The 57,671-nt window shown below is 38.4% G+C and carries 49 protein-coding genes, 1 other RNA gene and 1 other annotated feature (2 of these 51 cut by a window edge); of the genes, 2 read left to right on the top strand and 48 right to left on the bottom strand.

Going from position 1 to position 57,671, the window contains the following annotated elements:
* Window positions 1–782, top strand: the 3' portion of a protein-coding gene (locus tag MOQ65_RS02115; protein ID WP_257846507.1) for an aminopeptidase. 448 nt of this gene lie to the left of the window's left edge; only the last 782 of its 1,230 coding nucleotides appear in the window; its start codon lies beyond the left edge, outside the window; its stop codon occupies window positions 780–782.
* 100 nt (window positions 783–882) lie between these two features.
* Here the strand turns inward: MOQ65_RS02115 and MOQ65_RS02110 are convergent, their stop codons facing one another.
* The 3 genes from MOQ65_RS02110 to MOQ65_RS02100 all read right to left on the bottom strand — a co-directional run bounded on the left by MOQ65_RS02110 (window position 883) and on the right by MOQ65_RS02100 (window position 5,601).
* Complete coding sequence (locus MOQ65_RS02110; RefSeq protein ID WP_009352594.1) at window positions 883–1,362, bottom strand: deoxycytidylate deaminase; 480 nt, start codon at window positions 1,360–1,362, stop codon at window positions 883–885.
* 76 nt (window positions 1,363–1,438) lie between these two features.
* Window positions 1,439–3,907, bottom strand: coding sequence for a leucine--tRNA ligase (leuS, locus tag MOQ65_RS02105; protein WP_257846506.1), 2,469 nt, complete (start codon window positions 3,905–3,907; stop codon window positions 1,439–1,441).
* Window positions 3,908–4,008: 101 nt separating this feature from the next.
* Window positions 4,009–5,601, bottom strand: a complete 1,593-nt coding sequence (locus tag MOQ65_RS02100) for a glycosyl hydrolase family 18 protein (RefSeq protein WP_257846505.1) — start codon at window positions 5,599–5,601, stop codon at window positions 4,009–4,011.
* A gap of 152 nt (window positions 5,602–5,753) precedes the next feature.
* On the opposite strand from MOQ65_RS02100, the gene lgt reads away from it, so the two are divergent.
* Window positions 5,754–6,578 (top strand): prolipoprotein diacylglyceryl transferase, encoded by an 825-nt coding sequence (gene lgt / locus MOQ65_RS02095; RefSeq protein ID WP_178884927.1) that lies wholly within the window; start codon window positions 5,754–5,756, stop codon window positions 6,576–6,578.
* Window positions 6,579–6,692: 114 nt separating this feature from the next.
* Here the strand turns inward: lgt and trmFO are convergent, their stop codons facing one another.
* The 45 genes from trmFO to MOQ65_RS01870 all read right to left on the bottom strand — a co-directional run.
* Complete coding sequence (gene trmFO / locus MOQ65_RS02090) at window positions 6,693–8,009, bottom strand: methylenetetrahydrofolate--tRNA-(uracil(54)-C(5))-methyltransferase (FADH(2)-oxidizing) TrmFO (protein WP_257846504.1); 1,317 nt, start codon at window positions 8,007–8,009, stop codon at window positions 6,693–6,695.
* Window positions 8,002–10,383 (bottom strand): type I DNA topoisomerase, encoded by a 2,382-nt coding sequence (gene topA / locus MOQ65_RS02085; RefSeq protein WP_257846503.1) that lies wholly within the window; start codon window positions 10,381–10,383, stop codon window positions 8,002–8,004. Before topA ends, trmFO begins: the two co-directional genes overlap by 8 nt.
* Window positions 10,373–11,599, bottom strand: a complete 1,227-nt coding sequence (dprA, locus tag MOQ65_RS02080) for a DNA-processing protein DprA (protein ID WP_257846502.1) — start codon at window positions 11,597–11,599, stop codon at window positions 10,373–10,375. Before dprA ends, topA begins: the two co-directional genes overlap by 11 nt.
* An 8-nt stretch (window positions 11,600–11,607) precedes the next feature.
* Window positions 11,608–13,188 (bottom strand): YifB family Mg chelatase-like AAA ATPase, encoded by a 1,581-nt coding sequence (locus tag MOQ65_RS02075; protein ID WP_257846501.1) that lies wholly within the window; start codon window positions 13,186–13,188, stop codon window positions 11,608–11,610.
* Window positions 13,189–13,199: 11 nt separating this feature from the next.
* Window positions 13,200–13,598 (bottom strand): YraN family protein, encoded by a 399-nt coding sequence (locus tag MOQ65_RS02070; RefSeq protein WP_060924313.1) that lies wholly within the window; start codon window positions 13,596–13,598, stop codon window positions 13,200–13,202.
* 277 nt (window positions 13,599–13,875) lie between these two features.
* On the bottom strand, window positions 13,876–14,673 hold the full coding sequence (rnhB, locus tag MOQ65_RS02065) for a ribonuclease HII (RefSeq protein WP_257846500.1): 798 nt from the start codon (window positions 14,671–14,673) through the stop codon (window positions 13,876–13,878).
* Window positions 14,666–15,571, bottom strand: coding sequence for a ribosome biogenesis GTPase YlqF (ylqF, locus tag MOQ65_RS02060; RefSeq protein WP_257846499.1), 906 nt, complete (start codon window positions 15,569–15,571; stop codon window positions 14,666–14,668). The genes rnhB and ylqF overlap by 8 nt, the downstream gene beginning before the upstream one ends.
* Before the next feature lie 67 nt (window positions 15,572–15,638).
* Complete coding sequence (rplS, locus tag MOQ65_RS02055) at window positions 15,639–15,980, bottom strand: 50S ribosomal protein L19 (protein WP_005377523.1); 342 nt, start codon at window positions 15,978–15,980, stop codon at window positions 15,639–15,641.
* A gap of 131 nt (window positions 15,981–16,111) precedes the next feature.
* Window positions 16,112–16,498, bottom strand: a complete 387-nt coding sequence (locus MOQ65_RS02050; RefSeq protein ID WP_227720430.1) for a MarR family winged helix-turn-helix transcriptional regulator — start codon at window positions 16,496–16,498, stop codon at window positions 16,112–16,114.
* A 167-nt stretch (window positions 16,499–16,665) separates the two neighbouring features.
* Entirely contained in the window at window positions 16,666–18,717 is a 2,052-nt protein-coding gene (gene glyS, locus MOQ65_RS02045; protein WP_257846498.1) for a glycine--tRNA ligase subunit beta, read from the bottom strand.
* A gap of 1 nt (window position 18,718) precedes the next feature.
* Window positions 18,719–19,594 carry a glycine--tRNA ligase subunit alpha gene (gene glyQ, locus MOQ65_RS02040; protein ID WP_039969172.1) on the bottom strand — a complete coding sequence of 292 codons (876 nt, stop codon included), beginning with the start codon at window positions 19,592–19,594 and terminating at the stop codon, window positions 18,719–18,721.
* 354 nt (window positions 19,595–19,948) lie between these two features.
* Entirely contained in the window at window positions 19,949–20,314 is a 366-nt protein-coding gene (locus MOQ65_RS02035) for a hypothetical protein (protein ID WP_257846497.1), read from the bottom strand.
* 1,102 nt (window positions 20,315–21,416) lie between these two features.
* Entirely contained in the window at window positions 21,417–21,767 is a 351-nt protein-coding gene (locus tag MOQ65_RS02030) for a hypothetical protein (protein WP_257846496.1), read from the bottom strand.
* Between the two features lie 134 nt (window positions 21,768–21,901).
* Window positions 21,902–23,221, bottom strand: coding sequence for an amidohydrolase (locus tag MOQ65_RS02025; RefSeq protein WP_257846495.1), 1,320 nt, complete (start codon window positions 23,219–23,221; stop codon window positions 21,902–21,904).
* Window positions 23,222–23,353: 132 nt separating this feature from the next.
* Complete coding sequence (locus tag MOQ65_RS02020) at window positions 23,354–23,815, bottom strand: hypothetical protein (RefSeq protein ID WP_005386525.1); 462 nt, start codon at window positions 23,813–23,815, stop codon at window positions 23,354–23,356.
* Window positions 23,808–24,611, bottom strand: a complete 804-nt coding sequence (locus tag MOQ65_RS02015; RefSeq protein WP_119206430.1) for a DUF3100 domain-containing protein — start codon at window positions 24,609–24,611, stop codon at window positions 23,808–23,810. The genes MOQ65_RS02020 and MOQ65_RS02015 overlap by 8 nt, the downstream gene beginning before the upstream one ends.
* A 233-nt stretch (window positions 24,612–24,844) precedes the next feature.
* Window positions 24,845–25,549 (bottom strand): DNA repair protein RecO, encoded by a 705-nt coding sequence (recO, locus tag MOQ65_RS02010; RefSeq protein WP_257846494.1) that lies wholly within the window; start codon window positions 25,547–25,549, stop codon window positions 24,845–24,847.
* On the bottom strand, window positions 25,536–26,867 hold the full coding sequence (locus MOQ65_RS02005) for a hemolysin family protein (protein WP_178886011.1): 1,332 nt from the start codon (window positions 26,865–26,867) through the stop codon (window positions 25,536–25,538). Before MOQ65_RS02005 ends, recO begins: the two co-directional genes overlap by 14 nt.
* 54 nt (window positions 26,868–26,921) lie before the next feature.
* Window positions 26,922–27,821 carry a GTPase Era gene (gene era / locus MOQ65_RS02000; RefSeq protein WP_005386518.1) on the bottom strand — a complete coding sequence of 300 codons (900 nt, stop codon included), beginning with the start codon at window positions 27,819–27,821 and terminating at the stop codon, window positions 26,922–26,924.
* Window positions 27,814–28,290 (bottom strand): rRNA maturation RNase YbeY, encoded by a 477-nt coding sequence (ybeY, locus tag MOQ65_RS01995; RefSeq protein WP_178884903.1) that lies wholly within the window; start codon window positions 28,288–28,290, stop codon window positions 27,814–27,816. Before ybeY ends, era begins: the two co-directional genes overlap by 8 nt.
* A 2-nt stretch (window positions 28,291–28,292) precedes the next feature.
* Complete coding sequence (locus MOQ65_RS01990; protein ID WP_257846493.1) at window positions 28,293–29,306, bottom strand: PhoH family protein; 1,014 nt, start codon at window positions 29,304–29,306, stop codon at window positions 28,293–28,295.
* 8 nt (window positions 29,307–29,314) lie between these two features.
* Window positions 29,315–30,280, bottom strand: coding sequence for a tRNA modification radical SAM protein MnmL/YtqA (mnmL, locus tag MOQ65_RS01985; RefSeq protein WP_105085669.1), 966 nt, complete (start codon window positions 30,278–30,280; stop codon window positions 29,315–29,317).
* Window positions 30,281–30,319: 39 nt separating this feature from the next.
* Entirely contained in the window at window positions 30,320–32,158 is a 1,839-nt protein-coding gene (locus MOQ65_RS01980) for a B12-binding domain-containing radical SAM protein (RefSeq protein WP_257846492.1), read from the bottom strand.
* 63 nt (window positions 32,159–32,221) lie between these two features.
* Window positions 32,222–32,638 (bottom strand): DUF4229 domain-containing protein, encoded by a 417-nt coding sequence (locus tag MOQ65_RS01975; RefSeq protein WP_257846491.1) that lies wholly within the window; start codon window positions 32,636–32,638, stop codon window positions 32,222–32,224.
* Window positions 32,639–32,805: 167 nt separating this feature from the next.
* Window positions 32,806–34,254, bottom strand: a complete 1,449-nt coding sequence (gene gatB / locus MOQ65_RS01970; RefSeq protein ID WP_008714014.1) for an Asp-tRNA(Asn)/Glu-tRNA(Gln) amidotransferase subunit GatB — start codon at window positions 34,252–34,254, stop codon at window positions 32,806–32,808.
* Window positions 34,251–35,711: an Asp-tRNA(Asn)/Glu-tRNA(Gln) amidotransferase subunit GatA gene (gene gatA / locus MOQ65_RS01965; RefSeq protein ID WP_257846490.1), complete on the bottom strand. Its 1,461-nt coding sequence runs from the start codon at window positions 35,709–35,711 to the stop codon at window positions 34,251–34,253. The genes gatB and gatA overlap by 4 nt, the downstream gene beginning before the upstream one ends.
* A gap of 11 nt (window positions 35,712–35,722) precedes the next feature.
* Entirely contained in the window at window positions 35,723–36,013 is a 291-nt protein-coding gene (gene gatC / locus MOQ65_RS01960; protein ID WP_257846489.1) for an Asp-tRNA(Asn)/Glu-tRNA(Gln) amidotransferase subunit GatC, read from the bottom strand.
* Between the two features lie 74 nt (window positions 36,014–36,087).
* On the bottom strand, window positions 36,088–38,091 hold the full coding sequence (gene ligA / locus MOQ65_RS01955; protein ID WP_257846488.1) for an NAD-dependent DNA ligase LigA: 2,004 nt from the start codon (window positions 38,089–38,091) through the stop codon (window positions 36,088–36,090).
* An 81-nt stretch (window positions 38,092–38,172) separates the two neighbouring features.
* Window positions 38,173–40,362 carry a DNA helicase PcrA gene (pcrA, locus tag MOQ65_RS01950; RefSeq protein ID WP_257846487.1) on the bottom strand — a complete coding sequence of 730 codons (2,190 nt, stop codon included), beginning with the start codon at window positions 40,360–40,362 and terminating at the stop codon, window positions 38,173–38,175.
* Between the two features lie 104 nt (window positions 40,363–40,466).
* On the bottom strand, window positions 40,467–41,408 hold the full coding sequence (locus MOQ65_RS01945; RefSeq protein WP_257846486.1) for a manganese-dependent inorganic pyrophosphatase: 942 nt from the start codon (window positions 41,406–41,408) through the stop codon (window positions 40,467–40,469).
* Window positions 41,409–41,563: 155 nt separating this feature from the next.
* Window positions 41,564–44,746: an efflux RND transporter permease subunit gene (locus tag MOQ65_RS01940; RefSeq protein ID WP_156718944.1), complete on the bottom strand. Its 3,183-nt coding sequence runs from the start codon at window positions 44,744–44,746 to the stop codon at window positions 41,564–41,566.
* Between the two features lie 14 nt (window positions 44,747–44,760).
* Window positions 44,761–45,888: an efflux RND transporter periplasmic adaptor subunit gene (locus MOQ65_RS01935; RefSeq protein ID WP_172703358.1), complete on the bottom strand. Its 1,128-nt coding sequence runs from the start codon at window positions 45,886–45,888 to the stop codon at window positions 44,761–44,763.
* A 385-nt stretch (window positions 45,889–46,273) separates the two neighbouring features.
* Window positions 46,274–46,615: a transfer-messenger RNA gene (gene ssrA, locus MOQ65_RS01930) on the bottom strand.
* Between the two features lie 173 nt (window positions 46,616–46,788).
* Window positions 46,789–47,949 (bottom strand): 8-amino-7-oxononanoate synthase, encoded by a 1,161-nt coding sequence (bioF, locus tag MOQ65_RS01925; RefSeq protein WP_257846485.1) that lies wholly within the window; start codon window positions 47,947–47,949, stop codon window positions 46,789–46,791.
* A gap of 1 nt (window position 47,950) precedes the next feature.
* Window positions 47,951–48,682 (bottom strand): 6-carboxyhexanoate--CoA ligase, encoded by a 732-nt coding sequence (locus tag MOQ65_RS01920; RefSeq protein WP_257846484.1) that lies wholly within the window; start codon window positions 48,680–48,682, stop codon window positions 47,951–47,953.
* Window positions 48,682–49,182 carry a hypothetical protein gene (locus MOQ65_RS01915; protein ID WP_060924289.1) on the bottom strand — a complete coding sequence of 167 codons (501 nt, stop codon included), beginning with the start codon at window positions 49,180–49,182 and terminating at the stop codon, window positions 48,682–48,684. The genes MOQ65_RS01920 and MOQ65_RS01915 overlap by 1 nt, the downstream gene beginning before the upstream one ends.
* Before the next feature lie 151 nt (window positions 49,183–49,333).
* Window positions 49,334–49,804 (bottom strand): SsrA-binding protein SmpB, encoded by a 471-nt coding sequence (gene smpB, locus MOQ65_RS01910; RefSeq protein WP_004697155.1) that lies wholly within the window; start codon window positions 49,802–49,804, stop codon window positions 49,334–49,336.
* Between the two features lie 8 nt (window positions 49,805–49,812).
* The gene (gene rnr / locus MOQ65_RS01905) at window positions 49,813–52,176 is read right to left on the bottom strand and encodes a ribonuclease R (protein ID WP_257846483.1); all 2,364 of its coding nucleotides are present in this window, start codon (window positions 52,174–52,176) and stop codon (window positions 49,813–49,815) included.
* Window positions 52,177–52,231: 55 nt separating this feature from the next.
* Window positions 52,232–52,468, bottom strand: coding sequence for a preprotein translocase subunit SecG (secG, locus tag MOQ65_RS01900; RefSeq protein ID WP_004695991.1), 237 nt, complete (start codon window positions 52,466–52,468; stop codon window positions 52,232–52,234).
* A gap of 5 nt (window positions 52,469–52,473) precedes the next feature.
* Window positions 52,474–53,148, bottom strand: coding sequence for an RNA polymerase sporulation sigma factor SigH (gene sigH / locus MOQ65_RS01895; RefSeq protein WP_004696966.1), 675 nt, complete (start codon window positions 53,146–53,148; stop codon window positions 52,474–52,476).
* A 72-nt stretch (window positions 53,149–53,220) separates the two neighbouring features.
* Window positions 53,221–53,754 carry an NYN domain-containing protein gene (locus MOQ65_RS01890; RefSeq protein WP_156718951.1) on the bottom strand — a complete coding sequence of 178 codons (534 nt, stop codon included), beginning with the start codon at window positions 53,752–53,754 and terminating at the stop codon, window positions 53,221–53,223.
* A 2-nt stretch (window positions 53,755–53,756) separates the two neighbouring features.
* Window positions 53,757–54,488, bottom strand: a complete 732-nt coding sequence (gene rlmB, locus MOQ65_RS01885) for a 23S rRNA (guanosine(2251)-2'-O)-methyltransferase RlmB (RefSeq protein WP_009351349.1) — start codon at window positions 54,486–54,488, stop codon at window positions 53,757–53,759.
* Between the two features lies 1 nt (window position 54,489).
* Window positions 54,490–54,966, bottom strand: coding sequence for a Mini-ribonuclease 3 (locus MOQ65_RS01880; RefSeq protein WP_156718952.1), 477 nt, complete (start codon window positions 54,964–54,966; stop codon window positions 54,490–54,492).
* Window positions 54,956–56,404, bottom strand: a complete 1,449-nt coding sequence (gene cysS, locus MOQ65_RS01875; protein ID WP_257846482.1) for a cysteine--tRNA ligase — start codon at window positions 56,402–56,404, stop codon at window positions 54,956–54,958. Before cysS ends, MOQ65_RS01880 begins: the two co-directional genes overlap by 11 nt.
* Before the next feature lie 49 nt (window positions 56,405–56,453).
* Window positions 56,454–56,659 (bottom strand) — a binding site (T-box leader).
* Window positions 56,660–56,816: 157 nt separating this feature from the next.
* On the bottom strand, window positions 56,817–57,671 hold the 3' portion of the coding sequence (locus MOQ65_RS01870) for a bile acid:sodium symporter family protein (RefSeq protein WP_257846481.1). The gene runs 99 nt beyond the window's last position; 855 of the gene's 954 nt are visible here — the last part of the coding sequence; its start codon lies off the right edge, out of view — the gene reads right to left on this strand; it ends in the stop codon at window positions 56,817–56,819.

The raw sequence follows: 57,671 nt of genomic DNA, 5'->3' as shown, positions 1-57,671 counted from the left end.
GGGCAGATTTACTGGGCTATGAAGGTAGTGATGAAGAAAAAATCAATCAATTGTGGGAAACATTATTAAAACTTTGTCGCATTGAAGGTATCGAACCGAAAGATACATATCGTCATCATATGGCAAAATTGCGTCATCGCTGTGAAGCATTGAATAAATTAGACTTAAAATCATTGCGTTACACTTGTGAAAACGGCACCGACCTTTTATTAGAATTGCCAGAAGACCATATCTGGCTAGGTGGTGAAGAATCCTCTAAAGATGGTACTATTTTCAATGCTAATATTCCTACAGAGGAAGTTTTCTCTGCCCCTCAATATAATGGTGTAAATGGCGTTGTGCATAGCACAAAACCATTAATTTACCATGGCAATACGATTTCAGATTTCTCCTTCACGTTCAAAGAAGGTAAAATCGTTGAATATACAGCCAGAGAAGGTTATGAAGTTCTTAAAGAATTAGTAGAAACTGATGAAGGATCCCACTACCTTGGCGAAGTAGCATTAGTGGATCACTTCAGCCCAATTAGCCAATCTAACCAAATCTTCTATGAAACATTATTTGATGAAAATGCGTCCTGTCATTTAGCAATTGGCGCATCCTATCCTACATGCCTTAAAAACAGCGATGGTTTATCTGAAGAAGAATTAAAGGAACGCGGCCTTAACCACTCCTTAACACATGTGGACTTTATGATTGGTCATGAACGCATGAATATTAAGGGATATACTCGTGATGGTCAAGCTGTTGATATTATGATTGACGGTCGTTTACAAGTATAATTTAGGTATACAATCTAACATAGTACAAAATATAGTAAAAGCTCTTATCCATTATTAATAGATAAGAGCTTTTCTTGTAATATTATTGTTTTATACTTTATCATACGGTAATATGTAAAGTCCGTCCCGTAGGTTTATATTCGATAATTTCTACACCTGCTGTTTTTAGCATTCGTTTAGATGCCTTAACCTCTTTTGTATCTTTGTAAAGATCATCTCGGTAGATAACAGCCTTAATACCACTTTGAATGATGGCTTTAGCACATTCATTACAAGGGAATAGTGTTACATATATTTTAGAACCTTCTAAAGAACCACCCCGATAATTCAGTATGGCATTGAGTTCGCTATGTACAGTATAAAAGTATTTATTATCATCTGCTGTATCGCGTTCCCACGTGAAATCATCATCACTACAATTTAAAGGCATACCATTGTAACCAATGGATAAAATTTTATTGTCATTGCTTACGATGCAGGCACCTACTTGTGTATTAGGATCTTTAGAACGTTGTGCTGCCAAAATGGCAACGCCCATGAAGTATTCATCCCAAGAAATATAATCGCTACGTTTTGCCATAATTACCTCACTTAAAAATAAGCCCCCTTCTACCTATGTAGTTGGGGACTTACAGTATTAAACGAATAGAATATCGTTATTTAACAACGATATTTACAAGTTTACCTGGTACATAAATAACTTTTACGATATTTTTACCTTCTGTAAACTCTTGAACACGGCTAGATTCTTTAGCCATTGTTTCTAATTCTTCTTTCGTAATATTTACGGAAACAGTAAGTTTATCGCGAACTTTACCATTTACTTGTAATACTACTTCTACTTCATCTACAACAAGAGCAGCCTCTTCGTATACAGGCCAGTTTTCAGTGTGGATGGATGTAGTTTCACCCAATTCATGCCACAACTCTTCTGTCATATGAGGAACGAATGGTGCTAAAAGAAGTAATAAGGAATGAGTCAATTCATTAGCCAAAGCGCTATTGATTGTTTCAGCTTTATCCTTATGAGCGTACATAGCATTTACAAGTTCCATGATGGCAGAAATGGCTGTATTGAAGTTGAAGTTGTTATCAAGGTCTTCTGTTACCTTTTTGATAACGCGGTGCAATTCACGACGTAAAGCGAATTCGTCTTTTGTAAGTTCACCAGTTACTTTTTTCTTACCTTCTTCGTTGTATGCATCAACGATACGCCATACACGGCCTAAGAAACGGTAAGAACCTTCAACACCTTGGTCAGACCAATCGAGGTCACGATCTACAGGAGCCGCAAAGAGAATGAACAAACGAGCAGTGTCTGCGCCATAAGTATTGATAATTTCTTCAGGAGAAACTACATTACCTTTGGATTTAGACATCTTGCTGCCTTCTTTAAGAACCATACCTTGTGTCAACAAACCACGGAATGGTTCGTTAGCTTCGATAAGGCCTAAATCGTGAATAACTTTCACAAAGAATCGGGAGTACAACAAGTGCAAGATAGCATGTTCAATACCACCGATATATTGGTCAACGTTCATCCAGTAGTTAGCGATTTTTTTATCGAATGGAGCTTGGTCATTTTTAGTGTCTGTATAGCGCAAGAAGTACCAAGAGGAATCGATAAATGTGTCCATTGTGTCTGTTTCACGACGTGCAGGACCACCACACTTAGGACATGTAGTATTTAGGAAGCTTTCAGATGTAGCCAATGGAGATACGGCACCAGACTCAAATTTAACATCCTCTGGCAAGCGTACTGGCAACTCTTCTTCAGGAACGAGTTGTTCACCGCATTTTTCACAATATACTACAGGAATTGGCACGCCCCAGTAACGTTGACGAGAAATCAACCAGTCACGAAGACGGAAGTTTACCTTACCTTCACCAATGCCGCGTTCGTTAAGAGCAGCTGTGATAGTTTTACGAGCCTCTTCAGATGTTTGGCCATTATATTCACCAGAGTTAACGAGGATACCATCTTCATGGTACCATTCTTGCCATTTATCAAGGCTGTATTCTTCGCCTTCACGAGCTACAACTTGTTTAATTGGCAAATCATATTTGTGAGCAAATTCCCAGTCACGTTCATCATGTGCAGGGGAACCCATTACGGCACCAGTACCATAGTCTACCAATACATAGTTAGCAATCCACACAGGAACTTGTTCGCCAGACATTGGGTTTACTGCATAGGAACCAGTGAACATACCTTCTTTAGGTGCATCTGTAGATGTACGATCGATATCGCTCATATTGCGCATACGCGTAATGAAAGCTTCCAATTCAGCTTTATTAGGAGCATTTTCAATAAGACGTTCCACATATGGATGTTCAGGAGCCAATACTACATAGCTTACGCCATAAATAGTATCAACCCGTGTAGTATACACAGATACGCGTTCATTAATGGATGGAACTTCGAAGGAGAACTCTGTACCTTCAGAGCGACCAATCCAGTTCTTTTGCATCAATTTAACGCGTTGTGGCCAGTGATCAAGAGTGTCTAAATCAGTTAACAAGCGATCAGCATATTCTGTAATACGCAAGAACCATTGAGACAAATCTTTTTTCTCAACTGGGTTATCACAACGCCAGCAAGCACCGTCGATAACTTGTTCGTTCGCCAATACAGTATGGCACGTTTCACACCAGTTTACTTTAGCTTCTTTTTTGTATGCTAAGCCTTTTTTATAAAATTGTTGGAAGAACCATTGGGTCCATTTGTAATAATCTTCTTTACATGTTGCAACTTCACGGTCCCAATCATAGGACAAGCCAAGCGCTTTTTGTTGCAATTTCATGTTCTCGATGTTGTCTAGTGTCCATGTTTTAGGTGCAATACCATGTTTGATAGCCGCATTTTCAGCAGGCATACCAAAGGAGTCCCAGCCCATTGGATGTAATACGTTAAAGCCCTTCATTTTTTTGAAACGAGCTACTACGTCACCGATGGAATAGTTACGCACGTGACCCATGTGTAAGTTACCAGATGGGTACGGGAACATTTCTAATACATAGTATTTTTCTTTGGATTCATCATATTCTGTTTTAAATGTATGGTTATCATCCCAATACTTTTGCCACTTTTTCTCAATATCTTGGGCTACATATTTTTCATTCATGTAGGGGCCTCCTCATATAGTCAACCTCATTAGTTGCCGTTTTATAATCAATATTTTTATTTTACTACTTACTATGAAAGCAGTCAAACTCTAGCGTTTTACTACTTGTACAGATTTTGATAAGCGTTTTTCTCTGCCTTAGCTTCCTCTGCTTGACGTTTTTTCTCGGCTTTAGCTTGCTCCGCTTCTTCTTTAGCTTTGCGTTTAGCTAATTCTTTTTCTTCTTTTGCCTTACGTTTTGCTTCCGCTTTAGCAGCTTTGGCCTTTTCTTTTTCCTCTAGGCGTAATTTATATTGTTCAACCTTAGTTAATGGTTTAGTTTCTTCTACTACTGGTTCAGGAACAACCGCTGTAGGAGATTTAGGAATACCGCGGCCTAAGTCTTTGCTTTGAATCATAGCAATAGTAGATTCGTCTTCAAAGCCTTTGCGCCATGCAGCAAAACCACCGAGCTGTAATTCTTTTACAAGGTCTAGTTTCAAACCTAAGGACGTATTATCTTCAAACCAAATACGATCGGAACCAGACCCAGTTGGGATAGATAAATAATATAATTTTAATCTATCATCCCATGTCATTTTATCCTTGTAATTTGCAAAATAGCTACCTGTGTTTTTCATAGCCAAAGTTTCGCCTTTTGCATAGCCATTAGTATCATGCCATAAGCGCATATAGAATGGTACACCTAGTACTAGTTTTTGGGATGGTACTTCAGAAAGCATTTTTTCTGTATGGTTGCGAACCCATGGATAACTTGCTACAGGACCTGCTGTTGTACTTTTAGCCCATGTTTCGTCATACGCCATGAGAACTACATAGTCTACGGAATTAGCAAAGGCACTGCGGTTATATACTAAGGACCATTCTGGGCTATCAGAATAACCAGTTACATCAATGGATGTTTTAATATTGTATTGATGTAAATGATTAGATAAATATGCTACAAACGCTGTTAAACGATCACGGTCGGCATAATCAATATTTTCAAAGTCAAAGTTATAACCATCAAATCCGTAAATATAGGCATATTGCACAAGGTTATGAGCATATTTTTTCCATACAGATTGATCTGCTAAGATACCACTTGTAAAGCCAGGATCAAATCGATTCGTAATCAGAGGCCATACGTGGTAACCTTTACTTTTATAATCGTTAACATAATCAATACTTACATTAGGACTTGCTTCAAGGCCAAGGCTATGCAATTTGAACCAACTTGGAGAAATGATATTATCACCACTGGAATTCAGTTTTGCTTGATATGGAGTCCCCTGTGTTGGCCATGGATCAAAGGCCCAAGACAATGGTGTTTGCATTGTATAAGGAGCTTTTACTGTAGAGGCTTGCGGTGCAGGACCTAATGTTAATTGACCATTGACCTTTGTATAGCTCACACCGAGCATAGCTGGATCAGACTCAATATCGACATAGGTAATGCCATTTTTACTTGTAGTTGGCAATTTTACAGGTTCACCAACGGCAGCAGGATTTAAAACAATAGCATTTCCTTGTAACTCTGTTTGAGGTACATACACCGTATAGGATGTTTTATATTGATTTGCCTCGTAATGACGCGTTGTGTTTGCTAAGAATTGGTCAATGGGAACCAACACCTCAGCTTGTACTGCAGTCGTAGATAATGCGGACATTACTAAAGCTGTTAAGGATTTTAAAATAGTAGATTTACGAATCATGAACTCTCCTAACTCTAGCCCCATAAGGGGATACAATTTTAATCTCTATATTATACCATATTATATAGAATTCATCTCAGTTGTTGCATGAAGGGTACATGTAATTTATAATTTACCTTATACAATACAAGTTATTACATAAGGAGTTTTATATGCATCAATATCTATTTTTTATAGGTGACTTTCCTATCAGGGCTTATGGTGCCATGTTAGCATTAGCTATCATCTGTGGTGCCTCGGTTGCCTATGTTTTATTAAAAAAAGATGGTCGTGGTTGGCATGAACATATCATCGACTTTTCCATTACTGTTGCCGTAGCGGGCCTCATTGGTGCCAGATTATGGGATGTATTCTTCTTTGATTGGCAGTACTATGGCAATCATTTACTAGAAATCCCCTTTGTATGGCAAGGTGGCATGGCCATTCAAGGCGGTGTCGTTCTTGGCACCATTGCAGGCTATTGGTACTTACGTAAAAATAATATCGACTTTTGGGCTTTTGCCGATTTATTCGCACCAGCATTGATTTTGGCACAATCTGTAGGCCGTATGGCAAATCTCTTAAATGGCGATGCCTTTGGTCATCCTACGGGCGGTAATTTTGGTATTCTCTACCCTGAAAGCACGTTAGCACATCGCACCTACGGCAATCAACCATTATGGCCAGCCGAAATCTGGGAAGGTCAAATCGACATTCTTATCTTTGTAGCCCTCCTATTATTTAGCTCCTTTAAACATGCTAAAGGTCAAGTATTCGTGCTTTATGCGATTCTCTATTCTACGGCTAGATTCTTCCTTGAATTTTTGCGCGGTGACTATGTAAACTTAACATTAGGCTTAAAATCTGCTCAAATGACTAGCTTGATTGTCATCATCATTGGTATCTGTGTATTTATCTATCTAGGCTATCTAGAAAAGAAAAATCAAAAATTAATTGTTGCTACAGAGCCTACAGTTAAAACTAAAAAACGTAAATAAAACAGTAAATAATAAAAAATCCTTCATTCCTAGGTATGTGAATGAAGGATTTTTTATGTAAGTCATAATTTACGATTGACCTAACAAGCTAAATCAATACGTAAATAACTTATCTTATAAATTTTCTTTACCTTTTAATGCATCCAGTTCTTCTAATGCTCGATTAGCAATGAGTGCATTTTTCTCTTTTTTCTTACGTACTTTTTGAGGCCATGGATCCATGATGCCAAAGTTGACATTCATCGGTTGGAAGTTAGACCCTTCGTAGTTAGAAATATAGTGGCTAAGGGAGCCGATTGCCGTAGTTTTAGGGAAATCAATAAATGAGCGTTCCTCTAAATAACGTTCTACTTGAAGACCTACCATAAGACCACTAGCAGCAGATTCTAAATACCCTTCTACGCCTGTCATTTGACCAGCGAAGAATAGACGTGGTTCTTTTTGAAGTTGGAATGCATGGTTTAACAACTCAGGAGAGTTAATATATGTATTGCGATGCATAACGCCATAACGAACGAATTCAGCACTTTCTAGACCTGGAATCATACCAAATACACGCTTTTGTTCGCCCCATTTTAAATGAGTTTGGAAGCCTACCAAGTTAAACATGGTGCCTTCTTTATTCTCTTTACGCAATTGTACTACTGCATAAGATTCCTCATTAGTCCGTTTATCTACTAAACCAACTGGTTTAAGTGGGCCATAACGCAATGTGTCTTCCCCACGGCTGGCCATGATTTCTACAGGCATGCAACCTTCAAAATAGATTTCCTTTTCAAAATCCTTTGGTTGCACAGCTTCAGCTGTAGTGAGTTCATGCCAGAATTCTTTATATTCCTCTTCTGTCATAGGACAGTTAAGGTAATCTGCATCGCCCTTGTCGTAGCGAGATGCGGCAAATACTTTGTCGTAATTTAAAGATTCTGCCGTAACAATAGGAGCTGCTGCATCGTAGAAATAAAAGCCTGTTTCACCTGTTAAGGCTTTAATCTTATCTCCTAATGCTTCAGACGTAAGTGGACCAGAAGCGAAGATAACAGTGCCTTCAGCAGGTATGTCAGTTACCTCTTCATTGTGAACTGTAATATTAGGATGTCCCTTTACCTTCTCAGTCACCATTTCACTAAACAAATGACGATCAACGGCCAAGGCACCACCGGCAGGTACAGCAGTCGCATCAGCACATTCCATAATCAGGGAACCTAAACGACGCATTTCTTCTTTTAAAAGACCTACCGCATTTTCAATATTGCCAGCTCGCAAGGAGTTACTACATACGAGCTCTGCAAATTGATCTGTTTGATGCGCAGGAGAACTCTTCACGGGGCGCATTTCATATAAGTCTACATGAATGCCACAATTAGCGAGTTGCCAAGCCGCCTCAGAACCTGCTAGGCCCGCACCAATAACAATAACATTTTTATTATTCAACAGTTGTTTCCTCTTTTTTAGCTTTGCTAGACTTTTTAGATTCTTTAGATTCTTTTACAGTTTCTTCACTAGCTTCGCTTTTTTTCTTTCTTGTTTTCTTTGGTGGTCTAGTTGGACATGTTTCATTGGAACAGAACTTTTTAGTTGTACCATTTTTATATGTCTTTTCAACCATAATAGAACCACATGTTTCACAGAAATCATGGGTTGGTTTATCCCATAATGTAAAGTCACATTGTGGATATCGATTACAGCCGTAGAATAGACGACCACGGCGAGACTTACGCTCTACGATTTCCCCTTCCTTACATTTAGGGCAAGTTACACCAGTCCCTACCGTAATAGGTTTAGTATTTTTACATTCTGGGAAATTAGAACATGCAAGGAATTTACCATAGCGACCAAATTTATATACCATAGGGCTATGACAGAGTTCGCACGTTTCATCACTTTCCATAGATGCAATTTCAATGCGATCTACATCGCTCGCATCTTCTAGCTCTTTAGCGAATACTTCATAGAAATCAGACAATACCTTTAGATATGTATCCTTACCGGATGCAATAGCGTCAAGCTCTTCTTCAAGGTCTCGTGTAAAGCCAGTATTGATGATTTTTTCAAAGTACGCTATCAAGAAGTCTACTACTACAAAGCCTAGCTCAGTTGGAACGAATTGTTTATTCGTATTCTCTACATAGTTACGGCTTACGATTGTATCAAGAATTGGAGCATATGTACTTGGACGCCCAATTCCTAGCTCCTCTAACGTTTTGATGAGACTTGCTTCTGAATAACGTGGAGGTGGTTGTGTGAAGTGTTGTTCAGGCAATACCTCTACTGTATGAGCAGCATCATTCTTTTTAAGAGCTGGCAATTGAGGAGCATCTTCTTTTTTCGCATCTTCATAAACAGCACTAAAACCTGGGAAGATTACGCGAGAGCCTGTCGCTTTAAATGTGTAATCATCATGAACGGTCAATTCAATAGTTGTAGATTCGTTTTGTTGTGGTGCCATTTGGCTCGCCATAAAACGATTCCAAATCAATGTATATAATTTAAGCTCATCACGACTCAAGAAGGGCTCTACCATTTTAGGTGTTAACTCTAAAGATGTAGGGCGAATTGCTTCATGGGCATCTTGAGCAGAACCTTTTGCACCATACATATTAGGTTTAGAAGGATAATAATCTTCACCATAGTTATGAATAATATAATCCTTAGCCATGACCTGCATCTCTTTAGAGATACGCGTAGAGTCTGTACGCATGTACGTAATCAAACCTACGTGACCATAGGAACCGATTTCAAGACCTTCGTAAAGATGTTGAGCAATCATCATGGTACGCTTTGCACCAAAGTTCAACTTACGAACACCATCCTGTTGCAACGTAGACGTCGTAAAGGGAGGTGCGGCCTTACGAGAGCGCTTACGTTTTTCCACATTCGTTACTACTGCATCGGCTCCGCCTATAGCATCCACTACGGCTTGTGCATCTTTTTCAGTAGTAATATCGATTTTTTCACCTTTAATATGAGTCAATTCTGCTGTGAAAGCCTCTTTTTTAGGCGTTTCAAAATTGCCTTCAATAGTCCAATATTCTTGTGGCACGAAAGCTTGAATTTCTCGCTCTCTTTCACAGATAAGTCGAACTGCAACAGATTGTACACGACCTGCACTGAGGCCTTTACAAACCTTTTTCCATAACAAAGGACTCAATTTATAGCCTACGATACGGTCTAATACACGGCGTGCTTGTTGGGCATCAACCATGTTCATATCGATAGTACGTGGAGACTCTAAGGCCTCTGCTACCGCATTTTTAGTAATCTCATTGAACGTAATACGACATGTAGACGTTGGATCTACATTTAAAATGTACGCTAAATGCCAAGAAATAGCTTCCCCTTCGCGGTCAGGGTCAGTTGCGAGCAATACGGCGCTACTTTCATCGGCGTAGGAAACAAGTTCATCAATAACCTTTTTACGAGTTACCAAATTGCTATAACGGGGCGTAAAATCATGTTCGATATCGATGCCCATTTGAGACTTTGGCAAATCTCGTAAGTGGCCCATACTCGCCTTTACAACATAGTTAGGGCCTAAGAATTTTTCAATTGTTTTAGATTTAGCAGGAGACTCTACGATAACCAATACTTTGCCATCAGGATTATAAACGCGAGGTTCCCGTTGCTCTGGTGGCACGGACGTTTGTAATACAGATTTATCCCGTACAATCCCCATGGGAGTAAGGGCTTCTTTAGCAACCTTGCGCTTTATCGTAGTACTCTCTTTCTTAGTACTTTTCTTTTTAGTATCTTTACTAGTACTAGCTACTTTTGGCTCGCCAATAACGATTGATCGTTTAATGGACAAGTATATCACTCCTAGTCATATTAATATAGCCTCTCGGCGGTTGATGTTCTATAGCCCCTTCCATTTCTAACTCTAGTAATAAGGGCTGCAGTTGTTGTAATGGAATAGAGGTCGCTTTCAAAATATCACTAACTGTGATACAACGATCATGAGGTATTTCGCTCAAGATTAGACTCCTATCCACATTAAAGCTTAACATAGAGAGCCCTTGTGTATCAACACCCTGACCATGATTCACCATTTCATTACTATCTTTTACGCCCATTGTATCTCTTTTATTTGGTGGTGAAAGTTTTTCTTTAGCACTAAACATATCTCGCAATGTTAAATGATATTCCTTGACGATGTCCTCATAACCAGTTAATACAAAGGCTCCATTACGCATGAGGAATTTATTGCCATCTGCTGTATGGTCTAATAAATTACAAGGCACTACAAATACATCTCGACCTTCGCTAACAGCCATATCCGCTGTAATCAATGAACCACTACTTCCTTTTGCCTCTACTACGATTACACCTCTACTAAGGCCACTAATAATACGGTTGCGTGCAGGGAAATGCTTTGCCGATGGCGGTGTGCCTGGAGGATATTCAGATAGGAGTAACCCATTATTTGCCAGTACTCTATCAAATAATTTAGAATTTTCTCTAGGATAAACAATATCTAATCCACATCCCATAACGACAATGCCGTACCCCTGACTTGCTAGTAGTCCTTCATGGCTATGCGAATCGATACCACGAGCACCACCACTCACAATTATAGTACTGTATTTACCCAATTCTTTCCCTAACATTCTCGCCACATTCCGCCCATATAATGAACACCGTCGAGCCCCTACAATAGCAATACGGTTTAGTCTTTTATCTAATAAAGCTCGATTACCTCGCATAAATAATATAGCTGGTGGGTTATAGATTTGGTTTAACATAGATGGAAAATCCTTATCTAGAAAGGTAGTAACATCCATCTGATATTCGTCTAATTTCTGAATTATATAATCTAACTTTTCATCCTTAGCCGATGATGCTATAGCACGTTTATCAGCGTTAGGAATATGTGTATAAGGCTTTAAATTTTCAACCTTCTTAACGGCATCCCAAGCATCATAGGGCGACCCAAAATCCTCTATGAAACGCCGTACATGTGTGGCTCCCACATTATATAAACTTTGCAAGCCAGCAATATAAATAGTATCATCGTATCTAGTCATCTTTACACCTATTTACCTGTTCTAAACAACATAGCCTCGGAAATGTGATGAGGCTCCACTTGTGGATTTCCCTCAAGGTCCGCTATAGTACGAGCCACCTTTAATATGCGATCAAAGGCACGCCCACTTAAATGAAAGTGATCAAATATATTGCCCAATACACTCCATGCCTTATCAGTAATATTACATAGCTCACCTATGGCCTTGTGAGGAACGGCTCCATTAGAATTAAATTCTAAGTTTTCATAACGTTTCTGTTGCAAAGCAGTTGCCAACATAACTTGTTGCCTCATGCTTTCACTTGTCATAGTAGACGTCGAATTATCTAATAATTGTTCTAGTGTAGGTCTTTCAACGGGAATATGTAAATCTATGCGGTCCATAATAGGTCCTGACAACCGTTGCTGATAGTTTTTAACCATCGTTTCAGAACATATGCATTCCCTATGTGGGTCATGATAATAACCACAGGGACAAGGATTTGCGGCCAATATACAAATAAAATTGGCAGGATACATATAATTACCTTGAGACCTATTGATAGTAATTGTGCGAGACTCTAAGGGCTGCCTTAACGCATCAATAACTTGGCGCTGAAACTCTGGTGCTTCATCCATAAATAAAACACCACGGTGAGCAAGTGTGACCTCCCCAGGACGGCCTTGTATACCTCCGCCTACCATACTCGCTAAAGTGGCCGTATGATGTGGATGCCTAAAAGGCCTAGTTTTAACGAGTCCCTTATCACCGAGTAAACCGATCACATCTTGGATGCGACTTACCTCAACCATCTCACTCCAAGTCATAGGAGGCAATATGGTCGGTAATCGTTCAGCCATCATCGTTTTACCACCACCGGGAGGACCTATCATAATACAATGATGATGTCCTGCAGCGCTAATGAGCATGGCGCGTTTACCAAGCTCTTGACCTTGTACATCGCCAAAATCTACATCATACGTAGTATTATGGTTTTTATTATTCATCGTATCTGTTAATATCTCATCTTGATTTTTTCCTATTTTTACCTTTTTAGAAGTTGGAATAGATTTAGATTTAACCTGGTCTTCTAAGACGGTAATAATATTTTGTAATGAAGACTCGCCATATATAGTAAGATTTGGAATAGCTTTCAAATTATATCCATTTTCTACGCTTGTATATATAGTGTTGTAATCAGCTTCTAACCCTGTCAAGGACATCGCCAAGGTGCCAAAGGTCGGTAGCAGTGAACCATCTAAGGCTAGCTCGCCCATAAATAGACATCTACTCAATAAAGCTAAAATTTTCGCTTTACGCCCCTTTATCTGTCCCGATGCAATGAGAACCCCTAAAGCAATCGCTAAATCGAGTCCTGCACTACTTTTACGAATTGTAGCAGGTGCTAGATTGACTACGATACGCCTCATAGGGAAGTCATAGCCACTATTTTTGATAGCCGCCCTCACTCGTTCCCGAGCTTCCTTTACGGACTGATTAGGTAGACCTACGATATCAAATACAGGTAAACCTTGCGATATATCGACCTCTACTGTAATAATGCATCCATCTATGCCATGTAAGGTGGCTCCATATAGTTTTGCATACATAGGTAACCTCTCTAAAAGCACTGCGGCAAATAATGAATGGAACTTTGAAAGTCTTCATGCAAGTACACTTCGATTACATCAAAGGATAACTCTTTCCAGCGCCGTCTTTTCTGATGTAGATCATACAAAAATAACATGGCTGCCCGTTTAATATGCTTTTGCTTCTTCTTTGTCACCGCTTCTCGAGCTAATCCATGCTGCATTCCTCGACGGGCTTTAATTTCAATAAAGTGATACACTAAATCACGTTTAGCAATAATATCGATTTCACCTAATCTAGTTCGATAATTTGTATCTACGACAGTAAGGCCTATTTTTTCAATATATTTAATGGCCACTCGTTCACCCCATTTTCCAAGTTCCTTGGAATCGAGTTCATTAAATGCTTTACCCGTACTAATCGTTTTCATATATACCTCCTATATCGTGTAGTAACTACAATAACTTATAGAATAGTTATCACTCAATCTACATCTAAACTTTCAACAGGTAACACTTACTTGTAGCGTAGAGTATGGAGACTATAAAAGTAAATACAAAAGAGGTTCCTAATAGTCACATCGGTGACCAATAGGAACCTCTTTACGGTTATGAACTATATGCGATTTATAATGATACAACTAATACAATTAATACAAATATAGAAGTTAACTTAATAGTCGAATCATAAAATAAGTTTATTAATAATCACTTAGGTTTAACCCAACGAACGATAGATTTAATAGGTTCAAAGCTCTTGCGATGTAGTGGTGTTACACCTTGTTGTTCAACAGCTTCTTTATGTAACTCCGTATAATAGCCTTTATGAATACCAAATCCATAACCAGGGTATTCGTCATCAAGGCTCTTCATATATCGATCTCGCGTAACCTTAGCAATGATGGATGCAGCCGCAATATTAGCGCTTTTACTATCGCCCTTAATTATGGACTCCACAGGAATCGTCAAATCAGGCAATTTCATAGCATCGGCTACTACTGCTTCAGCGGGTACGCTGAGCGTCCGAATCGCCTCATACATAGCTTGACGTGTTGCTTCGTAGATATTGAGCTCATCAATCTTTTCTGGACCGTAAGAAATACAGCTTACTGCTACGGCTTCTTTCATGATGATATCGTAGAGGGCTTCACGCTTTTCTTCGGTTAGCTTTTTAGAGTCATTTAAACCAGGAATTAATGTCATAGGCGGCAATATAACGGCAGCTACCGTTACAGGCCCTGCGATAGGGCCACGACCTACCTCATCGACACCAGCTACATGATACATACCTTGATCGTAGAACATACCTTCATAGTCATACATGCTCATGAGCCGTTGTTGTTCTTTCAGCTCTTTTTCTTGGCGCTTAATATAAGAAGCAGCCAATTTTTGTACAGAACTACGATTGTCCTCTTGGGCTAAAGGCAAAATCTCTAAGGCTTGTTCAGTTTCAAAGATTGCCTTAATGTCTGCAACCTTTAATTTAGAAAAAACATCCTTATCCATTTTGTGTTTCCTCTCCATCTTCAGGATAGTATGGTTCTTCATCCACTTGGTCTAATGTAATGGTACCAAGTTTAGTGTTGCGATAGTCTTGCAAGATGATGCGGCGTGCTTTATCAAAGTCTACTACGCCACCACTTACAAGACAACCACGACGACGACCGATGCTTTCAAGAATCGTATCCACATCTGTCATCTCTTCTTCTTTTAATTTATAACGTTCTACCAAAATATTTGGCGTATTCGTCAATAAATGATTTAATAGCTGTTTCATTACATGCTCTAAGTCGTACACATCATCAGAAACAGCACCCGTCATAGCAAGGCGAGCCGCTGCGCGTTGGTCCTCTAATTTAGGCCATAAAACACCTGGTGTGTCGAGCAATTCAAGGTTCTTACCAATTTTAACCCATTGTTGACCACGGGTATGACCTGCTTTGTTAGCTGTACGCGTTGCTGCAGAGCCAGCTAAGGAGTTAATCAATGTAGATTTACCCACATTAGGAATACCTAAAATAATAGTACGCACAGACCGGCTACGAATGCCTTTTGCGACCCAACGATCGATGATAGGCTTGCTCAAACGCTCTACAGTAGATATTAACTTCTTATTCCCCTTGCCAGACTTAGAATCGATAGCCAATACTGTGATACCTTGTTTAGTAAAGAATTCGGTCCATTCCTTTGTGGCTTTAGGATCTGCTAAATCTACTTTATTTAACAATACGATATGAGGTTTCTGACCAACGAGTTCAGTGATTACAGGGTTCGCACTAGAGCGAGGAATACGCGCATCTAGTAACTCAATAACTACATCTACCTTTTTTATATACTCCGTAATCATACGTGTGGCTTTCGCCATATGCCCAGGGAACCAATGTACGATAGGTGAATCTGCCATAGTATTTCCTTTCATATCTAAATTTTAGCAAAAATAAAAGGCTGCCAACGGCAGCCTTTTATGAACATTAGCGTTTTTCGCGAATACGAGCAGCTTTACCAGTAAGGTTACGTAAGTAGTACAATTTAGCACGACGAACAACACCACGGCGCATAACTTCGATTTTAGCTAAGCGTGGGCTGTGAAGTGGGAATGTACGTTCTACACCTACACCGGATGCAATACGACGAACTGTGAAAGTTTCACGTACGCCACCGTTTTGACGTTTAATTACCAAACCTTCGAATACTTGGATACGTTCACGAGAACCTTCCACTACTTTTACGTGTACGCGAACTGTGTCACCAGCGCGGAAAGTAGGGATGTCTGTACGAAGTTGTTCTTGTTCAAGTACGTTAATAATGTTCATTGTTTCCTCCTGTTTGCAGACATTCAATACCTACACCTTATAGGCAGCGGACTGTCTCAAATTAACAGAAATATATTATCATAAATCACGTACTGTTCGCAAGTATTTTCTATATAATTTTGAGAAACTAATTATTTACTTAAGATTGGGCGCTTTAACTTACCTAACAAGCGGTATAAATCATCTTTTTCATCATCAGAAAAATCAGAAAATAGTACATTCAGAAATTGGTCATATGAATGTAATAATGACTTACCTAATCGTTTCCCCTCTTCAGTGAGCCCTACTACGGAAATTCGTTTATCCATATAATCGATGTGCTTTGTAACATACCCTAATTCAATAAGTATATCCGTCTGCTCTGATACTGTAGCAGGACGCATATTAAGAGCATCTACTAATTGTTTTTGAGATGCCCCTTCAGATCGCATATATAATTCTATAATTATTTTATCACGGGATTTTTCTTTACCACTTGGCACCTTACATAAGGCTTTATATAATTCATCATGATTCATGACAGTTATCTCCTCATACAACTTTGTATATTATAAGATATTCGCCATGGTCTCAAAAATTCCTGCATAAAATTTGTATATTCTTCGTAAAAGCAAAAGAGGTACCAAACGGTACCTCTTCTTTCATATATTACTGTAAAAGTTTTATCTATCTAATACCCAATATATTATTTTAATGCACTAATATCACCGATAATAGCCATTACACTATAAGCTAAACGAACGAGTTGTAAACGGTTAGCTTTAATAGCTTCGTCTTTATCCATAACCATTACATCTTCAAAGAATTTGTTAATGGCTGGAACCAAAGTAGCTGGAACAGCTACAACTGCAGCATAATCATTAGCTTCCCACGCAGCAAGACTTTCTTCAGATGCTTTAGAAGCAGCTTCGAACAATGCTTTTTCAGCATCTTCTTTCAACAAGTCGCTATTAACGCCTATATATTCCACATCTTTTACAAGATTGTACATACGAGTATAAGCTTGAACAAGCTCAACATTTTCATCAATACGATTTGCTAACAATGCGTTTACAAGACCTTCTGCATCAGCAACGGACAATTCATTGTTAGACAACAACAAGTCGATGACATGATGAGGAACTTCGCGATCAAGGAAGATGTTTTTCAAACGAAGTGTGAAGAATTCTTCTACTTGGCCAAGTAATTCGTCTTGTTTTTCAGCTGGTACATTAAGCAATTTCATAGAAGATTTGAAGATTGGACGCAAGCTGATGTTCCACTCACTACCAAGTAAGATGTTCAAAATACCAATAGTTTGACGACGCAATGCATATGGATCTTGAGAACCTGTAGGGATTAAACCACGGCTGAAAGTAGCAACGATGTTATCTACTTTATCGATGATGGACAATACTTTACCTGCTTCAGTTTGAGGCAATACATCGCCTGCAAAACGTGGTAAATATTGTTCGAAAATAGCTTCTGCTACTTCTTCAGATTCACCATCAAGTAAAGCGTATTCTTTACCCATTACGCCTTGTAATTCAGTGAACTCTGTAACCATACCAGTCGTAAGGTCAGTTTTAGCAAGCTCTGTAGCGCGTTCCAATACAACAGCTGCATCTTCGTGCAGGCCACATTCTTCACCAAATACACGGCCCAATTTAAGCAAACGTTCAGTTTTATCTGCTAAGTTACCAAGACCTTCTTGGAATACGATTTTAGTCAAACCATCTTGACGGTCGATAAGAGGTTTCTTGCGGTCTTCGTTGAAGAAGAATTTAGCATCATCAAGACGTGCGCGCAATACGCGTTCGTTACCAGCTTGAACTACTTCGATGGAATGATCGGAGCCGTTACGAACTGTTAAGAACATTGGCAACAATTTGCCCTCTTGGTCAACCAATGGGAAGTAACGTTGATGGTCTTTCATTGGTGTAATGATAGCTGCATCAGGAAGTGCCAAGTAGGACTCTTCAAAGCCGCCGCACAATGCTGTAGGCCATTCAACAAGATAGTTAATTTCTTCTAACAAATCATCATCCCAAACGATGGATGCATTTTTAGAAGCTGCCATATCATGTAATTGTTTGGAGATCAATTCACGACGTGCATCTTGATCAACCATAACAAAGTTTTCTTTTAATGTGTCTACATAGGATGCTGCATTCTTAATAGTGATTTCATCAGCACCTAAGAAGCGATGACCACGTGTTACATTACCAGATTTTACAGTAGCAAATTCTACAGGAATTACTTCTTCATCAAGTAATGCTACAAGCCAACGTACAGGACGTACGAATTTAGCATCTAAATTACCCCAATGCATGGATTTAGGGAAATTAAGACCTGTAATCAATTGTGGCAACATGTCTGTAACAATATCTTTTGCAGGTACGCCTGCCGTTTTAGTTTCAGCGTAAATATAGCCGTCTTCTACAACGAGATCAGCTACATCAAGACCTTTACCACGAGCAAAACCGATAGCTGCTTTTGTAGCATTGCCATCAGCATCATATGCGATGGATGCAGAAGGACCTTTATGACGTTCGCTGATTTCAGCAGATGTGTCAGCAAGACCTTTCACGATAAGAGCCAAACGACGTGGTGTACCGTATGTTGCAATGCTTTCAAAAGGAAGATGGGCATCATTTAATTTTGTTTCAGCCAATTGTTTTAATTGACCTAAGATATTTGGCATAAAGCCGGCAGGAATTTCTTCTGCACCGATTTCAAATAATAAATCCTTTGCCATCTTATTTATCTCCTTTCAAAAGTGGGAAACCTAATTCTTCGCGTTTAGCGAGGTATTGTTGTGCACAAATACGAGCTAATGCACGTACGCGGCCGATGAAAGCAGTACGTTCGCTGATAGAAATAGCGCCACGGGAATCAAGCAAGTTGAATGTGTGGGAACATTTCAATACATAGTCGTAAGCTGGTAATACATAGCCGGCTTCGCAAACGCGTTTTGCTTCTGCTTCATACATATCAAATAATTTGAAAAGCATATCTGTATCTGCTAATTCAAAATTGTAAACGGATTGTTCTACTTCGTTAGCATGCCAAACGTCACCATATGTAACGTTTTCATTCCATTTAAGGTCATATACGTTTTCTACGCCTTGAATGTACATAGCCAAACGTTCTAAACCGTATGTAATTTCTACAGACACTGGTTTACAGTCGATGGAACCAACTTGTTGGAAATATGTGAACTGAGTTACTTCCATACCATCAAGCCATACTTCCCAACCAAGGCCCCAAGCGCCCAATGTTGGAGATTCCCAGTTATCCTCTACGAAACGAATATCGTGATCTTCCGCATGAATACCAAGAGTTGCCAAGGATTGTAAGTACAATTCTTGGATATTATCTGGAGATGGTTTCACAATAACTTGGAATTGATGATGTTGGAACAAACGATTAGGGTTATCACCATAACGACCATCTGCTGGACGACGAGAAGGCTCTACATAACATACAGCCCATGGTTCAGGACCAATAGCATGTAAGAATGTAGCAGGGTTCATTGTACCTGCGCCTTTTTCAATGTCATATGGATTTTGAACGATACAACCTTGATCGCTCCAGAATTTTTGTAGATTTAAAATAATCTCTTGAAATGTCATTGCTGCCTCCACTTTACACAACCGACATAAAATCAACCATTTCGTTACAAACAAAAAAGTCCCTGTAACGAAAAACGTTACAGGGACGAGTATACCCGCGGTTCCACCCTATTTGGCTTGCGCCCTCTTTTTTCTATGTTGGCCTTTACTAACAGATACCTGCGTTCCTGCCAATGCTCTACAGCGCCTTCAACCAAATGTGAGCTTACACCATCCTCACTCGCTAGAGAGGTTTACTACTCTGCTTCATCGCATATATTATACACAATATTGTAGCAATATAGAGGGAAGAATGTCAATCTTTCAGAGTATATAATTGTCTGACTAGAACTATTAAAAGCAATAAACCTAGTTCTAGATATATATCCCATAAATATACTTCATAAACAAAAAAACTAATACACCTACTAATACAGATAAGACAAATAATGCTAAGAAAGTACGAGTCAGAATCCATCCTCTTTTTTCATACTCCGTTAGTGTTCCAGCTTTATTTTTACGCCATAAGATATAAGTACCTATCATACCTATTCCAAGCATAAATAGTGCATTAAAGTCCTCAATGAATTTAGGTAAACCAAAATATGATTCTATTAAAATACTTATTAAGAAATAGTTGCCAATTATTGTTAAAAGTGTAACCTTCCGTGTACCCCAAGATTTAATCATATAATAATTAAAACCTAAAAGTAAAAATATATTTACTATTTGTTTTTCCATTTGTCTGCTTTCTAAGAAGATATTAAGGTCATAAAATAAATAAGATTCCAATTATTCTAAAGTATATTAAATTTAATAACTTAACTATTTTTACATTCATATATGATTATCCAATTTCTTAAATTATAAAAGTCATACTAATGTCCTCATCATACAATCAATCTTATTATATTTTTAATATACAGAATATATAAATACACTAATAACCCATGTTTGATTAATATGAAGTTAGATTGAGAATAAAATAGCCATTAAAAATAACAATATAGTAAATAGAGAAAATAAGTAATAAGTCCATTTATTATCACTATTTTTAAAAATTAGTGAAAACAGGTATGTACTAAATGATAACAATAAAAACTCAATTAGGTACTTAAATTCTTTATTTATGGTATCTAAGAACTTTAAATCTGTAAAAAGCACAAATAAAAATATACCAAAACTAATCAGCCTAAATTTTTCATTTATGTCCTTATTAGATTTTTGGATATATTGAATTACGCTATAGGCAAATGCTAAAAACAAGGATATAGTAGCAAAATAATATATTAATTTCATTGATTCTATTACACCTCATTTTTACTTCTTCATCTGTGGTAATATTTTTTACAAGGCTTATAGCTCAAAAACTAATTTTAATAAAGCAAAAATAATAAGCCAGCATACAAAAGTAAGGCCATAAGATCTATATTTTAACTTACGACCTTTAATTTAGTCATACATTATTTTTCCCATAATAGAGAATAATAGAATCAAAAAGATCAAATAAAATGCTAGCTGTATCATTTATCCAAACTTCAAATTTTGAATTAATACTATTTATATATTTAAAATTGCTTTCAATATACCAAAGAATATTAACCAACAAACAAAAAATGCTCCATAGAAATCATAATGGATTTCGGCACCGGTCATATAATCATACCCCATACTGTATATAAGAGAAATTAAGTTGAATAATGCAAATGCATAGAAAAATATTTTTTTTATTGTAATCATTTTAATTTTCACCTAAAAAACAAAAAATGAATTTAATAATACTATATTTACTACATACAATATTATTTTTTTCATAATATAAGCCTTTTTTACTTATAGATATTTAAACCTGATGTAAAGCTAGTAAATCAACATCGTTATAAACTAATGTCAATAAATTATAGTTTTGATCTATTGAAAATATTCCTTTAAGACCACCTGCATCAACAAATGAGTAAGTACTATCATCAATTTTATAGAATTTACTTTCTAAGGGTACAAAATATTTGTCTAATGCTAATCCGACCTTCTCTGCCTCTTCTTCAGAACACCCTAAAACATCTCGTACACGTTTAAAGTATGGCTTGTGAACATTTTCTATTCTGTCTTCTATTATTTTATTTGTTTTTTTATATGTCTTAAATCTATAGATTAGATATAAGATAGCTAGTAGTAAAGCAAGATTCTCGTTCATAATCTCCTATAAAAATATACTAATATATACATTAGTATATAAGAAATAAACTTAAATAAATCATTATAGTTATATAAATAAATTGTAAACCACCTATCAAAGATAATCAATGTATCTTCAATAGGTGGTTTATTTTACTCACCCTTAGCAATACGGTCTAAGAGTTCAATATAGCTTTGTTTATTTAATGCTGGTGTAAAGTTGTCTAATACATCTTTAGCGCCTGCTGCGTCATCGTATAGCAAGTCTACGATTGTCATAGCCAAGGCTTGTGCTGTTTTAATATACGCTACATCAGGTACAGAGATTTCATATTCTGCACTGTGTAGTACACCACTGATACAGCCAACCCATGGGTGGATAACCGGCATCAAGTGAGATACGTCCCCCATGTCTGTACTAGCTGTAATATGTGGACCTTGGTATACATTGGATTCACCAAAGATAGGATTGGAATTTTCTCGTAATAGAGCATTCATACGTTCATCATTACGCATCGGTAAATAACCAGGGAGGTCGTTGATAACACATGTGGCCCCTACTGCATCGCCACCAGCTTTTAATGCTCTGTTAACACGATGGTTACCATCTACAATAGCTTGAATATTAGAGGCACGCACATAGCTTTCAACTTGAACATAATCCGGCACACAGTTTACCAATGTACCGCCTTGATTAATAATTGGGTGGAATCTGAAATAATCGCTTTCTTTGAAAGTTTCACGAATGGAGTTAACCCCCATAACGCCCATTAAAGCAGCATTAAGAGCATTGATACCTTCATGAGGTGCTTGAGCGGCATGAGCTACCTTGCCATGATATTCAATCAGTTTAGATACAAAACCATTGGATGTACTGCCAAGCCCCATTTCACCAGCTGGTGTTTTGGCAGTCTCCACATGCATTTGCATAGCCATATCGATATCATCGAAAGCACCTTCATAGATAAGTTGTTGCTTACCGCCCATATACTTGAGTTTACCTTGTTCACGCAATTTATTGCGGTAATCAATTTCAATCATTTCCTCTGCAGGGACAGCAAATAGTACAACATCGCCTGCTAATTCGTCCATCACTGCTTGTAGACCTATAGCTATGGCAAACATATTGGTAATTTGTACATTATGACCACAGCAATGAGCAGCCCCTGTTAAATCATCGGCACGAGGATGGCGAGGACAGAGAATGGCATCTAATTCCCCCACCATTGCAACCGTATATTTACTATCTCGGCCTTTCATTCTACCTTTTACACCTGTCAGTGCATGACCTGTAGTATAAGAAATGCCAAGTTCATCAAACATAGCTTGAACCTTTTTAGAGGTTTTTACCTCTTTAAAACCCAGCTCAGGTTCAGCCATAATAGATTCTGCTAATTCTCGTAAACGCGGTTGTGCATCAACAATAGCTTTACAAACACGTTGTTTTACTTCTTCCTTTGTCATACAGCTCATACTATCTCCTTTATAAAATCGACCGTATAAAATACGGTCGATCATATCATCATGATGAATAGATATCTTCTAAAATATAAATTTATAATTATATCTTAACATAATTTAGACATCTAACATTATGATTTGGTATTAAATTAAACCTTCTAAATGAAGTACTAATTGGGCTAATGCTGTTGCACAGATAAAAGTACCTGCTGTTACAGCTAGTGCAACAGGAATAATGCGCCAAGATAAGCGACGGAATGCACCAAGGTCTTTCCCTAAGGATAAACCTGCATAAGCAAGTACTGGTGTTGTAGTAGCAAGAAATGTAACTTGGCTAGTTTTTGCTATAATCCATTCTTGGCCAGGCATTCCTGGTAAGGATGCAACAACACCGACTAAGGAAACCCAGAATACCATAGGTAATTTATTAGCATACGGCAAATTAGAGAGCAATGCACCAATTGTAGCAAGGACTGCTAAGATAGCTACGCCAACTAAACTATCGCTAAATAGATGTTTACCATCCATTACATTACCTACTGCAGTGATGATAGCAGCAATACAAATAACGATGACAAACTGTGTTAATTTTTCACTTTTACTCATGATTTGCTGCCTCCTCTGCTAAATCCTGTTCACGGGTACGACCTGTAAAGAAGTTGTATGTTTTTTCCATAACTGGTAAAGAAACAAATAGGCCAAAGTATACGCCTAGAACGGTAGTCAACAAGTTTGCAGCCCCTGCAAGAGCCATAATTTGTTGTTCGTAATCTGGATATACTGCAATGATTGGAGCCGTAGCGGCAGCCATCATACTAGCACTACCTACGCCAGCGCCCATAGCTAATGCCAATGGATGGAACCATCCAGATTGTGCCAACATACCAGCCAATACGGAGGACCACATAGCACCGATAAGAACGCCACAGATGTACATGCCCATAACACCACGGCCCTCAGGAGAGCTAAAGCCAAATTTGTCGATAATAATTGCTACGTTCGGCTCACGGTCTACGGAGTAACAAGCACCTACTGCTTCTCGACGCATACCTACTAATAAAGCTACTGGTAAACCGAATACAATCGTACCAAAGAAATGCCCAAGCTCTTGTAGTAATAATGCCCAGCCTGCACTTGTAAGAATACCAAGATTTGGACCGATACCTAAACCTACTTTTACCATCAAGATCATAACGGCAATACCGATATAATCTGCAGATTTTTCCATCTGTTTAATAGTAAGAATTTTAAACTTAGGAATAGAAATTAATAAACCTAGAACCAATGTGTACAATAATGGCAATAATACAACGGGACCTAGTTTTTTTATGCCTATAAATTCAGCGACTACAGTTAGTACGAGCGCTAGAAAATGTATTTTGAGATTTCCCAAAAGCTGCATAATGACCTCCTATAAAAACATATAATATAACATTGTTATATTATAAATAATTGTTATTAAAAGTGTCAACTACAGATGTACATATGTCTATCGGTATTATATTTTTTCATACGTATCTTGAGATACAGAAAATATATACTAGTTATGCTTACTGAAAAATGATATATCCATTCAACATCTCATAACATATAAAAATAGGCAGTTTGATTTCTCAAACTGCCTTTTAACTATCATTAAATTATGGAATTTAAAAACTTAACGCTTTGTAATGGTTTACCGATTTCGTGTTCGCAGTATGCAAATAGTAGTTTTTCAAGTTCCTTCCAAATTGTTTTGGGAAATTCTAAAGGCGTATCTTCGCCCCACTGGTAAGCGAGAATTTGTGGTAATCCGGCTTTTACAGAGTGAGAAATGCTAAGGTTCGTTGTTTCTTTCACCTGTATCCAGAATGGATCGATACCATCTTGATGTAAAAAAGCATTAGCACTAGGCACAACACCTGCGAGGGATAGTAATTGCCATCCTAGCATTATCGTTCCTAGCTGTACATTGCGGCGCCGTATTTGCTTGGAATAGTTTACAACGGTATCAAACACCTTGCGATCTACATCATACATAGCAAAAAGTTCTTGAATGAGCTCACTGGCCACTGCAGCATAAGCAATATTATCTAAATTAACATCTAATGATTCTACCACATAGGAACCATCAATTTGTGTAACATTTACATATTCACCATCAGGTACGACCGTTATATACATGGCACTAAAGGGACGTAAATAGGAACTATTACGCATGGTCATCATACGCTTATGCGGTATAGATGCACGAATGAGTCCTAAGCTAGGTGTGATAAAGGTAAATACAGAGTATAGCTTATGTTTTTTTCGACTAATAACGATGGCAGGTGTGTTAAAACCACCATTAAGCTTCTTCATGTTCTTCTTCCGTTGTTTCCTCTTCAGGTAAAGGTGTTACTTTAATACGGGATACGCGATAGCCTTGCATTTGTGTTACTTCAAAGGTATATCCCAATGCATCCACAGTATCACCAACAATTGGTGTCCGTTCTAAGAGACCAAATACATAGCCCCCAATTGTATCAGAATCGGAATCGTCGATTTCAACGTCCATCATTTCCTCTACTTCGTCTACGAGGACCTTGCCATCAAATTCGAAGGATCCATCTGCATAAGCAATTTTAGCTGGTAAGTGTGGTTCATGTTCGTCTTGAATATCCCCAACGAGCTCTTCAATAATATCTTCAAGGCCTACGAGACCAACCATACCACCGTATTCATCTACAACAATAGCTTGATAGATACGACGAGTTCTCATGTATTGTAGCAGTGTGGATAACTTCATTACCTCTGGCACAGTTAAGATATCACGTTTTACATTACGCAAATCCTTGCGCGCTTGGTTAGGACGTTCCATAAGATCCTTAATATGAACTAGACCAATAATATGATCCTTATCCTCTACACATAGAGGATAACGCGTATGTGCTTTAGAGCGAATAAATTTCATCGCTTCATCGTAACCATCTTCAACGAAAATACAGTCCACATCTTGACGCGGTACCATAACCTCTTTAGCTCTACGGTCTACAAAGTTAAAAACATTGTCGATCAACTCTGATTCCACTTGGTCTAGTTGACCTTCTTCATGGCTTCGAGAGATCATCATACGAATCTCTTCTTCAGAGTACACAAGGTCTAGCTCTGTTAAATATTTTGTTTTGTAAAAGCCCAAAATAACAGTGGATATTTTGCTAGCAATCCAAATGAACGGATATACCAAACGACCAGCAGCTACTACGATACGGCTATAGGTATTTACATACTTTGTTGGGAACGATAAGCCCAATGCTTTAGGTACGATTTCACCAAAGATTAAAACGATTAAGCTAATTAATAACAATAACAGTATATCTAGTACGAAGTGCATCCATGTACTATGCACATTAAATACCGCTACAAGTTGATCTACGGTATTATCAAATACAAATGTACCAGTGCCCGCAAGGGCTAAGATAAAGAATAGAATCAAAAACTGTGTAGTATTTAAGAAATACTCAGGGTTTTGATAGAGCTTTAATAAAAACTCCCTATCCTTCTCTAAAAGGATATCCATATCCTCAACATGCTCTTTACGAAGACGAGCAAAGGAGAACTTTGCGACCACAAAAAAGTTAATTAAAAATATACATACAAGACCAAACCCTATGGGTAACAGGCCATCTACACTATCCATCTTAATTCCTTTCATATAATAGGGAAAACGAGTTAGTTTTTATTATAGCAAAAATTATTTTCTATAACCAAGTTCAGATAACATGCCGGATTTATTGCGCCAATCCTTTTTAACCTTAACCCAAAGGTCTAGGTACACCTTTGTAGCCAATAGTTTTTGAATATCTACACGGGCTTCAGCACCGAGTTGTTTCAACAAGGCACCTTTCTTACCGATGATAATGCCCTTTTGAGAGTCTCGTTCACAGTAAATAGTAGCACGGATATAGGTTGTACCATCATCACGTGTTTTCATTTCATCTACGTCTACAGCGATAGCATGAGGGATTTCATCACGTGTAGCCAATAGAATTTTTTCACGAACAATATCGGAAATGATAAGGCGTTCTGGTTGGTCCGTAATCATATCCTCTGGGAAGTATTGTGGACCTTCCGGTAATGTTTCTTCTAATACATTTAGAACTTCATTTAGGTTCTCTTTATCCTTTGCAGAAATAGGAATAACCCCGGCAAATGGATATGCATCTTGATAAGACACGATGGCTTCTAAAAGCTCTTCTTTTTTTAGAGTATCAATCTTGTTAACAACTAAGAAAACAGGAACCTTTACACGTTTTAATTGCTCTATAATAAAGTTATCACCAGGGCCGCGTTTTTCATTGCCTGCTACTACAAATAAAACAGCTTCCGTTTCTTTCAAGGACTCAATGGCAGCATCTACCATGAATTCACCTAATTTATGTTTTGGCTTATGTACACCTGGTGTATCCATGAAAACGATTTGTTTTGCTTCATCTGTATATACACAGATAATACGGTTACGCGTTGTTTGAGCCTTATCGGATACGATAGCGATTTTGTCGCCAATAAGGGCATTAATTAATGTAGATTTACCAACATTAGGGCGTCCTACAACGGCAACAAAGCCAGATTTAAAATGTTCGTTCTTATTCATTATATGGTGCATCCTCCCGCACATAACCGAGATTACCTAAGATAAATTCTTCTTCAGTACGCATCTCTTTTTTATCTTCGTCGTTCATATGGTCATAGCCTAAGATATGTAAGCAACTGTGAGTCGTTAAATACGCTAATTCTCGTTCAAAGCTATGTCCATATTCGATAGCCTGTTCACGAGTGCGCTCTAAAGAAATAATCATATCACCAAGTAAGTGATGTTCCTCTTCACTGCCTTCGTAATCATCCCCTTCATTAAGGGCAAAGGACAATACATCGGTAGGTCTATCGATGCCGCGATATTCTTTGTTAAGCTCGTGAATCTTAGCATTATCGCAGAGCAAAATACTCATTTCATCCTCTTCAAGACCATATACGCGACTCACTTCATCACAGACCTTGCGTATAACAGCCTCAATATTGGAATCCTCTCGAATTCCTTCATCATAGCTAATATGTATATACATGCTTATCCTTTCGCTACATGGTCTTTAGATGCTGCGTTAGTTTCCGCAGTCTCACCAGCTAATTTACGTTCATGATACTGATCGTAAGCTTTTACAATACGACCAACTAAATCGTGACGAACAACGTCTTGATCGCTAAAGTAAACCATATTAATCCCCGGTACATGACGCAATACCTTTTCAGCCTCGCCAAGACCAGACACAACACGTGGTGGCAAGTCAATTTGTGTCTTATCACCGTTGACTACCATTTTAGAGTTGTTACCTAAACGTGTTAAGAACATCTTCATCTGCTCAGCCGTCGTATTTTGAGCTTCGTCTAGAATAACGAAGGCGTTTTCTAAGGTACGACCACGCATATATGCTAATGGTGCTACCTCGATAGTACCGCGCTCCATAAAGCGTTGTACTTGCTCGATGCCAAACATTTCATGTAATGCATCATAAAGAGGTCGCAAATAAGGATCTACCTTGTCTTGTAATTCACCAGGTAGGAAGCCTAATCGTTCACCAGCCTCTACAGCAGGACGAGTCAAAATGATTTTATCTACATTGCGGTTTTTTAAATAGAATGCGGCTAACGCTACGGCTAGGAATGTTTTACCTGTACCGGCAGGGCCTATACCAAAGGTAATGGTATTTTTACGGATGCTATCAACATAGTATTTCTGACCTTCCGTTTTAGGCGTAATATTTTTACCTCGCATATTAACGGATAAGGTATCTTCAAACATAGTATGTACAGCATCAGCTTTACCGTTCGCTACGAGTTTGGCCGCAATACGAACTTGGGACTCAGTAATGGTACTACCTTCACGATATAAAAATACCAGTTCCTCTAACGTACGATACAGGGCCTCTACTTGCTTTTCATCGCCCTTGATAACCACAGTATCCCCGCGTGCCACTACATCTACAGAGATGACTTCAAGCATCATATGCAAATATCGATTATGTTGACCTAGTATGGATTGTGCTAGGTCATATGTAGGAAATGTAAATACTTGTTCGCTCATACAACCTCCTAATCTATAAACTTACGAACGGCTTTGCCGTTTAAATAATCACATAAATCACCTTGATGGGCATCCAGTTCGTCTAATTTATCATCAATTAAGTCTTGTACGCGCCACCAACCCATAGACCAATTTGTAAAGAGTGTATTATCTTCAGGCGCTCGCCCAACAAGACGCTGCAGTACAATGTCAGGGTGTAAATGACGGATAAAGTTGACTACACGGTCAGCATATTCTTCTGCACTGATTAAGGTGAACTGACCTTCTTGGTACCACTTAGCCATCAATGTATTTTTCACAATATATAAGGCATGTAATTTAACTTGATCCACACCGAGGGCTGATAAGATACGGGCCCCTTCGATGGTATCTTTCATAGTATCCCATGGAAGATTTACTATCATATGGGTTGTTACATTAAATCCATATCTCTTAATCCGCAATACAGCATCAATAAACTGAGCTAAATCATGACCTCGATTAATTTTCTCTAATGTATCATAATTGACCGTTTGCAATCCTAATTCAATATAGATATCCTTTTGAAAGCGATCTCTAATGTCAGCCAATATGTCTAAATATTCATCGGCAATACAATCTGGTCGCGTCGCAATAGCAATGCCTACTGCTTCGTCGATGCAGCCTTGCTCCATGTAGCTTTTAAAATCATCAAGTCCCAAATAGGTATTACTAAAGTTTTGATAATAAGGTATAAATTTTTTCGCCTTATATTTAGGACCTATGTGAGCAATGTTTTCCTCTAATTGCATGCGCACTGTCATCCAAGCAGGACGATTTTCATAGCCCGCACCGATTTCACCACAAAAGGTACAGCCCCCTACGCCGGCTGAACCATCTCGATTTGGACACGTCAGCGGTAAGGCAACAGGCAATTTATAAACCTTTTCCCCATAGGTTTCTTTATAATATTTAGATACCATGCGGTATCGTTTTGGTCTCGTTGTATCGGTCATAACACTCCTATTTAACTAACCAATCATCGCTTGTGAAATTTAACAAGCCTCTATTTCAGGACGTATAAACGGTTTTACCTCTTTATTAACGTCGATAATTACTGTAAATGGTGTATTAGGTACATTCTCTATACCTAATACATGTGCCGTGTCTTCAGACATTGGCATTTCTACATATTGTTGGCGAATTTTGCGCCATTCTTTGAAGGTATAGTTTGGAATATACTGAGATGCAATCTCTTCGTTGCGCCAGAATGATTCCCCTTCTTGTAAAAGTTCCTTTGTTTGCTTCGGCAAACCAACGGCTTCGCTGCGAACCTTACCACGATAGCTAACAAGTGTATCATACTGTAATAATTCAGCTGCTACTTTGTCGCCTTTAGACAAGAAGAAATTATATAAGAACTCGATTTGGTCAATGTCTTTTAAATTAACCTTGTGATTACCAGCATCAAGCCATGCCTGTGTCATTTCACAGAAATAAGAAAAAGCATCTTTTTTAGGCTCCACTTTAGAAGGATCATACTTTTTCATAGGTGGTACATGATTTGTTACTGTATCTTCACCAGTTATAGATGTGTCAGTATGTTCCTTTATGAGCTTGCTACCAATATAGCCAAAGACAGTTCTAAAACGCTCACTATTATAGAAGCGTTCAAATACATCTTCAAAATGCTTTAAAAAGCGTACATCATTATATGGTAATACATGAGTGCTCAAAACCTCATATGGCGCTAACGGATCACTAATATATTGGTATTCCTTCATGCGGCGTACACCAGAGCCTTTTAATAGTTTCAAGAATCCTATTTGTAGCGCATGAGGTTGTAAGCTAAATAAATCGTTAAAGGATAATCCAAATCGCGCTTTATTTTCATAAGGTAAGCCTACAATTAAATCCATATGTACATGTGTGCGTCCCGCCACAATAATAGGGCGAATTGCCTTTTGAATGTACGGCCAATCATTATATCGATTGATAGCATCTAAGGTCTTTTTATGTGTACTTTGTACACCCACTTCGATTTGAATACGCCCTGGTGGTGTTTCACAGAGAATATTTGTTTCCCATTCTGTCATGAGCTCAGGTTCCATTTCTAAATGGAAGTTCGTCTCTGTATTGGCATCTCGCATAAATTCCATCAACGGACGATGGTGATGTGGTGCACAGTTAAATGTTCTATCTACAAACTTAACTTGCTTTACCTTATGGTCGATAAACCATTGTAATTCTTTAAAAGTTCGCTCTTGTGGGAAGAATCGCACTGTATTCTTATTGCCAGATAAGCAATACTGACAAGAGAACGGACATCCACGAGAGGACTCATAGTAGATAATTTTATGTTCTAAATCAATCATATCCTCTTCTACATATGGAAATGGAATAGTGCTAAGATCTTTAACCTCTACGGCCTCAGTGGATCCCATAAGTTGACCTGTAATATGGCGCCCACGAACGCCAGCAATTTCCTCTGTAAGGCCATCCTTGCCATTTGTTAGTGCGCTAATGAGTTTATAAAAGGCTTCTTCCCCTTCACCTTGTACAACATAGTCTACAGCATGGCAACGATTTAGAATTTCATCGGCAGTGAAAGATACCTCCGGACCGCCTAAGATAATTTTAATATCTGGTCGAACTGTTTTCACCATGTCCACCACATGTAAGGTCATTTCAATGTTCCAGATATAGCAAGCAAAGCCCAATACATCTATATTGCGCTCTGTAATATCGCTAAGAATATGTAAAACAGGCATATTAATAGTATATTCTACTATATCGTATGCCTGTCCGTGAGCCTGCCCGTAGGCTTTGAGATACCGCAAAGCCAGGGAGGAATGTATAAATTTTGAGTTTAATGTGGATAAAACTACGTTCATAGGTCCCCTTTAAATCATCGAATGGCTCAGCCACCGTCTAGTCATAATATATATATTATACCATTAAAAGAGCCCAAAGATAAAGGAAAGAATAGCCCCCACTAAAATGACAACCCCTACTACAGAAAGGATAATGCCACCGAAGAATACAACAGCTGCTAAAACAACAGCTAATATGATAATCAAAATGATGCGACTAAGCCAGCTTGTGCTATTAAAGCTATACACCTTAACATGAGGGCCATATTGATTGTACTCTTCACTGCGTTGATACTCTTCATTCATATTACTAGGTGTAGAGTCCACATGAACAGAGTCCCCTACCTCTTCAATGGTTACACCATCAAAGTCACGGCGTTCATCATCAGATAATACCCGTGTATTTGGCTCTCCAAAGTGAGCATTACTACCAAAGCTATCACTACGTTCATTATTTGTATATGTATTTTGATTGTTATTTGTATTGTGTTGATCAGACATCGTTACGTCCTTTATATAACCAAAATAATAATTAATTTTATACAACTTATTATACCATATTTCTCTGATAAAAATGCAAATAAATATCCCCTATAGATATAAATTCATATATCTATAGGGGATATTTTTGTTTGTATTGCTTATGTGACTATAGGCTAACGGGCAAATTAGTCTTTCAAGTATTTTTGAAGCAATTGATTTACCATACCAGGGTTAGCACGGCCTTTAGATTCTTTCATAACTTGACCTACTAAGAAGCCAATAGCTTTACCATTGCCACCTTTGAAATCTGCCACTGGTTGTGGATTATTAGCAATAACTTGTTTAACGATTTCTTCGATAGCACCAGTATCTGTGATTTGAACAAGACCTTCTTCTTTTACGATAGTATCAGCATCCTTGCCGGATTCCCACATAGATACGATAACTTTTTTCGCAATTTTACCGGAAATTGTACCTTTATCGATAAGAGCAATCATACCAGCCAAGTTTTCTGGGCTTACTTTAGATTCAGCGAATGTTAAACCACTTTCATTAATCATCTTGGACAAGTCACCAAGCATCCAGTTAGCAACAGTCTTAGCATCTGCACCTGCTTTTACAGTAGCATCTAAGAAATCTGCAGTTTTACGAGATACAGTAAGGATTGTTGCATCTTCACGAGACAAACCATATTCAGATACAAAGCGTTCAATCTTAGCATCTTGCAATTCAGGTAACGCACGGCGTACTTCTTCGATTTTTTCGTCCGTAATGACAATTGGTACCAAGTCTGGTTCAGGGAAGTAACGGTAATCGTTTTCTTCATCTTTCTTACGCATACCAATCGTAATGCCTTGTGCATCATCCCAAGTACGAGTTTCTTGATCTACTTTACCGCCAGCTTCGATCAACTTAGCTTGACGCAAGGCTTCATATTCAACAACCTTTTGAATAGCTGTTAAGGAGTTAACGTTCTTAGTTTCTGTACGTGTACCAAACTCTTTAGTACCGCGTAAACGTACGGATACGTTACAGTCACCACGCAAGGAGCCTTCTTCCATACGACCGTCAGATACTTCTAAGTATTGCAAGATAGAACGTAATTTTTCAACGTAAGCTCTCGCTTCTGCACCAGAACGAATATCTGGTTCAGATACGATTTCAAGAAGAGGAACACCTGTACGGTTGTAGTCAACGTTAGAAGATTTAGAATCGGAAATAGTGTTACCACTGTGAACGAGTTTACCTGCATCTTCTTCCATGTGAATACGCGTAATACCAATGCGTTTAGTTTCACCATTTACTTCAATGTCCAAATGACCATTTAAGCAAATTGGCAAATCATATTGAGATGTTTGATAGTTTTTAGGCAAATCAGGATAGTAGTAGTTTTTACGGTCAAATTTGTTAAAGTTTAGAATTTCACAGTTCAATGCTAAACCTACTTTGATAGCAAATTCTACCACTTGTTTATTTAACACAGGCATAGCACCAGGTAAGCCAAGGCATACTGGGCATACATGTGTATTTTGATCGCCGCCGAATTCAGTGGTACAACCACAGAAGATTTTAGACTTAGTCTTAAGCTCTGTATGAACCTCTAAACCAACGACTGTTTCGTATTTACTACTCATAGAGAAACCTCCCCAGTTGGTGCTACTAATTGACAGTCTGGACGTGCTTGTTCAAATGTGAAAGCGGCACGTAACAATGTTTCTTCACCCATGGCAGGACCGAGCAATTGTAAGCCGATTGGCAAATTGCTGCTGCTCATACCTGCTGGAATGCTAATACCTGGAATACCTGCAAGGTTTGCTGGTACTGTACAGATATCTTCTAAGTACATTGCCAATGGATCATTTGCTTTTTCACCAAATTTATAAGACGTATTAGGTGCAGTTGGTGTTAAAATCAAATCCACTTTGGAGAATGCTTCATCAAATTCATTTTTAATGAGGCGGCGAACTTTCAATGCTTTCAAATAGTAAGCATCATAGTAACCAGCACTCAATACATAGGTACCTAACAAGATACGGCGTTGCACTTCAGGACCAAAGCCTTCTGTCCGAGTTTTAGTAGACATATCTACTAAGTTATCTGCAGGTACCCGCATACCATAACTTACACCGTCATAACGAGCCAAATTGGAGCTAGCTTCTGCCAATGCAATGATATAGTAAGCAGACAATGCATATTTAGAATTAGGCAAGGAAACCTCAACGATTTCAGCACCTAATTTTTTATACGTTTCGATAGCTTCTTCCACAGCTTTACGAACTTCGCTATTGAGACCTTCACCAAAGAATTCTTTTGGTACACCAATTTTTAGATTTTTTACATCATTTACAAGTGCTGTAGTGTAGTCTACACGAGTGCCTGGAATGGACGTTGAATCTTTAGCATCGTGACCAGAAATAGCATTTAATACTAAAGCGGCATCTGTTACATCTCGAGTAACAGGTCCAATTTGATCCAAAGAGGATGCGAAGGCAATTAAGCCATAACGAGATACATTACCGTATGTTGGTTTTAAACCTACAACGCCACAGAAGGATGCTGGTTGGCGAATAGACCCACCTGTATCAGAGCCAAGAGCCCAAATAGCAGACCCGCTGGATACAGCTGCTGCACTACCACCAGAAGAACCACCTGGCACGCAATCAGCATTCCAAGGGTTAGTAGTTTTAGCTAATGCAGAGTTCTCTGTAGAACCACCCATAGCAAATTCGTCCATGTTAAGTTTACCAAGACTAATGTAATGATTATCTTGTAAACGTTCAATAACAGACGCATTGTATGGAGGTACAAAGTTTTCCAACATTTTAGATGCACATGTTGCAGGTTCATCTTTAATACAAATATTATCTTTAATGGCACCAGGAATACCTGCCAATGGGGAAATAGCTTCACCTTTAGCAATTGCTTCATCTACAAGCTTAGCTGTAGCCAAAGCACGATCATGAGAATCGGATAAGTACGCATGTACAGTCGGTTCCACTTTCGCTTTATGTGCAATAACAGCATTTGTCAATTCAACAGCGCTGATTTCTTTATTCACTAGTTTCTTGTGTAATTCATGAATTGTTGCCACAGCGAAACCTCCTATTCTTGTACAACGCGAGGTACTTTAAAGTACCCATCCTCTGCTTCTGGAGCATTGGATAAAGCTAAATCATGATCGAGAGATGGTTTTGTTTCATCCTCTCTAAATACATTGTGCAATGGTACTGCATGAGCCATAGGCTCCACACAATCAAGTTCTAATGCATCTAGTTCAGCAACATAAGTCAAGATGTCGGACAACTCTTTTTCTACATGTGCCATATGTTCTTCCTTAACTTCCAAGCGTGAAAGTAAGGCGATTTTTTTTATTTCCTCTTGGCTGATTTTCATCGAGACACATCCTTTCATAATTATTTATTATAAAGCAAATAATATATATTTTCAAAATATTGTAGAATGTATGTCTAATGGATTTCTCCGAGTTCGCGTAGGAGTTCTACAAACTCTTCTTCATTCATAACACGAATACCCAATTCATTTGCTTTAGTAAGCTTACTACCACTGTCTTCGCCAGCAATAACAAGGGTTGTTTTCTTAGATACGGAACCTGTAACCTTAGCCCCATGAGCTTCAAGAATCTTACCAGCTTCACTGCGGCCCATAACTTCAAGTTTACCTGTGAGAACGACGATTTCACCTTCCATTTGATTGCCTGCAGCTTCTACAACATCTACAGTCATCTTTAGGCCTGCTTTAGTTAACCCTTCAATAATAGCCACATGAGCAGGATCTTGACGATATTCTACGATACTATCTGCCATTGTGGGACCAATCTCTTCCACCGCAACGAGTTCTTCCTTAGTAATAGTCATGAATCGTTCCATAGATTGCACGACATTAGCAATTGTTGCAGCTGCTTTAGAACCAATTAGACGAATACCAAGACCATATAATACACGGTCCAAACCACGAGATTTAGAATCTCCGATAGCTTTTACTAAATTCTCTGCAGATTTCTTGCCCATTCGGTCCATGGTAACTAGTTGATCTACCGTTAAATGATATAAATCCACCACATTAGCAATCAACTTATTATTAATTAAATTTTCTACAATGCTAGGACCTAAACCGTCGATATTCATAGCATCTCGAGAGGCAAAGTGAATGATTTGCTCTTTCTCAATAGCAGGACAATGTTTATTCGTACATCGTACAGCCGCTTCTCCTTCGCGACGAACTGTAGGAGATTCACACACTGGACAAGTGTTAGGAATTGTGAAAGGCACTTCAGAACCAGTACGTTTTTCAGGAACTACGCGAATAACCTCTGGAATAATTTCTGCTGCCTTGTGAATGATGACATGGTCACCAATGCGGATGTCCTTTTCATTGATAAAGTCTTGATTGTGTAATGTTACACGACTCACATTGGTACCAGACACGAATACAGATTCAAGCTCACCAGTAGGCGTGAGAACGCCTGTACGACCTACATTAATCGTAATATCCTTAAGAATGGTTTCTACCTCTTCTGGAGGATATTTATAGGCAGTAGCCCATTTAGGATCTTTTGCAGTACTGCCAAGTGCCTCTTGATCATCAAAACTATTGACCTTAATTACCATACCATCTGTATCGTATGGCAAGTCATGGCGTTTTTCTTCCCAATAATTGATAGTTTCAATAACTTCATCAATAGTTTGACACACGCGATAATGAGGATTTACAGAGAACTTAAAGTTTTCTAAGCTTTTAAGTAATTCCTCTTGACTATGAATACTAGCACCTTCTTCAGAGCCAATAGCATAGGCAAAGAAAGCTAAGTTACGACTCGCCGTAATAGCAGGATCTTGTTGACGCAAAGAACCTGCTGCTGCATTACGAGGATTTACGAAGGTAGGTAAGCCCTCTTCGTCACGTTCTTCATTTATACGTTTAAATTCACTATGAGGCATATACGCTTCACCGCGAACCTCAATAAATTCAGGTGCATTTTCAAGGTATAAAGGAATGGATTTAATTGTTCGTACATTGGCTGTAACATCTTCACCAACACGGCCATCACCACGTGTCACAGCACGTACAAACATGCCATTTTCATAGTGCAAATTAACAGCTAAGCCATCTATTTTAAGTTCTACTACATAAGCAGAAGGCTTATGACCTAATTCCTTTTCTACGCGACTAGCAAATGCACGTACTTCATCAGCACTGAATACATTAGATAAGCTCAACATAGGGCGACCATGAACGACCTTTTCAAAGGAACCTTCCACCTTCATGCCTACCCGTTGTGTTGGAGATGATGGCACAATATATTCAGGATGAGCGGTTTCCAAATCAACAAGCTCACGATATTTTTTATCATATTCAAAGTCACTCATTGTAGGAGCATCTTTTACGTAGTATAAATACTGCGCATGAGTTAGCTCTTGTTGTAACTCTTTAATTCTATCTTTCGGATTCATATTACATCCCTTTTACAGTGCAGTAACACTCTATACGTTCCTTACAAGTAAGGTAGAGAGGTTAACTGCTATACACAAATTTTATCCCTTCTTAACAGGTGCAAATTTTGCCATTACTACACGTACACCTTGTGTGGGGAATTCAATTGTCAGCTTCATACCAGCCCCATCGCCGGCAACATTGATGACTTTACCATTGCCCCACTTGCTATGAATAGCCGTATCACCAACCTTCCAATCGGCAATTACTTCATTGCGAACGATTGGCTTTGTAACTGGTCGGCTTGTGACACTCATATGTTGCGGCACATGACGCTTAATATCATCAGGTACTTTACGCTTAGCACGCAAACCATCTACTAACTCTTCTGGAATTTCATCGATAAAACGAGATGGTAAATAGCTGCTAGTGCGTCCAAATACGGTTCGCGTAGTGGCATTAGAAATATATAATTCCTTTTCAGCACGAGTAATACCTACATAAGCAAGGCGGCGTTCCTCTTCAATTTCCTCAGGGTTCATCAAGGTACGACTATGAGGGAATAAACCTTCCTCCAAGCCACCTAAGAATACAATAGGGAATTCCAAACCTTTCGCAGCATGTAATGTCATCAATGTAACTTTAGACTCTTCTTGCTCGAAAGAATCAACATCATTTACAAGTGCTACTTGTTCCAAGAAGTCTTCCACTGTACCAGTTGGATTTGTATCTTGGAAGTCTTTAGCTACAGATAAAAGTTCACCGATATTCTCAGCGCGAGCCTGATCTTGTGGATCTGTACTCTCTTCTAATTGTGCCAAGTAACCGGTTCTATCGAGAATAGATTCTAAGATATCAAGCACAGTTTTATCTTCCATTTCAGCTACGAGAGTAAAGATAAGGATACCAAATTCCTCTAACTTTTCCTTTGTCTTACCTTTAATCGTATCTACTAGATGCAACTGTGTTAATGTCATAAACAAGGACGTACCATTTGCGCGAGCATAATCTTGTAGTTTTGCCACTGTAGTAGCACCAATACTACGCTTAGGTACATTGATGATGCGCAATAAACTCAAATCATCGAATGGATTATATAACACACGTAAGTAAGCTAAAACGTCCTTAATTTCTTTACGATCGTAGAACTTCGTGCCCCCTACCATCGTATATGGCAGAGCCCGTTTAATCAGTGCTTCTTCAAGTACACGAGATTGAGCATTAGTACGGTACAAAATAGCCATATCACCATAAGGTACACCATGAATATCGTGCTTTTTAGCGATAGTATCGCCGATAAAAGCAGCTTCTTCATGTTCAGACTGAGCCGTAAAATGCTGAATTTTAGCCCCTTCTGTCTTATCTGTCCATAAGTTTTTCTTAGGACGACCTTCATTATTTTCAATTACTGCATTGGCTGCATCAAGAATAATCTTTGTAGAACGATAGTTTTGTTCCAACTTGATAGATGTGCAGTTTGGATAATCCTTTTCAAAGTCCAAGATATTTTGAATGTCTGCACCACGCCAAGCGTAAATACTTTGGTCAGCATCACCTACTACGGCGATGTTTTTCCAATGTGAAGCCAATAATTTAGCCAATAAATATTGAGCATGGTTCGTATCTTGATACTCGTCGATCATAACATAGCGGAATCGCTTGCTATATTTATCTAACACAGCCTCATTGGACTGCAATAATTTAACGGCTACCAATAAAAGATCATCAAAATCTAGAGCATTATTCTTACGCAATTCCCGTTCATAATACTCGTAGACGTCTGCAACCTTTTGCTGGTAAAAGTCTCTTGCTTGCTTTCTAAAATCTGAGGCAAATAACAATTTATTTTTTGCATCAGATATGGCACCAATCATAGCACCTACAGGATAGTATTTATCGTCGAGGTTTAATGCTTTTAAAGCAGCCTTAATAACAGCTTGAGAGTCAGATGTATCGTAGATTGTAAAGTTACTGTTATAACCTAAGAAGTTGTCTAATTCAAAACGCAAGAATTTCGCACAGAAGCTATGAAATGTGCTAAGCCAAATACGATTGGCTACATCACCAACAAGACCTTCTACACGGCTCTTCATCTCCTTAGCCGCTTTGTTGGTAAATGTAATCGCCAAGATTTCATATGGATTAACACCTTGAGCCAATAAATGTGCAATACGAACAGTTAAAACCTTTGTTTTACCAGATCCTGCACCGGCTAAAATCAATAAAGGGCCTTCCGTATGTTGAACGGCTTGTTGTTGCTCTTTATTTAAACCTGTTAATAATGAATTCATCGGAACACCCCTATCGCCCTTACATATACTATAGTTTCATAATCATATAAATAGAGAAGAAGAACGTTGCAAGCAACGTTCTTTTCCCTTTGTATACTACTATACTATTTCATAGCACCAAGAATTGGTGGTACGATTTGTTTTTTACGAGACATAGTATTTGGCAAGAATACGCCATTGTCTTTAACTTCTTTTTCAAATGCTTTTGTTACTACTGCTTCCACATCACCACTGAATAATAATGTAGTGCTTTCATCAAGAATATTTGTAATCATGATGTAAGATGCATCGTAGTTGTTAGCACTGCGAAGAGCTTCTAACGCTTGTACTAATTCACCTTGTTTAGCCAATACGTCTGTAGTATCCATAACAGAAATTTGACCGATAGAAATTGTTTTACCTGCTTCGGAGAATTCCTTCATGTCTGTACGAACGATATCGTCATTAGTCAAATCAGAAATATCTGCACCAGCTTTTAACATATCAAGGCCATAGGACTCGATATCTACACCAGCGATTTCTACCAATTTATGAGCCATTTCTTTATCTGTTTCAGTACATGTTGGAGAACGGAATAAAACAGTATCAGAAATGATAGCGGACAACATCAAGCCTGCAATAGCTTTAGGAATTTCTTGATTGTTTTCCATGTACAATTTAGTAATGATTGTATTGGAGCAACCTACTGGTTCTAAACGCATAAATACAGGACCATCAGTTTCGAAATCACCAATGCGGTGATGATCCACAACGCCGCACATATTCATAGACTTGTAACCGTCAATGATTTGTTTAGATTCATTGTGGTCTGTTAAATATAAGTTACCACCTTCTGGAGCAAATTCTTCCCAATTCTTAACAATTTGAGGGTGTTCAAAACCAAGATGATTCAATACGTATGTTGTTTCTTTATTTGCTTCACCTGCACATACTGGAGTAGCTGGTGTGCCCATTTGTGTTAAGAAATTAGCAAAGGAAATAGCAGAACAAATAGAATCTGTATCAGGGCTTTTATGACCTGCTACATATGTTTTTACATCACTCATAATATACCTCTTTTATATAAATTTCATACTTAATATCGACTTACGTCAATCCGATTTTTAACTCTATTATTATATCATAAATTATATAAAAAAACACGCCACTACTAAGTAGTGACGTGTTTTTGTCATTCTACAAAATTATCTAATATAAATGATTAGTCGTGATTTTTTTTGCGGTTTGTAAACAAACCAGGTCCAAGTGTTTCAATGATGATGAACAGCATTGGAATGATAAAGATACCAAACAATGTTGCTGTTGTCATCCCTGCTACTACAGTAATACCCATGGATGTACGAGCACCAGAACCAGCACCGGTAGATACTGCCAATGGCAATACACCAAGGATGAACGCAAAGGATGTCATCAAGATTGGACGCAAACGAATTTTTGCAGCTTCAATAGCAGCATCAACAACGTTCATGCCACGTTCGTCAACACGAATCTTAGCGTACTCAATGATCAAAATCGCATTTTTTGCGGCCAAACCTACTAAGGTTAAAAGACCAATCTGCATATAAATATCGTTAGCTAAGGAATATCTACCTGTAAAGTTCAACAAGAATGGAACTAAAGAAGCACCAATCATACCAGATGGTACGGAGAACAATACGGCAAATGGAACCTTCCAAGATTCATACAAGGCGGCCAAGATTAAGAATACAAATACTAGACCTAGACCAAGAATCATGATGGTTTGAGAACCAGCTTTCAACTCTTCACGAGATTGACCTGCCCAGTCATAAGTATAACCAGCTGGTAATGTTTTAGCTGCCGCCTCTTTCAATGCATTAATCGCGTCACCAGAGGAATAACCATTCGCTTGAGAACCACCGATTTGTACAGCCATCGCATTATCAAAACGAGTGATACTAGATGGTGTACCTGTTTGTTCCTTCGTAATATAGTTAGATACTGGAACCATAAGTCCCTTGCTATTACGAACAGCTAGCATATTAAGCTGTTCTGCATTTTGACGATAAGCGTCTTCAGCTTGAACTACTACTTTATAGTTTTTACCATATGTAGTGAAGTCATTAACTTGAATACTACCATAGAAACCTTGCAATGTAGTAAAGATATCAGCTAATGCCACACCATCTTGAGCCGCTTTTTCACGATTCACATCAAATTGTAAGGATGGTGTAGATGTTTCAAATGTAGTGTAAATAGATTGAATTGCTGGACTCTTACGAGCTTCTGCTAAGAATTCATTAGCACGTTCCGCCATAACTTGTGGGCTGTCACCAGCTTTGTTAATAAGGTACATGCTGAAACCACCAGTAGCACCTAAACCTGGAATAGATGGTGGATTCAAAGCAACTACAGTTGCTTCTGGTACGCCTTGAGCAGCAAAGCCAAAGGTTTGACCAACCATTGCATTAATAGATGTTGCTTGAGTTGTACGATACTTCCAGTCAGACATAGTAGCAAAGATTACACCAGCACTAGATTTTTGACCGTTCCCTAAGAGGTCAAAGCCTGCTACAGTAAACACAGATTGGAATAATTGTTCATCCTTAGGCTTTTCAGGATCATTTTTACCTTCCAAGAAAGATGCGATTTTTTCAAGTGTAGCCATAGTACGTTCTGATGTAGCACCAGGTGGCTCATTAACGGCAATCATATAATAACCGCTATCCTCTGCAGGTACAAAGGATGTTGGTAAGAAGTGAAATACCAAACCAGTACCACCTGCGAAAATTAAAAGAGCAATAACAGTTAAGCTCAAACGATGGCTTAAACGAGCCAATTGAATACCATACCAATTGCTGAAACGTTCTAGAGCTGCATTGAATTTATTTAACTGACGATGCACCCAATCTTCACGCTCTTTAGGCGTATGAGGTTTCAACATCGTAGCACATAACGCTGGTGTTAACACAAGAGCTACAATTGCAGAGATAACAACAGACACAGCGATTGTTAATGCAAATTGTTTGTATAAGATACCTGTCATACCGCCCATAAAGGCAACTGGTACGAATACTGCGACTAATACGAAAGCAATACCAATTACAGGGCCTTGTACATTTTCCATCGCTTTAATAGCCGCCTCTTTCGGAGGTAAGCCATTATATTTTAATTCATACTCTACCGCCTCTACTACAACGATAGCATCGTCAACAACAAGGCCAATAGCCAATACCATAGCGAATAATGTTAACGTATTGATGGAAAAACCAAGCAATACGAAAGCACCAAATGTACCTAGCAAGGATACTGGAACAGCAATCATAGGAATAATCGTAGATCTCCAGGATTGTAGGAACACATATACTACGATTAGAACGAGTAACAATGCTTCTACAAAGGTATGCTCTACCTCATTGATAGATGCACTTACGAATTTAGTATTATCTACAACCACATTATATTGCATATCTGGTGGGAAAGATTTAGATTGTTCATCTAGTACCTTCTTAACATTCGCAATAGTTTCTAATGCATTCGCATCATTTTGTAAAGAAATAGCAAAACCTGCAACCTCTTTATGAGCGGACTTAGCAATAAAGTCATATCCTTTAGCGCCAATTTGAATGCGAGCAACATCTTTTAGATGCAATACCTTACCATTAGAACTTTTAATAGCAATATTGCCAAATTGTTCAGGCGTCACAAGACGACCTTCAATTTTGATAGGATATTGGAATGCTTGCTCCCCATTAGTAGGATTTTGACCAACTGTACCTGCCGCAGCCTGTAAGTTTTGCCCCTTAATAGCTGCTGTTACTTCAGAAATGGTAACACCAAGATTTTGCATCTTCGCTGGATCTAACCAAATGCGCATAGCATAGTCAGAGCCGAACTCTTGTACAGAACCGACACCCTTAATAGCTTTGATGGCATCCATCATATAGTTAGTACCATAGTTTTTTAAGAATGTGGAGTCATATGTACCGTTTGGGGAGTTCAAAGAGAAAATCAAGGCCATATCACCAGAGGATTTAGTAGTTGTAACACCAACTGCTTGTACCTCTGCAGGCAACTGTGCAAGTGCTGCTTGAACACGGTTTTGAGTATTAACCGTATCCATATCGGCATCTGTACCTTGATTGAACTGAACAGTCAAAGAGTAGCTACCGTTACTAGAGCTACTAGATGTCATATAGTCCATATCTTGTACGCCTACGATTTGTGTTTCAATAACACTAGCCACGGTATCATTTACAACTTGAGCCGTTGCACCAGTATAGGCAGTATTTACACGAACTGTAGGTGGAGAAATTTGAGGATATCGAGCTACCGGGAGGTTCATCATAGAAATGAGACCTACCAAAGTAATAACAATGGCTATTACGATGGCAAAGATAGGTCGATTAATAAAGAATTTCGACACGATCTAGCCCCCTTCTATTTTGTAGCTTTTAATTGTTCTTTGGAAAGCAATTTAGCATTAACTTTCGCACCGTTTTTAACCTTAGTCAAACCATCAACGATGATTGTGTCTCCAGGTGCTAAACCAGCTTTGATAATTGTATCGCTACCACTTGTACCGCCAACTTCAACACTTTTTTGTTCTACTACACCATCAGCATTTACAACAAAGATAAAGTTTTTATCCATAATTTGAAGAATAGCGCGACTAGGAACAAGGATAGCATTTTTAAGTTTTTGACCAGGTGAGATTACTGTGGCAAACATATTTGGCAATAACAAATGATCAGGATTTGGGAAGGACGCTTTTAACACGAGCTTACCTGTAGACTGGTCAAGGCTTTTTGCAGCTTGAACAATAGAGCCTGGTTGATTATATGTTTCACCATCAGCAAGCTTTAACTGAATATTTGGACCATTGGAATCATCACCAGTTGGATTTTTCATGAAGTCAAGATATTCTTGTTCAGTCATACTAAATTCAACAAAGATAGGATCAATGGAGTCAATCGTAACCAAAGTAGTGGAGCCAGCTTGAACAAATGTCCCTAGATCGATATCATCCATACGTAATGTACCAGAATATGGAGCATATACAATTGTATCACCCAAATTGTCTTGAGCAATTTTTACGGATGCTTGATAAGCCTCATAAGCAGCCTTAGCTTGTTCTGCAGTACTGCGTTGCGTATCTACGCGTTGTTGCGCAATAGCATCTTGTTGAGCTAAGGTTTCATAACGGTTAAGATCTACTTCAGCATTTTTATAAGTCGCATTAGCCTGAGCCGCTTGTGCTTCTGCATTAGCAAGACTAGCTTCGTATTGACGAGAATCAATACGATATAATGGTTGACCAGCTACAACTTGTTCTCCACCTTTAACATATTTTTCAACTACATAACCTGATACACGAGCATGTACAGCTACAGAGTTTTCTGCAACTACAGTACCAGCATAGGTTTGATTTACCTGTGCATCACTGGCAGTAATTTTGTATGCATTGACACTCACGTCGCCTGCTTGCTGTTGATTGCTCCCACAACCAGCAACCATTACAGCGGATACAACGAGAGCCGCTAACATACGGGAATAACGGAACTTCATTATCTGTACTCCTTTACACGAAACTAATCATTTATGTGTCATAATTACATAAATATCTTTATATATTTTACAGGATTCTATAGACAAAGTCAATTTTTTCGATACTCCTCCACCTTTATAGCACATAGATAAAATCTAATTAAATTCATATTCATTGCATACAATCAAAACGATAAAAATTATTGACATTTTAGATTCTTTGTGTACACATTTTCTAATTAAATCTCTGTGCTTCGTGGGGAAATCAAGGGGAAATAAAGGGGAAATTTCAAGCGAATAAATACGTATTTTAGCAAACATATAGGAACACTAAAAAAAGCTAGAAGATTAGGTAACTACTGCATTTGTTCAGTATTTACGCTTCTTCTAGCTTTAGCTTGAATATTGGTGGAGATGAGGGGAGTCGAACCCCTGTCCAGAAGTGTTGCCATATAGACTTCTCCGAGCACAGTCTATGATTTAAGTCTCAGGTTGCTACCGCTCACAGACAAGCTACACAACCCCAGTTCATATTGTCTCGCCTAATTCATATGAACAACTGAATTAAGCCAGCCTACGGTTTGACGTCCATTCACACTTGGTAGGCACAAGTATGAGGGACGTAGCTTATGCAGCTAATGCAAAATTTTCTTCTGCGTTTAAATGTTTTCCCACCGTTTAACGGCCTCATGGAACGCCGACTCGCTATCTATACCACACGCACCCCTGTCGAAACCTTTACATCCCCGTGCGTCGGTCTCATAATTATAAGCCTATTTAGTATTACTGTCAATTATATGAGACCTTCACAGTTCAGATATATTCACTATTCTTAGACTACTTAACTTATCTAATATCGACTACTTAAGCAATCAAATTCGGATTTTTTAATACGGCCCTTATCTGGTATATTATGTACTATCATAAATTTAATTGTTTCATCGCATTATGTAGTGATTGGCACACAAAATCTATTTGTTTTTTATTATGAGCAGCTGTAACGGTCAATCGAATTCTGCTTTCACCAATAGGTACTGTAGGCGGACGAATAGCGGTGCCTATAATGCCAGCCTCATATAGATAATCAGATACTGCAAGTGTATCTTCATTACGCCCTATTAATATTGGGAAAATTGGCGTTTCATTGGTCGCATCAATTCCCATAGAAGTTAATTGATCTGCCATATAGTTTACATTTTCATGTAAACGCCCTAAAACAGATGCATCTGTCTCAAGAATATGTAATGCAGCTAAGGCAGCCCCTATATCAGCAGGAGACAATGCGGTGGAGAATATAAAGCTACGACTCGTATTAACGAGATAATCTATGATAGTGCTATTTGCAGCTATATAACCACCAACAGATCCTAAGGATTTACTCAATGTACCGAGTTGAATATCTATCTCTTTCTCTAAATTAAAATAAGCAGCCGTACCATGACCATTACCAATTGTTCCTGTTGCATGAGCATCGTCTACCATGAGCAATGCATTATAGTCACGGCTTAATTCATATAGTTTATCAAGCGGTGCAATATCCCCATCCATACTAAATACGCCATCTGTGACAATTAGCTTTCGTGCATTACGATCTACTTGCTTTAATAAATACTTTAGTTCATCTACATCACAATGACTATAAGCCTTTACAGAACCTCTACTCAATCTACAACCATCAATAATACTAGCGTGATTTAAAGCATCGCTAAAAATAATAGTATTCTTATCAGCTACGGCAGAAATAGTTCCTACATTGGCCATATAACCCGTATTAAATACAAGGGCTTTTTCAGTATTCTTAAATTTTGCTAATTCGTTTTCTAGATCTGTAAATAATGGAAACGTACCAGATACAAGGCGCGATCCACCAGATCCAGTTCCATATTGTTGAGTCCCTTTCAGGGCCCCTTCTATTACACGAGGATCAAAAGTTAAGCCCAAATAATTATTTGAAGCCATCATCAAATATTCTTTATCATCGCGTTTTACTCGCACTGCATCAATAGGGCAGTATTCTTTTAAGGTTCGTAAATTATGATTCTGTACCTTAGCATCTAATTGTTCTTTAAAATATTCGTACATTTTATCTCCGTTGAACAAGTACTGGAGCACTCTCCAAATATGTAATTACACTTTCACTATCCATATCAGACCGTACAAAGAAAACCCGTCCCCCAATATCAGATCCTAATTCTTTCATATTAGGAAGTCGATGGTATACGCCATTACAAGCTACATAGCCTACTGTATAATCTGGATCATCAGACCAGCACAATTCTCCCACAACACCATCAGCAGATTGCACCTTAGAGGCTAATACTAAGGCCTCTCTCATATGTTCATTATCGCCTAATGCATAAGAGTCAAAGGAGTCCATATGACTAACACGTACTCCGCGGTCACCTGTATCTAAGCGTTCGCCAGTAATGGCATCCACTAACATAGCGCCGCGCATAGATTTATCTAAACTTTTTAACAAAGATATAGCTTTAAGAACAGCTGCCTCACTAATATGAGGACCTTGTAAAAGGTCAGTCGCCAATTGATGGGATTCAGAAATACTACCAGTTTTATGTTCCTCTACCTTTAGACAGTCAATATATGTAATCTTCTCCGGTGGGATTAAATCTACAGTAATATTGATAAAATCAGCTGTTCCTTTACTGTGATGCAGTGCGCGATCAGCTAACGATTGAGCTATAGTCCCTACTTCTTCTAACTTCACAATCCGCTCTGCACCAGAAATATGGTGGCCCCCTTTTTCATGGGGACCACCTTGTGCTGCACGCATGCGTACACTATATAATTCACTCATTATGATACCTTGCCTTTTATTACATGATTTTGATGTGCTTGACTGTGAATTTTACGGAATACTTTTACAAATACAGGAGCCATAATGACTGTAAAAATCATGCCAGGCACTGCTAAGGCAACCATAGGTAATGCGGCCTTACCAATATAAATAGACAATGTTAGCCGTGCTAAGGCGGATGCAATTGGGCCTGAAATCATAATACCGATCATATGATTATGGCACATCCAAAGGATTAACCCTACGATAAGTCTAAATTGCATAGCAATCATAACATTCAAAATAGTTTGTGTACCTAGTGCTAAACCGATTAAACTAGATAGACATCCGCTAATAATATATTTCTTAAATCCGAATACGGCACATATGGCTACCGCCAATGGAGCTGACAGTTGAAACTCTATACCTGGAATGACATTAGGTATTTTAATAGCACCTAATACAGTAATCATGGCCGTTAAAATAGCAACCTCTGTAATGTACCGAATATTCTGATTCATGATGTTTCTCCTCTACTTAGAAAATGTCAACCACAAACACCACTCTTTGTTTACATTATAATTTCAATATACATATTTATCAACTAAAAACACAAGATAAGTTAACAAATATCACAAAAAAATCGAGCCAACCTGACTCGATCTTTTTATTTTAATATTTTTGTTGTTCTTTAAGTCTCTTAGCAATATCTCGCTTAGCATCGCGCTCTGCCATATCTTGACGCTTATCATATAACTTTTTACCAGTTACAAGGCCTACAGTTACCTTTACATAACCATGGCTAAAATGGAAATTGAGCGGCACTAAAGAGAACCCCTTTTCTTTAACTTGAGCATGCAATTTATTGATTTCAGATTTATGCATCAATAATTTGCGAGTTCGTTCAGGTTCATGATTAAAACGATTACCTTGTTCGTATGGGCTGATATGAACACCATACAACAAAAGCTCGCCTTTATCAATGCGACAAAAGCTATCCTTTAGGTTCAATTTGCCTTGACGTATGGATTTAATTTCTGTACCTGTCAACGCAATGCCTGCTTCATAGGTTTCATGAATATTAAAATCATGACGGGCCTTACGATTATCAGCAATAAGAGATGGACTAGATTGTTTTGCCATATATACCTCTATCGTTTACGTTTACTTTTAGATTTCTTAGATTGACTGCGCTTAGTCGTTTTATTAGACTTCTTACGACTTGATTTGCCTTTACTAGTTTTTTTACTGAAAGCATCGTACCTAGAATGACTAGATTTATTACTATCACGTCGTGAAGATTTTTTACTGGATTTTCTTGAAGATTTACGACCTTTACGATTACCATAGCCATCGTGACTAGTTGCATAGTCAGAACCACTTCGCAATTGTTCTTGTATAGCCATTAGGTTATTGACTTCACCAAGTACAAAGTCGATCTGTTTCTTTTCTACATCGGCTTTTACTAAGGTAACAGTTACCTTTTCACCTAAGTGATAGGTTTTACCTGTTCTTTTGCCTACAAGCACAAAATGTTCTTCATCAAAGAAATAGTAATCATCATTCATCATGCTCATATGCACAAGGCCATCGATACCGTTTTCTAATTCTACGAACATCCCAAAGGATGTAATGCTAGAAATAGATCCTTCAAAGACTTCTCCTACAAATGGAACCATATATTGTGTCTTTTTAAGATCTACTGTATCTCGTTCAGCCTCAGTAGCTACTTGCTCCTGTATAGAAGAATGTTCAACAGCTCCAGCTAAGAATGCTTCCTCTACATCCCGTTTAGAATAACCATTTTTCCAATGCATATCAGCTTTTAAAAGGCGATGAACCATTAAGTCTGGATATCGTCTAATAGGAGATGTAAAATGCGTATAACATGTAGATGCTAAGCCAAAGTGTCCCACATTGTTAATACTATATTTAGCCTGTTGCATAGAACGCAAGGTCATAATTTGAGCTACTTGCTCAATATCTTGGCCCTTTACTACATCTAAGATTTTTTGGAAATCTCTTGGTGTTACACCATCAGCACTAAGGACGAGATTTTGCCCCAAATAATTTAATACCTTTTGGAATAAATCTAACTTTTCTTCACTTGGGTTCTCGTGAATACGATATACCGATGTACGATGCGTATTCTTTAAGTGTGTCGCAACTGTTTCATTGGCAATGAGCATACATTCTTCGATAAGTCGTTCTGCCATGGTACGATCTCGTTTTACAATGCGTAACGGTGTACCATCATGATCGAGTAATACTTTATATTCAGGGAAATCAAAATCTAAAGCACCTCTACGACGACGCATTCGATTCAAGATCTTAGAGATTTCTGCCAAATCATGCAGCATAGGCATAAAGTCTTGTAAGTCATGAGGAATAATATTTTCCTCTAAGGCCTTATAGACCTCTTTATAGCTACAACGACGTCCTACATGGATAATAGATGGACGAATACGATAATTTACAACCTTACCATCTTTATCTATTTCCATCATACACGTCATAGCATAACGGTCTTCATGAGCATTTAAACTACAAATGCCGTTAGATAGGACCTCAGGTAACATTGGTACTACACGATCTACTAAATACACAGATGTACCGCGTTTATAGGCCTCATTATCAATGGCCTGTCCGGATACTACATAATGACTCACATCTGCAATATGTACACCTAACTCATAATTACCATTTGGTAATTTTCGGCCACTCACAGCATCGTCTAAATCTTTTGCATCTTCCCCATCGATAGTGACCATTTGTAAGTCACGAAGATCCCAACGGGCAGGGTCATCATGAATAAAGGTATCAATTTTCTTGCTCGCTTTGATAACATCATCGGGGAAATTAAATGGAATCTTATGATTAGCCATGATGCAGTTAATATCAAGACCTACATCGCCCTTATAACCAAGAATTTCAGTAATAATACCTTCTGGCTTTTTATCGCCTTCAGGCCATTTAGTAATTTTCACTAATACCTTTGCGCCACTACGAGCATCTAATGTATTTTTTAAATCTACAAAGATATCAGTCCCAATTCGCTCATCATCAGGGATAACAAAGCCAAAGTGTTGTTGTCGGTCATAAGTACCCACTACGGTTTCATTAGCTCGTTCAATAACATCAACGATAATACCTTCTCGTTTATGCTTTGTATAATTAGAAGGTATGACGCGAACGCGAACCTTGTCATTATGCATGGCAGTACCTTTATTTTGTTCTGCTACATATATATCTTCATCTTCAGGCATAATAACAAAGCCAAAAGACTTACGATAGCCCTTATAAATACCTTCATATTCTTCATGTTGTTGCTCTGCATATTGATATACATCAGGTCTCGAAGATGTTAATACCCCTTCTCGAGCAAGCATTTTTGCAGAACGAATAAACATCTCAAGATCTTTACCACCACGGATGTGGTTATCCATAGCAGCATCTTCAATATGATATGCATGTGGTTGTATAGATTTATAAAAGTCTAATACTTTCTTCTTCAAATTTTCACCTCCTCATTTGGTAAAAAGAAAAAGCCTGCAAAGCAGGCTTTCATCATTAGAATTGATTAATCATTGCCCCTAACACTAAGCTCAACACAGCAAAGATAATCCCCAATATAATCGTACATTTAGATAAGAAAGCGTCTAAACCGCGTTGCTTACCACCAAAAGAAGAGTCTGCCGCACCAGATACAGCACCGCCCATGCCTGCGTTTTTACTATTCTGTGCAACAACTACTACGATTAATAAGATAGATACGATAACTTCTACAATCATTAAAAAATTTGTCACGACTGTCATCCTTCCTGTGTGGCTCTTGGAGAGTCCAAAACCCGATGTTCTAAATACTTCTCTAATTTACGTTTAACCCTTTGTAACGCATTGTCTATAGATTTGACACTGCGATCAGTGACCTCAGCCATTTCTTGGTAAGAACGTCCGTCTAGATATCCTTCCAAGACCTCCCACTCGAGTTCACTTAAAATATGACCAATATTGCGCTCAATATCATCCAATTCCTCTTGGCTGATAATAAGGTCCTCAGGATTGGTAACCTTTGCTGAAGATAGCATCTCGATCAATGTACGCTCTGATTCCTCTGTATAAACTGGCTTATTTAAAGATACATAGGAATTTAAAGGCGCATGTTTTTGTCTAGTCGCCGACTTAATAGCCGTAATAATCTGTCTAGTTATACAAAGCTCCGCAAAAGCTCTAAAGGACGCTAATTTATCATGTTTAAAATCCCGCGTAGCCTTATAAAGACCAATCATCCCTTCTTGAATGATGTCTTCACGATCTGCGCCTACTAAAAAGTAAGAACGCGCCTTTGCACGAACAAAGTTTTTATATTTATTAACAATATAATCGATTGCAAACTCATTTTGCTCTTCTTGAGCTATGACCACAACTTGCTCATCGGTCATTTCTTTGAAATTGTAATCGGGCTTGCGTGTATGAATTGTGTTCATATGCTCCTCCTTACAATTGAGCAGAAAAACCAATATATTCATTATACTGGAACTATATGTGATTTTCAACTATCAATGGCCGCGCCGTAATTTCTCTAGCTTTTCAGCTACTTCAGGAGATAATAACCCTCCTACTTCATTACGTCGCAAGCTAAATTGATCTCGTCTATGTTCATGAGCGTATTGTAGTCGTTCCTCTTCCTTAGCCATACGAATCATATTTTGTAATTCTCGAGCTGGAATTCGTAAGCCTCCAGATCCAAGAATTTGATTTTGTTCAGCTCCATCAGAGGTCACAACATATACATTGGTGTATTTGCCTTTTCGTAAAAACACCTCTCGCTCAATAAAGGAATCTGCCGTTTCCCCATCCTCAGTATACACTTCGAGGAAGCCGCTCGTAATAGCCTCTACAGAACCACCAGATTTTGTATATTTACCATCAAACACAAGGATAACTTCATAACCCTTGAATTTTCCGTAGTTCAACAATCTATCTCGAAGCTCCATACGGGCATGTTCTAATGATTCATGAGCGAGTTTCTTTAGATGAGTCCAGGCGAATATCACATTATATCCATCTACAATTAAAATATCTTTTAGCATAATTATTTCGCTTGGCGCTGACGCACAGCTTCATACATAAGAACAGCAGCAGCCACAGATGCATTCAAAGAATTTAAATTTCCATACATAGGAATGGTAACGAGGAAATCACATGCCTCTTTCACAACGCGGCTAATGCCCTTTCCTTCGTTACCAATGACGATAACAGTAGGGATTGTCATATCCGCCTCATATAAAGTGCGATCCCCTTCCATATGAGCGCCCATAACCCAAAAGCCTTGTTTTTGAAGTTGTTTGATGGTTTGAGCTACATTTCCAACCTGCACTAGTGGAATTTGTTCAATAGCACCGGCTGATGTTTTAGCAACTGTCGCATTAATAGGGGCATTATGTCGCTTAGGAATGAGAACAGCCGTAGCCCCCACACATTCAGCCGTACGAATGATAGCCCCCATGTTATGAGGATCCTCAACGCCATCTGTCAAAATAAGCAAAGGTACTTCATGATTCGTCTCTTGTAGCACTTCACCTAATTCTTTAAATTGAACGGCAGAAACAAGAGCTATAACACCTTGATGTGGTACCTCTAAATCATATTTATTCATTTGTTTAATAGGTGTTGGACGTACTTCAATACCTTGAGATTTAGCAAGACCAACAATATCAGCTAGACCAGTTTTAACCTTATCTTCACTGACCATAATGCGTTGAATAGAGCGGCCGCTTCTAAGGGCCTCTTTAACTGCATTGCGACCTACAATATAATTATCCATACTACATACCTCGTAGAGTTATTGAAAAGGCTTGCTTCATAACATCTTGTAATCGCTCATCTTGACGCGTTTCATAAAGAAATCCCAGTACTGCTTCAAAGGCAGTACTACTACGATATTCTTGAACTGAACTGCTTTTCGGTACATTTACATTACTATTTCTAGCACGGCGTGCAATGGCTTGTTCTTGTTCTGTAAAAGTATCCTCTATTTCTAGCAATACCTTCGCTTGTGACTTAGCACAAATAAACTCAGTAACAATTGTGTGCAACACTTGCACCTTCGTTATATTCATTTGTACCACTCGTTCACGGACATACATGGAGTATACGGCATCACCAATATAGGCAAGCATAACTGCATCTGTACTAAGGCATTCCTCTATAGTTCTTTTACGCAAACGAAGCGGCTCTTGTTCAAGAGCCGTCAACTTTTTTATCGCTTCATTCTTTAAGAATTGAAATTGTTTAAACTTCACGTTTTTTCCACCGTGCACCTTGAGGAGAATCCTCAATAGTAATACCGATTTCAGCCAAACGATCGCGGATACAATCAGCTAGTGCCCATTGTTTTTGATCACGACACGCTTGACGTACAGACAAGATAACCTGCATTAATTCTTCATATTCAGCAGCATTGGCACCTGTGTTGCCTTCCCATGCTTTTTCAAGAATACCAATAACCTCTGTCATGAACTTGAAGATACGTTTAACCTCAGAAATTGCTTCTTGGCAAACAACGCCTTCACGGCCTGTCACAGCTTGGTAATAGATGTTGATTTCTTTAGCAAGACCAAACATGCTAGATGTAGCTAAAGCAGTATTGAAATCATCACTCATTGCTGCTTCGAATTCTTCTTCATACTCTTTAGCTTTTGCTAATAAATGTTGAGCCTCATCACAAGGACCTGGTTCACATTTTTCAAGGTACAATAGATTTTCAATAGCAGTGCTTAAACGTTCTAAGGATTTATTTGCTTCTTCTAAACGTTCATCAGAGAAATCTAATGGACTGCGATAATGTGTGCTCAACAAGAAGTAGCGCAATGCATCTGGACTATATTGTTCTAAAATATCTTTTACCAAGAAGAAGTTATTCAAGGATTTAGACATTTTTTCAGAATTAATAGTGATGAAACCATTGTGTAACCAATAGCGTACAGATGGATGTTGACCAGAGCAGCCTTCAGATTGAGCAATTTCATTTTCATGATGTGGGAAGATCAAATCACTACCACCACCATGGAAGTCAAATTCTGTACCTAAGTACTTTTGGCTCATGGCAGAACATTCAATATGCCAACCTGGACGGCCATTCCCCCAAGGGCTTTCCCAATATGGTTCGCCTGGTTTTGCAGATTTCCATAATGCAAAGTCCATAGGATTTTTCTTACGACCATCAACTTCGATACGAGCACCGGCTTCCATATCATCTAATGTACGACCAGATAACTCACCATAATGTTCAAATTTATCAACGCTATAATATACATCGCCATCGAGTTCATAGGCATAGCCTTTTTCAATCAATGTAGAGATCATAGCAATAATATCTTCGATATGTGTAGAAACACGTGGATAAATATCAGCACGTTGTACACCAAGGGCATCCATTACTTCGAAATAGCTGTCGATATAACGATTTGCAATAGTATCCCAAGATACGCCTTCACCATTGGATGTATTGATGATTTTGTCATCCACATCAGTAAAGTTTTGTACATATGTTACTTTATAGCCTACATGTTTCATATAGCGACGAATTACGTCCCAAGTTACAAATGGACGTGCATTGCCAATGTGAGGATGGTTATATGGTGTAACACCACATACGTACATCTTTGCTTCACCTGGTGTTACAGGGTTAAACACCTCTTTTTGGCGCGTCATAGTATTATAAACTGTAATTTCTCTCATCGTTACCGATGCCTCCATCTTCATAAAATAAAAAAGACCCCTCATCTCATACAGAGACGATGGTCCGCGGTTCCACTCTGTTAGGTACCAATGTAGTACCCACTCATCGCATAACGGCGCGTCACCGGACAAACCTACCTATAATCGGAATGTCAGCTCGTGAATGCATTTCGTCCACCTATCCTTGAACCCTCCCACCATCGGTTCTCGCTAAAAAGTTAGTTGTAGAGTACTTCTTTCAGTCTCAGCTTTTACTATTAAATCTATATTCAGATATAGAAATATTGTATCAATTATCCTATAGAATGTCAATGAGAACAAGAAAATCCTCATCTCTCAATATATCGAATTAGCCTATTAAACATGCATATTTCGGATATAAATTTGAAAGATGAGGATGAGGAATTAGCTATTAAGCATTTTCCAATTTTTCTTGATCATCATGTTTGCGGCAAATACCTGCAAAGATAGATCCTGTAAAGTTATGAATGATGGAGAACACTGCACCTGCTACTGCCGCTTGAGGAGTAAAATGTTTAAGTGCTAAAGATACGGATAATGCAGAGTTTTGCATTGCCACTTCAATTTGCATGGCACGACGAGATGAAATATCGATGCTAAGTGCCTTACAAATGAAGTAAGTTACTACGTAACCACTCACATTTTGTACCAAGCATGCTACGAAGATGATGAAACCAGTTTCAGCAATTTGTTTTTGGTTTACTGCAGTTACAGCAGCCAAGATTAACAATACTGCAATAGCCGCAATTGTAGGACATACAGATTTAACAGGTTCGATTTTGGAACCGATGAAGTAATTCAATACGATACCTAAGATAATTGGTACCAATACGATTTTTACGATAGAAATAAACATCGGCATGAATTGAATTTCAATGGAAGATGTAGCACCTGCATAGAGTACAACAAATAAAGGTGTTAAAATTGGAGCCAATAATGTAGAAACAGTCGTTGCAGATACAGATAAAGGAACATTACCATTCGCAAGGAATGTCATAACATTAGAAGCTGTACCACCAGGGCAAGCACCTAACAAGATGAAGCCGATACCAATTTCTGGAGGGAAATTAAAGATAAGAGCCACCAAGAAACCTGCCAATGGCATCCATAAGAATTGGATAACAGATACGAGGATAACCTTCATCGGTTGCTTAAATACATCAAGGAAAACTTGTGCTGTTAATGTTAACCCCATGGCAAACATTACAAATTGTAGCATGTACGCAATGTACGGCGTCATCCAAGA

Source organism: Veillonella faecalis, from assembly GCF_024677885.1.
Taxonomy (GTDB): domain Bacteria; phylum Bacillota; class Negativicutes; order Veillonellales; family Veillonellaceae; genus Veillonella; species Veillonella nakazawae.
The sequence above is the reverse complement of the archived record's forward strand: the minus strand, read 5'-3'. Positions and strand labels throughout refer to the sequence as shown.

Excerpts from the sequence above, each read along its gene's own strand:
- MOQ65_RS02110 (WP_009352594.1), bottom strand. The coding sequence starts at position 1,362 with ATGGCAAAACGTAGCGATTATATTTCTTGGGATGAATACTTCATGGGC.
- leuS (WP_257846506.1), bottom strand. The coding sequence starts at position 3,907 with ATGAATGAAAAATATGTAGCCCAAGATATTGAGAAAAAGTGGCAAAAG.
- MOQ65_RS02100 (WP_257846505.1), bottom strand. The coding sequence starts at position 5,601 with ATGATTCGTAAATCTACTATTTTAAAATCCTTAACAGCTTTAGTAATG.
- lgt (WP_178884927.1), top strand. The coding sequence starts at position 5,754 with ATGCATCAATATCTATTTTTTATAGGTGACTTTCCTATCAGGGCTTAT.
- dprA (WP_257846502.1), bottom strand. The coding sequence starts at position 11,599 with ATGACTAGATACGATGATACTATTTATATTGCTGGCTTGCAAAGTTTA.
- MOQ65_RS02075 (WP_257846501.1), bottom strand. The coding sequence starts at position 13,188 with ATGTATGCAAAACTATATGGAGCCACCTTACATGGCATAGATGGATGC.
- MOQ65_RS02070 (WP_060924313.1), bottom strand. The coding sequence starts at position 13,598 with ATGAAAACGATTAGTACGGGTAAAGCATTTAATGAACTCGATTCCAAG.
- rnhB (WP_257846500.1), bottom strand. The coding sequence starts at position 14,673 with ATGGATAAGGATGTTTTTTCTAAATTAAAGGTTGCAGACATTAAGGCA.
- ylqF (WP_257846499.1), bottom strand. The coding sequence starts at position 15,571 with ATGGCAGATTCACCTATCGTACATTGGTTCCCTGGGCATATGGCGAAA.
- rplS (WP_005377523.1), bottom strand. The coding sequence starts at position 15,980 with ATGAACATTATTAACGTACTTGAACAAGAACAACTTCGTACAGACATC.
- MOQ65_RS02050 (WP_227720430.1), bottom strand. The coding sequence starts at position 16,498 with ATGAATCATGATGAATTATATAAAGCCTTATGTAAGGTGCCAAGTGGT.
- glyS (WP_257846498.1), bottom strand. The coding sequence starts at position 18,717 with ATGGCAAAGGATTTATTATTTGAAATCGGTGCAGAAGAAATTCCTGCC.
- glyQ (WP_039969172.1), bottom strand. The coding sequence starts at position 19,594 with ATGACATTTCAAGAGATTATTTTAAATCTACAAAAATTCTGGAGCGAT.
- MOQ65_RS02035 (WP_257846497.1), bottom strand. The coding sequence starts at position 20,314 with ATGGAAAAACAAATAGTAAATATATTTTTACTTTTAGGTTTTAATTAT.
- MOQ65_RS02030 (WP_257846496.1), bottom strand. The coding sequence starts at position 21,767 with ATGAACGAGAATCTTGCTTTACTACTAGCTATCTTATATCTAATCTAT.
- MOQ65_RS02025 (WP_257846495.1), bottom strand. The coding sequence starts at position 23,221 with ATGAGCTGTATGACAAAGGAAGAAGTAAAACAACGTGTTTGTAAAGCT.
- MOQ65_RS02020 (WP_005386525.1), bottom strand. The coding sequence starts at position 23,815 with ATGAGTAAAAGTGAAAAATTAACACAGTTTGTCATCGTTATTTGTATT.
- MOQ65_RS02015 (WP_119206430.1), bottom strand. The coding sequence starts at position 24,611 with ATGCAGCTTTTGGGAAATCTCAAAATACATTTTCTAGCGCTCGTACTA.
- recO (WP_257846494.1), bottom strand. The coding sequence starts at position 25,549 with ATGAAGAAGCTTAATGGTGGTTTTAACACACCTGCCATCGTTATTAGT.
- MOQ65_RS02005 (WP_178886011.1), bottom strand. The coding sequence starts at position 26,867 with ATGGATAGTGTAGATGGCCTGTTACCCATAGGGTTTGGTCTTGTATGT.
- era (WP_005386518.1), bottom strand. The coding sequence starts at position 27,821 with ATGAATAAGAACGAACATTTTAAATCTGGCTTTGTTGCCGTTGTAGGA.
- ybeY (WP_178884903.1), bottom strand. The coding sequence starts at position 28,290 with ATGTATATACATATTAGCTATGATGAAGGAATTCGAGAGGATTCCAAT.
- MOQ65_RS01990 (WP_257846493.1), bottom strand. The coding sequence starts at position 29,306 with ATGAGCGAACAAGTATTTACATTTCCTACATATGACCTAGCACAATCC.
- mnmL (WP_105085669.1), bottom strand. The coding sequence starts at position 30,280 with ATGACCGATACAACGAGACCAAAACGATACCGCATGGTATCTAAATAT.
- MOQ65_RS01980 (WP_257846492.1), bottom strand. The coding sequence starts at position 32,158 with ATGAACGTAGTTTTATCCACATTAAACTCAAAATTTATACATTCCTCC.
- MOQ65_RS01975 (WP_257846491.1), bottom strand. The coding sequence starts at position 32,638 with ATGTCTGATCAACACAATACAAATAACAATCAAAATACATATACAAAT.
- gatB (WP_008714014.1), bottom strand. The coding sequence starts at position 34,254 with ATGAGTAGTAAATACGAAACAGTCGTTGGTTTAGAGGTTCATACAGAG.
- gatC (WP_257846489.1), bottom strand. The coding sequence starts at position 36,013 with ATGAAAATCAGCCAAGAGGAAATAAAAAAAATCGCCTTACTTTCACGC.
- ligA (WP_257846488.1), bottom strand. The coding sequence starts at position 38,091 with ATGAATCCGAAAGATAGAATTAAAGAGTTACAACAAGAGCTAACTCAT.
- pcrA (WP_257846487.1), bottom strand. The coding sequence starts at position 40,362 with ATGAATTCATTATTAACAGGTTTAAATAAAGAGCAACAACAAGCCGTT.
- MOQ65_RS01945 (WP_257846486.1), bottom strand. The coding sequence starts at position 41,408 with ATGAGTGATGTAAAAACATATGTAGCAGGTCATAAAAGCCCTGATACA.
- MOQ65_RS01935 (WP_172703358.1), bottom strand. The coding sequence starts at position 45,888 with ATGAAGTTCCGTTATTCCCGTATGTTAGCGGCTCTCGTTGTATCCGCT.
- bioF (WP_257846485.1), bottom strand. The coding sequence starts at position 47,949 with ATGTACGAATATTTTAAAGAACAATTAGATGCTAAGGTACAGAATCAT.
- MOQ65_RS01920 (WP_257846484.1), bottom strand. The coding sequence starts at position 48,682 with ATGAGTGAATTATATAGTGTACGCATGCGTGCAGCACAAGGTGGTCCC.
- MOQ65_RS01915 (WP_060924289.1), bottom strand. The coding sequence starts at position 49,182 with ATGAATCAGAATATTCGGTACATTACAGAGGTTGCTATTTTAACGGCC.
- smpB (WP_004697155.1), bottom strand. The coding sequence starts at position 49,804 with ATGGCAAAACAATCTAGTCCATCTCTTATTGCTGATAATCGTAAGGCC.
- sigH (WP_004696966.1), bottom strand. The coding sequence starts at position 53,148 with ATGAACACAATTCATACACGCAAGCCCGATTACAATTTCAAAGAAATG.
- MOQ65_RS01890 (WP_156718951.1), bottom strand. The coding sequence starts at position 53,754 with ATGCTAAAAGATATTTTAATTGTAGATGGATATAATGTGATATTCGCC.
- rlmB (WP_009351349.1), bottom strand. The coding sequence starts at position 54,488 with ATGGATAATTATATTGTAGGTCGCAATGCAGTTAAAGAGGCCCTTAGA.
- cysS (WP_257846482.1), bottom strand. The coding sequence starts at position 56,404 with ATGAGAGAAATTACAGTTTATAATACTATGACGCGCCAAAAAGAGGTG.